Genomic DNA, 57415 nt, shown 5'->3' on the forward strand with positions numbered 1-57415 from the left:
CGCGTGCGAAAGCCAACATATCGCAAAAATCCTGGCTGGAAGGGGAATGCTGGCCATCGGCACGTCGGCGCCTATTGTCGATCAGGCGGCGGTTGCGATTTCACGCCTTATGTACGAGCGGCTACTGAGCGGATTAAACGTGACGGACGCCTTTAGAGCGATGGCCGCCTTAGTCAGTTGCCATCAGGGAGATGGGATTAAACTTCACCTTGCCGTGCCCGATGGTGGAAGTGCTGCAGTTCCCCTGTATTCAAGGCCGGCCATTATCGCCCGGCTCGATCCGGACACGGAAACGAAGAGCGGCGGTCCGATCGACTGCTACATCGGCGTGCTTGGAGCTCCTTCCGAAACCGTGCAGATCGTGTTCTTCACCGCAGACGAAACATTCGTAGCGGCAAGGCCAAAGCTCAGTTTAGAAGAGAAGCTCACAGAAGTCGTGCGAGATATGCCACGCCGCGGAGAGATTTGGACCAAGACCGCCTGGAGGCCCTCAGGCAATATACGGATCGCCGCCTGTGGTATTTCACCGGCAGGGAAAACTTTCACTGCAACCGGAATGTTGGTGGAAGCGCTCGATCAATACGCTCACAATCGGCCGAGCTCGGCAGCCTATAAAAAGGCCTTAGCAGAAGCACGCATCGCGCTCCTCGAGAACGAGAGTGACGGAAGCATCAGCGACTGGCCTGGATAGTTAAATCCCTCCCCAGGCTCCGCAATCGGCAATAACGATTCATCGATAGACAGCACGCGTTCGGGAAACTTTTAAAAACGGCAAGCAAACAACCGTTTTGGATTGCGTTCAGTTGAATTGGTGCTAGACTGCAACCTCGTCATCTCTCATTTATTTTGTAGGCATACCATGGAGCGTTTGGAATCCGTATCGCGCATTCCTACAGCTATTGATGCGATTGTCGAATGCTTAGACCGAGCGATGGAGGGGCGGGGAACAAAGGACCGGAAGGTCATGTCAGAACTCGGGAAGGTTGCTGACGAGGTCACCACGATCCGCGAGGCAATGATCCAATTTTCGTTTGTCCCGGTCGATATAACACCCTGGAAACACGCCCATCACTGTACAAACCAAATATGGCACACCGAGATGGCGGTTTTGTTCAAGACGTCGAGGCCGGCGGTCGTAAAGCTACTGCGCAATAATCCTGAGAAAATTGCGTTCGAATTGGATAAGGTCAATAATCTCAAATCGTCGCGAAGCCACATTCTCGCACAAGATCGGTTGGCTCTTGACCTGGACCTTCCGGTCAATTTGCAAGAACTTCTGAACCGTGACTCGGTGAGACGGAAGCACTCCTGGGATTCTTTCATTCTATTTTCCATTGAACATCTTCAACAATGTTTCGATGGCGGAGAAGAAGAGATGTTCTGTAAGACGCTCGATGACTACCGGGTGTTCGTCCAAGGTCTCAACCAGGCGTCCGACAACAGACTGCTATCCGGTCTCGGGAAGCTCGGCGACAAGCTCGATGAAATGCGCGGGCGATTGATGGTGAAGGCTCCGTAAGCCAATGAGCGGTTTTTTCAACGGCATCAAAGGTTGGGCATATGACGGACACCGTCTCCTCATTGAGGATATCAGGAGCCGGGATATCGATGAACATTCATTCGGGCAAATTCATCAATATTGCGCGTCGTTGCTTGCGACCGTCGGTATTGTCGCGCGCGCCAGCGAGGCGCAATTGGAGGAGGAGCTTTATGATCTTTATCAATATTGGCAAGGGCGAGCATCATTCGCCAGTGACTATAGCCTTGAATGGGATAGGGTAGGCGTGGCGCCCCTTCCCACAGAAATATTCATGGCTGGAAGTCTCGCAGACGTTCAGGCCGTCATGCACGATGATGTCGTATTTGCCAGTCTTTTTGCGCGCCAGCACCAGCTAGGGAACATTTTCAGCAGAAACCCGCAGCACGAGCTTGAGAAATTCATCGAGCCCTTGGAAAATCGGTTTCTAGAATTGATCGAACAGTCGAGTCACCTTCAATATCATACTTGGGGCAACCGCATCAGGTGGTCGATCTTATTACCCGGCCCATTCTCGCTAATCTATCCAACGAGAGCGTTCGTTGATGAAGTCAACCTCTCTGACCGCGCTTTGAAACTGCTCGGGCAATTAAGCGGTGTTTCGCTCCAATATCTTTATCCGGAGTATGGAAAGGCCGCATAGCAGCATGTCACCAACTCCGAACCTCGGCAATTATTTATCTTCTGTTCAACGGCACATCATTGACGATGAGAGCATCGTGACGGCCTTCGAGGACTTTCCTGACGCCGACGACCTCATACTGTCTTGCGATTTTACGGAAATAAGAGCGTATTGCTATGTTTTTGACGACCATGATGTCAGTTATACAGAGGTCGAAAACCAGGGGCGCCAGATTGCCTTGAATCTGGCCCTTCTTGACGAACTTTTTTTTTCGAAAAGACCGATCATATTACTTCCTACCTACCGAGTAGAGCTCGACAATCTGAGACGAAACCTGCGGCTCGAAAGCCTGTCTGATCTCGCTTCGATGTTGGAAGCGGTCCAAAGCGAGCCGCAGCTCCGAAAGGCGAAAGAGCTGGCGGAGCGGCTCTCAGCGCTCGGTCCCAATGCAAGTCAGCAAGCCGTTCTGGCCAGCCTTCATGACATCTATCAAAATGCTCCAGCCCTCAAAATGCTCCTCGTCAATGAGCTGCAGCCGAGAGAACGCCTTAAACAACTGACCACCCAGGCTCAATTTCGTTCCCCACCTTTGGGACCCAGCCGAGAGGCTCCGCCCTCTCAAAATAGCATTGATTGGTGGAACAAACGTTTGGAAGAACGAAGGCCGGACGCTCCGCGCTCGGCAAATATGATCGACGCGGTCGCGCTTGCAAGGCTTCAGGCCATCAATACTGCAGGCTTCTACAAGCGTCCTTGCGTTTTGGTCACGCGAAGTCGCACGATGCGAGAAATCCTTGCCGACAATCGAGAACAGGCTGAATGCAAGGGTGTGTATCTAATGCATCCACGACTTCTCGGCCTCTACGAAACGATCAAAAAAAGCAACAAAACGTTCAAGGAAGAGATTGAGGACCGTTACTGGCTTTTGAAGGAAACCGTGACTCGGCTGAAAGCTACGGGATCGGACTTTGATCGTGACATGCAGCCTCATCTTGCGCGACTTATTGACGACGTACATCGGCTCTGGGCCGAAACAGATGACCTGACGATCGCGGCTTCAGCTTTCAGCTCAGTGCCGACAGCGCAGACCTTTCGTTTGGCCGAAGAGACATCGATAAAGGAAATACGTCGTTTCATCGGAGACCAAACGCCAGTTCACGAACTGCTATTGAAGCGCGCGTCGGAAGTCGCACGCGATTTCGAAAGAAGTAATGCCGAGATTGCGGTGATCGGCGTCCTGGATCAGCTCGACCGAGAATATCTCGTAGCCCTGGAGGAACGAGCGCAGCGAAACAAGAGCAGGTTGGATCCGATCTACACTGCCAAATTGCCCCTGGAGGAAATGCCTTACTCCCTCCAGATATATGGAGATAGATCAGTCACTTGGCTCGGCAATAGCAAAGATGCGAAATCGATTTTGTCAAGCTTCATCAAAAGCAAGACAGCGGATTCGGACTACGAGCGGCAAGTCGCAACGGGATATTTATTGTCGTCGTTGATGGCTTGGGAAATCGGCCTCGCATTCTTCAATACTGCGATTGCTACCGACGCAGCCACTACCCCAAAACACGAGGCCTATTATTTTCGTGCATTGGCCAGGCGGCATTCAACAAAGGACATCAAATCAGAAACAATCGAAAAGTCGCTTAGGGATATTATTCGCGCCAATGCAATCAAACAAAAGACACGTGGTAGCCAATACTGGGATCCACGCTACCTCAACGAGGCCGGAATTCTGATTGCAATTGCGAAAGAGAAAGCGCCCGACCTAGTCATGGACAATCTTCCTGAGAAGCTCGCGCAAGAACCGCCATCGATCTGGCAGGACACTCTAGCATCGATACGCAACGATGAAGATCTTACAGTGCTCGTTCTCAACAACGTCCTCTACTACTTTACCAAGCAAGGCGATCTGGACAATGTGCAGAAATTCCTAACAACGCTTCAGGAAATATTTTCCGACATTCCTTCGAGCAAGATCCCACCCGCAACTCGCCACACAATGATCATGGCGCGCTTCGCACTCGCGGAGGGAGCGAGAGAGGAGATGGACAGCCTTCTCAACGAGCTGGAGGCTTTAAAAAGCTCGGAGAGAATTTCAGAGAACTTACGCGCTTCTATCGACGAGGACCTCATACACCTGGGGCGGACGTCGGGCGCGGCAGGAACCGTGTGTATCTGAGCCGATGGTAGGCTTGGTACGCCGCTACACAAGCATCCACCCGTGCTGCTTAGTCTCAATTCGTCGATAATGTACTCACGTTGGCATCTGTTCAATCAATCTGCGATGGTGGCCCCTGGTACCATCAGGGTAAGCGCGATTTTCGCTGCACGTTGACGCCAACGCGTTAATCGGTATCGGCCTGCGAGCCACGCGCGTCGGATTTGCAAGCGTTTTGTCCGAGCTGATGATGACTTCACAGAGGATCATGCCGAGTAGCTGGCAGCCGTCATATTTTGTCTTCTATTCGTTGGGTGTAGTTGCACGCCGAGTTTGTTCCTCAGCAGGCGTGACTGAACCTTCCGGCAATCTAGGCATGTCCCCATCCCCATTTAGATCACCACCGTCACCTGTGGGACCGCTCTTCGGCCGCCCCTGCGAGAACTCAACACTCAATATCGAGTCTGTCTGTTTCTGGCGCCAGGCTGCCATTTTCTTGTAAACCGCGTCGATCTCGCTGTCGGATTTAATTGGGCAGTGAATCGCATTTAAATCGGTATTCATCTGCGCGCCGAGCGCGGTTAGATTGAATACGAGCTGAGATTTAAGTGCTGTTTGATCACTTGATGCGTTCAAGGCGGCGTACGCTGTAATGGCGGTTGCCAGTGCTGGCAAAATTATAGCCACAATCTTAATAAACGAAGCTGAGTTGCTTGATCCGCTGCCAAACTGAGAAGAATTTAATGCGGAGACAATCGTAGTCAACATTCCAAGTACGATTAATACTGACGCGTACCAAACAGTTTTACTGCGTAGTCGGCTCAACTCCAGGAAATATTGCCCAGATGTAACGGCAATTTCTTGTGCGAATATTGCGACGCTTTGGAAGAGCCCTTGAGCTCTGCTGTACAACTCACCATTAGATTCCGTCTGTTCAGGTAAGCAGCTATTTAGTAAAAGTTGGACAGACGCTCCTATAGACATTGCCGGATTGTATTTATTATTCTCTTCTGGCTGCCGTCCCAAGTAGACATCTGCATTCTTGAATAGATTTTGTTTGAACTCTGCCACTTCCTCGGGCAGTACGCTAGATGGCACGACGAGGTGAACAAAATAAAGCGTCGACCACACAATTGCGACCACAGCGATCAATAGAATGGCTATTTTTAGCGGCCATGCTAACCAACCTGCGATGGTGGCAGCGAACAGTGCTACCGACTTGAATGCAGTTGCGGTGTCAATTTGCTCTGCCCGCACTTCTGGGTTGGCAACAGGTGCTGGTGCGGGCGCTACTTTGGCATCCTGGGTCACATGGCCCAGAGGAGTTCCGCCCTTGGGCGCAATATTACTCTCAGTGTCGTTTGCCTCCGAGCCTTGTCCGTCAGCCGGCGTCCCGGGTGTGGAAGGGATTTGACCGTCATCGGTTAAATCGTCGTCATTCGTTGGCATGGTTGTTGGCTCCCCGGTATTCAGCCCGCTAGGTTTGTTGAAAGACCTTTCGCTAACATGGCTTGAACTTTTGATGTCGCCTCCCCCTTGGTAACGACACCGTCGTCGTTCGTATCTAGCCCGGCGTTTTGGGTGTAGGCAGGCGTACCTTGCGAAAACAAAACCTGCGCCTCTGGTTTCCCCACCGCCTTAGGATACAGGATTGCCATGTAGACGTCGGACAGACTGTGCATTTTTCCTGAGAACGGAGACATATACTTTTCGACGTATTCCAATTGCTGAACAGCGCTCATCTGCGCAAGCAAATGGATGGTTGTTCCTAGGCTAATTGCAGTTTTTGGCATGAATTGGATAAGCCCCGTCGCATTCGAGTAGGGATTTGTTTTCGATGGTGAGAAGCTTTCCCCGGTTTCGAACGCCATTGCGGCCATGAGGTGGCTGGGATCGCATGAAAGCCTATCAGCAATTGCAACAATGCGAGCGCGAAATTCCGCTGAAACTTTCTTTCCCCAAGCAATGACAGTGGCAGTTGCGGATGGAATTTGTGGCGTCACCACATCTCCCACAGCATCTGTAGGGTCTGATGGTCCATCCTCAAGTTGAGTTACAGGGCGGTCTATACGGCATTCCATTATTGCAAATAATAGCTCACCGGAGACGATCCCCGGCTTGATATATCCGCTCGAATCAAGATCGAGAGGTCGCTTGGTGACAGAATTTCCGACATTCCCACCGACTACCCAAACCTGAGACTCATCCACTTGAACAACAATGTCACTGTGGCCATCATAGTCGCCCGATTTCTGATGATCATAGTCAACACCCGATTCCCGCGCATAGCAGACGATGTCACCGATCAGCGGGCGGTGTTCGTTAAGACGATGGCCCCAGAAGCCCGCTTCAACACCAGCAAGGCGGCGTCGAATTGCCTGGGAAATGAAGACCGAGTGACGACTGGAATATCTGAAGAGAGTCTCATTGTTCCGCACTGATCGCATTATCCAGGAGATAAATGCGGCAGACCACGGATGGTCAGTGTTCGTTCCATCTAAACCCGAAATATTGACCCCAAAACGCCAATATTCACCAATCCTTTTTGCCCATTCGCCTTCTGCTTCCTTATGTCCGACGCGGACAGCTGCGCCGCTGGCGTTATATTCCTGGCGCCCAAAGTATTCCCACTCCTGTTCGCACAGGGTCACTGCGGTGCTCGCATAATCCTGGGAGGCTTCCGTATTCGTCATCGTGATTGGCCCGTGCGCGATGTCGCTCTCGCCTGCTTCAGGTGTGGCCGGATCGACGGACGGAGCCGGCGCGGCGTCAGTCACAATTGCTGTAATCGTGCCGTTTGCCTCGGTAATGAGAATAACGGCTGCGCCCTCCGCCTCGTATATGACCTTGGTCTGCTGGGCCGTGCCAGGGGATAGATTTTGGATAACTCGAGTGACCATTGACAACCACCTCTAGTATCTGATGCCGAGTTCGGCTGCGAGCTTATCGGCAAGTTGGCCATACTGGGGGTTCGTGACGATATCCCCCAGCTTTACTGAAATGTTATCGCGAGAAAGAGCTGCTTTGATTTTGGCTGCAAGTGACTGGTTATAAATTCCGTTAGGCGCTAACGCATTACGCAACGCGACCTGGGACGGTCTCTCAGAGATTTGATATAAGATCGCTGCCTCTTTGTTTTCGACCGCTAGTTGTTCGGCTGCACTAACCGTCGATTGCGCTTTTATAATGCCCCCCGTCATTGTCCCGGCGCGGTAGTAGTCTTCTAGATCAGACAGTGCCATAGCGAGCGGGTATACGCTGTCGTCGTGAGACATCCTCCGGAATATCGTTGCGGCTACATTCGCGCGATTGGCGCGCATCTGAGTCTGTAGCAAGTCGACAGAATTCTTTAGAAGAACGTCATCATTGTAGGCCGCACGCGTTCCAGATAGGCCAGCCGCCACAGCCGAAATAGCTGTTTTAGTGGAGGTAGGCGTGACAAGAGTAGCAGCGGTGTTTAGTGCAATGTTCGCGGATGATCCTACGAAACCAACAGTTTGGCGTTCAGTGGTTAGCGCGTTTTCATATTCCGTATAGGCGACATCCATAGCGTACATGCGGGCGGCTATGTAGTTATTTCGGTATTTTATCCTCTCCCCGGTCGTGGAAGCACTGTAGAATTTGAAATCCGGAGGGCCGACCTGCTGCTTAATCAGCGATGTCTCCTCCGCTGCCGTAAACAGGCGTTGGGGGCCACTCTGTAACGACGGAGTACAGGCTGCTACCATCGCGCAACACGCAAATACTACAATACAAACAATAAAGGTCCGTGCCGCGAGACGCTCAAAGAGCATCTCGCAGTCAACTATAAATACCTGCATTGATACTTACTCCCCAACTAACAGTATTGAATCTCCAGATTTCACCTTTTGTCAATCGGTTTATAGGATGGGTAAACCTTGTCGCGGTTGTGCTTCGAGCATGCCCTGCTAGGCCTAGCAGCCGCCACAACCGCAATTGCCACAGACTGCGGCGCTTACGATTGCCCTTGGTAGGCTCGATGCTGACATCCTGTCATTCGTGGCCATATAAGAGGCAGCGTTGCATTGACCCCAAGAGTATAGCCATTCAGCGGTGTGGCGCGCCGTTAGCTAATGGTTGAACTTCGATATCAACCTAAGAGGTCGCCTTGCTCACGAAGTTCGAAGGCGATACTGAGAGAGACTTTCTGATAGAAGAAGCCGTCGAGCGCGGTTGTCTTACCAGGTACTGGGTCGGTTTCGCGCTCTTGGCCATATCGGACATCTATCGCGAATATCATTAAGTTGAGCGCCTTGGTGAGCCGCTAATGTCGTTCATGTGCGATAAAATGATGAAATCCCGATCATTGTATTTGGTTTGACGAAGGGGGGCGGTGCGCATCCTTTCAACTGCTGAATTGTTGAAAGGCACCCCATGGTCAATAGACTGACACCGGGTCGACCGTCCTCCAGAGGGAGACGCTATATCGGAGCTCTCACTTGGCGTGGGGCAGATCGTTCCACCTTAGCCTCAGGAGAGGTTTCGCCGCCTTGGGAAGCTTCTTTCGATCAACCATGCGGGATGAGACTTCGAAGTCGGCGTTGATCTTCAAGACGAGAAGCTTGCTGAAATTACCTGATACCTTCACGAAAACCTCGTCCTTTGATTTGAACGACGTGATGGTTTTGATCTCAACATGGTCGTTGCCAAGCCGACCGTCAGCGCCCTGTTTACACATTGAGATGACGACCAGTCTTAAGGTGGTAGCTTTCTGTCAGCGATAGGAGCTCCTCAAAATGCGGAACCAAAGATGTGCCTGCGTTCGGATATTTGGCGCGCCACTCCTGATATCGCAGCTGTTCGTCCACATCCGACCAGGAAACCCATTCGCCATCGTCATAGAAGGCCCGATCCCAGATATCAGTATCCATTTCAAACCTCTTGGAAACCGATCTTCGTAAGGCAGCCATTGCGATCTTTCGACCGCCCCATGCAGAAAGGTCGTTCCAAAGTTCTTGGTCGAGGCCGACGTGACAAGCGATCGCAATGTTCTGCTGGTAGGAAACGGGTGTGACGGTAGCCCGGCCACCGGGGCCAGCAACCATTAGGCCTCGCTTCGCTTTGGGCCGTCGGAAAACTGGGATGATCGGCAAAGGGCTGCGAGGGCCGCCGCTTGAAGGCCGTGTTGTTTGCCAAACGCTGCCGCCAGCACGGCGTTGCGCATCCACTGATAGAGCATTGGTCTTAAATGGGCAGGGCGTATGGTCGCGCAACAGCCGGATCGAGCGCGAAGACCTCTGGAGTGTAGTCCCCGTAGCGAATGCCTTTGCCTGTGAGAGCGCAGCGGGCGTGCAAGCCGTTAGCCGGGTTGATCTGGTCGGCATTGCTTCCGTCGCATTGGCGCTCGCCCGAGCGCGACAAGGCCGAATTTGCACTCTATGACAAGCGCAGCCTTCGAGCCGACGGCAAGTACATCAACCTGCGTGGGCCTGGGTTCTCCCAGAAGCCGATCGGTATCCGTCCACTCGAGTGTTATCTCCCATGGACACCCGGCGCCACACCTACTCTCGCGGCGAGGGCGTCGAAGATGCGGTCGCGATTTGTGCTCATCTTGACTGTGCCGAACACGTCAATTGCGATGGCTTGCGACGAATGCGCCTTATGGGCCTGAATTCGGTTGGTTCGATCACGATGCCAGCGGAATCCTCTCAGTCCTCGATGTCTCCGTGGATGGCCGGCATCAGATTTTGGCGAACTGCCGGAAATCGGAGATCATCTCGGTTGTACCTCCGCACCATCAATATCGGCGATGGTTTCACCTGATGGAAGCGGCTCAGCGGTGCAGGCGTGAGTGACGGGAGCGCGTTAGCTGACAATCGGTTTGTCCACCAGCTTTTCGACCAATCGCCTGAGTTCCGATGGGGTCGTATGGCCAGCCACCACCTCGTGGTAGCCGACGCCGGCGCGTCGCAGCGCCTCCTTTTTGACCGCATCGCGCGCGGCCGCGGCGCCTTGGTAGTGCGAGCCGCCCTGGTATTCGATGACGTGCCGCGGCCGGCAATTGCTGTCCACGAGCAGTAAGTCGACGCGCTTTGAGTTGATGCAACTGTAGGCGTCCGCATCGGTGCTTCGGAGGATCTCGCCCAACGACACCTGCGCCATGACCTGCCATGATGAATTGCAACCGATCACGATGCTGTCGAGCTCCCGAAACACGCGGGCCTCGCTCTTGTTCAGCAATGGCTGAGTAGTGAATTGCGAGCGCATCACGATACGCAGCTGATCTGCGGCGTCGACTGGTCTCAATGGCGCTGCAGCTGACATCGGACGCCAGGGTCCCAGCGCGATATGCTCATCACTGCGCCTTTCCTCCTGGCGTGATCTGCTTTTCTGCTGCCGCGACTGTTTTCTCGTTGTGGCTAGGAGCTGTTCGAGGGCCATGCCGGTGACGAGGCCGACAAACAGCGCGGCGAACAGCAGTTCTGGCTTATCGAAGTCTGCAACTGTTATGCCGCCTGACGCGCCTACTGCGGCAGCTCCGATGATCAGCCAAGGCGCCGCGAACAGCACCGACCTTTGGCGATAATGCATGCCCCTCTCCGGATTTCCCGCCAAGATAGTACAACGCGTGTCCGATGCGCGAAAAGTTATCCAAAAGACTGAGGTCGCTACTCGAACTCCTTCAATGATCGATTTCTTGAGTCCGAGGAGCAGTTGTAGCGGTCGTTCGACATCCGCTTCGGCCGGGAAGTCTTTAGTCGCTGGCACGCCGAGCGCTTCGAGCGACTGGCTTGTTGCCATAGCGTTCACGTTTTAGGCCAGGAAGATCGCATAATGTATCGACTGGAAGTGGCTGCGTACGGACGAACGGAAAAATCCCCGATTCCGAACATATAGCTACCGGTCCTTCTTTCCCGCAGGACTGTTCAACTGCTCAAGCATTGGATCGGTCCATTCGGCGCTATGAATGACAAGCGCCCTGATGGTTTCCGGCCAATAGTTTGGGTGCTCGGCCGTGAGCCTTGCGACCATGCGCGCGGCTTGTGCGGTCGCAGCGCTCGTCGCCTGAAACGCCGTGAGGGCGTTTGCGCCGGTTGTCGGCGATGTGGTTAGAAGTGACAGTGAATCTAGGCTGAGAACCTCTCGGCGGGCCGGGCTGAGTGCGCGATTACCGGCCTCTAGGACCACTTCCGGCTTGATCGGCGCGCGGGCGTGAGCCCAATTGACGCTCGTGCGGCTGAAAGGGCTGAGTTCTCCGGGGCCGGCAAGGCACGACCAATCTTCGTAGCCCACGTCGGAGATCTGATTGAGATCGGTGTATCCGCCGACGGTGATGGCGTTCCAAGCCTGACTCGGGTCTTCGGCGGGGTAATCGTCCTGCCGGGAAATCCGAGCGTATTCGATCTCGGCTGGGACGTTGCCGGCAGAAATGACGAATAACCGTTTCGGAGCGTCGTCGTCGTCGCCATTCATCGTGCCGGCCGCGGCTTGGTCGATCGCAGCGCTCCAGGTCGATGGCCGGGCACCGGAAACATTGTCGTTCGTCACCGCCATACAGAATACCCGGCTTCTCTCGGGTGCAGCGATTTCTGCCAGCGATACCGCGGTCTGGCTGATCACGCCGTAGGAGTGCGGATCGTTCGGGTCCATATCCTGCGGCGGCAGGAGCTTCACCGATTCCAGTCGATGGTTCAGCCGTCGCTCGGACCGATCGGATAGTGCGGCCGTCAAATCCCCGTGCAGGGCCAGGCCTGCCATAGCCGTGCCATGGCTATGATGATCGTCGACGCCCCAGTCACGGTCGATTGCGTGTTGGTCGGCTGCAGCAAGTGCCGGCTCGATCAGCGAGTGGCCGCGATTGACTCCCGTATCCATGACGCAGACGGCAGGAACCTCGTTTCCAGGCCAGACGATACGTCCAGCGAGATCGTCGACCCATTCGTTCTGGCTTTCCTGGGCGTCTTCAAGGAAGAACACCGGATTGTCGCTCGCGCGTCGGAGCTCGCTGACGACGCCGGTCGCGAAGGTCATCAACTCGATCGCGGCGCGGCGCGCGAGCACGGGGATGACGACCGCTTCCGGGAAATAAAGCCGGCGGTCGGCGGAGGCGGCACGCAGAGAGAGCCTGTGGCAGACGTCTTCGACGGCCACTTCATTATCGCGATGCGCCCAGATCGCCCACCACATCAGATGCTGAGGATTGTCGGGCAGGGCACTAGGGTCGTCGGTCCAGAAGACTTCAAGGCGTGCGCGCCTGATCTCCTCGATTTTCTCCACGCGGCTGGCGTTCGGCGGATTTCCCTTCGGGGAGAGGGGACCTGACAGATAGTCATCGAGGATCTGCTGGATGGCTTCTTGCGCATTGTCCGGAACGTAGAGCGCCACCGTGCGCACGTTATCGCGGTCCTTCGTCGCCCCCGGGCGTATGCCCTGCTTCTTCCATTCCAGGACGTCGGCACTGGTACCGGGTCGCAACTCAACTTCGATGTATCCGCCTGCGGCAGGTTCCAGTCTAGGATCTGCACCCCTGAGTTCGGTAATTGCGGCAAGCGCGACATCCAGTTCGTTGCGGAGTTTGCGCCCGTGCTCCGCACGGATGCGCGGCACGCTCGAACCACCGCTACCCGTGCCGGTATAGGGGCTTGCGGTATGGAGCGCCGAAACATCAATGTGCGGAAGCGTGAATCGGCCTGCCATCGGTCAGTGTACACGCTTCTCATCGAGGAAAGCGTCGCGCATCTCCCGACGCTGGTTAAGACGCTGCACGACGTCCTCGGTTGCAATCGTCTTGCGTTCATCAAGGATCGCGGTCTTGACTACATCATCGGCCGCGCGGACGATTTCGGATTGGCTGAGACCGTCGGCTGCCTTGACGATTTTCGTCCAGCCGAGCCTGGCCGATGACATCGGCTTGAGGTTGTTGACGATGATTTGCTTGATCTGGTCGGCCGTCGGCGTCTCAAACTCAAGGACCAGATCGTATCGACGCAACAGCGCTCGATCGAGAAGCGAGGGGTGATTGGTCGAACAAACAATGAGGCTGTCCGTCGAATTGCCCTCTTCCATGAATTGCAGGAATGAGTTGAGGACTCGGCGCATCTCGGCGACATCGTTCGTCGACGTTCGATGCGCACCAACCGCGTCGAATTCGTCAAAGAGGTAGACGCCGCGGCGCTTTGCGGTTTCGTCGAAAACTAGCCTGAGCTTTGCTGCGGTCTCACCCATATAGCGGGTGATGAGCCCTTCCAGCCGGATCACGTAATATGGCAGGTTGAGCTCGTCGGCCAGCGCTTCCGAGGACATCGTCTTGCCCGAACCAGGCGGCCCGACGAACAAAACCCGGCGATTAGGCGTGCGGCCATGTTCCCGCAGCCAGTCACGCTTCCTCTGCTGCCGGATCATATCTTCGAGATTGTCGAGCAATCCCGGCGCCAGAACCATGTCCTTCAGCTTGAAGCGTGGCTCGCGAAGCTCGAGAAGTCCTTCGAGGTCGCCTCGAGGCGCCCCGAGCGGAATGGCAACACTTGCTCCTCGGGATTTGCGGGCCCGGGCCTTGTCAACCTCGGCTCGCATTTCATCAGCCGTGGTCTTGTGTCCCTGACGAGCCTCGGATGCGGCAATCTGGAGAGCAATCGAGAAAAACAGGTCGTCGTCGCCCTCAGCGCGACTTCGCAACATGGCAAGGATTTGCTTGGCGTTCGACACGGTCATTCTCTCTTCGTTAAGCCATCCTAATACAAAACCGGGCGGCAATATAAGGCGGTGGCGGAGGTCATCCACACTGGGATCGTGCGATGAAAGCTACAATATTTCCTTACTCGGCACGGCGCGGGTTGGTGACGTAGCGCAGGTAATCCCATCAAAATCGAACCGTCCAACAAGGTTCCCGACGACCAGACTCAGAACATATTAGGAACGTTGACCATGTTGCAAGCGAAGCTTTTTATCATTTGTAATCAAGGCCTTCATTTAGACGGATGCACGGGTCGAAGGTTCGAATCCCTCAACTGCAAAAAGCCTATAGCGCGAACACGTCGGCTCCTCCGATATGTGTTCAATGCAAATCGGACAACCTTTGCCGACCATCTTGCAACATGTTCAGCGCTTCTGTGGGTGCCGGGTTCCGACACCCACGGGAGGAGAGCTACTCGTGTGTTTTGCCTTCGAAGTCCAAAACGCCACCGAGCGGAAGGTACTCCTGGCCGTCGAACTGATATAGCTGGAGCGCCTCGACCGGGTAGATGTCGGATCCTTCCTTGGTCGTCATTGTGATGCCCTCTTGGAGCAATGGGTTCTTCCATCCGTTCATGTTGTGAACGACTTTCATCAGCCCTTCGCGGGTGGGGTCCTTGAGCTTTTCGAGGGACTGGATGAGCACGTCGCCGATTGCATATCCGGTCTGGCCAATCGTATTGGCGAAGACGAAGTTCACCTTGGCTGCTTTTATGGCGTCGAGATAGTGATCGACGCCTTCGTCGCCGGACTTCTGATCGCTGGTGATCGGCTTTAGGAAGTCGGAGGTGATGATACCCTTGGCATTTTCCAGGCCGACTGACTGGAGAACCGGATACGCCGACGACAAGTTGGTGACCAGTGTCAAAGGCTTCCAACCGCTTTCGGATTGGAAGCGGATGGCTTCGCCGCCCTGGCGGGGTGCGGCGATAATCACCAGGGTATCGGCGCCGGAAGCTTTCAGAGTGTTTAGCTGGGTCTCGACAGTGGGGTCCTGCGATGTCACCGGCTGGCGTTCGATCACCTTGATGTTCGTTCCGTCGATTGCGCTATCGAAGGCCTTCATGAAGGTTTGGCCCGTCTCCGTGTTCAGATACAGGAAGGCCACCTTTGCGTCGGGCTTGTTGATCTGAAGGTATGCAGCAAATGAGTCTGCTTCGGTTGAAAACGACGGTACGAAGCCAACCTCCCATTCGGGTGCGTTCAGCGAGATGACACCGGAATACATGAAAACGTTCGGCACTTTCTTCTGCGTGATGTAACGGCCGATCGCCAGGTTGTTTGGCGTTGCCGCAGTGCCGACGACGGCGAATACCTGATCTTTCTCCACCATCTTGCGGACATTCGCCAAGGTTCGCTGGGGATCGAGGCCATCGTCTTCGATGATGAGTTCGATCTTGCGGGTCTTGCCATCACCCATTTTGACGCCGCCTTCGGCGTTGGCCTGCTCGATGCGTGCGCGAATACCTTCGGCGACACCGCCGACGACCGCGACCGGCCCAGTCAGCGGTCCCGTGACACCAATTTTAATGGCGTCGTCGGTGACACCCGGCGACGGCTCCGCAGCATTGGCATTGCTTACCGCGAGCAGCGCCGCCATGGCCAGCGGCATCGCGCATCCTTTCAGTACAGAGATAAATCTCATATCAGTTCCTCCCTTGTTTCAATTTGGCGTCGGCTACTCGCCATCCTCCGAAAAGTCATCGAGAGCCATTTTTCGATGAAGCCAGTGACCCCATTGCGCGCGACCATCATGATCAGGATCAGCGCGAGGCCGTAGATCAGATTGCCGAGGCTGAGGTTGATGTCAGATGCCCAGGTCGGGACGAAGACCATGAACAGACCGCCGATAAACGCTCCGACGATACTGGTGGCGCCGCCGACAATGCTGCCGATCACGATGTTGATGGACAGGATTGCCAGGAACGACTCCGGGCTGATGAAACCGCTGATGATACCGAACACGCCACCGCCGAGTCCCGCGAGCGCCGAACTTGCAGCAAATGCCCAAAGGCGGGTGCGTGTCAGGTTGATGCCGAGCGCCTGGGCAATCTGTGGATTATCCCGCTGTGCCCTGAGGGAACGCCCGTTGTCGCCGAAGAGCATCAGCGAGACGAGCAGGGCGCCGACGCCAGCACATGTCAGTGATATGATATAGAGCCACAGTTCGGGGCTATCCGATAAGAAACTCGGAGCTTCGGGGGCGTCGATCGGCAGCCCTGACACGCCACCGGTCAGGCTTCCCATCTTGAGCAGCAGTTGCGGGAATGCGGCTGCGATGCCGAATGTAACGATGGCCAGTTGCAAGCCCTGAAGCCTGAGTGCCGGAAGGCCAATGACCAGCCCAATGGCGGCTGCCGCTGAGGCCGAGGCAGGCAGCGTCACGAGCGGCGAGACGCCGTAGGTAGCGTTGAGGATCGCGGTAACGTAAGCGCCGACGCCGAACAGCGTTCCCTGTGCAAGGCAAATCTGCCCGGCAAATCCCATCAGCAGGTTCAAACCAAGGATGGCGATGGCGTAGGCAATGGCAATCGCCACCTGCTGCAGCGCGTATCCCGGCGCAAAGACTGGGATCAGGATCGCAACGATCGCGAAGAGACCGAACTTGAGAGCGGCCGCGCGGAATCCATCATTCATAGTTTTGTCACCTTATACGAACCGAACAGGCCAACAGGCTTCACAAGCAGGATGACCAGTGTGAGGGCGATCGGCACCGCGATTCGCATGTCGGCGCCGATGAACGAGAGGTAGCTGGCACCCAAGCTCTCGGCGACGCCGACGGCGAGGCCGCCGACGATTGCGCCAAGCGGACTGTCCCAGCCGCCGAGCGTCGCCGCAGCGAGCCCGTAAAAGAGGATTGGCGTCATCATCGTCGGGCTGAGGAACAGGCGAGGGGCAATGAGGATGGCGGCAAGCGCCCCGATGACCGCGGCAAAGCCCCATCCCAACATCAACATGCGTTCGACGTTGACGCCGACCAGCACGCTTCGAGCATGATCGAAAGCTGCCGCGCGCATCGACAGGCCAAGCCTGGTGAACCGGAAGATGAAGCCCATTGCCAAAGCGATAGCAAGAAGGATCGTTAGCGTGCCGATGGCGGAAGAGAGCACCCGAACCTCGCCGATATTGAAGCCACCGTCAGGGAAAAGGCTCGGGAATGAGAGCTGTTCGGCGCCCCAAATCCACATACACGCGGCTTGGAAGAGAACGAGGATGCCAAGGGTGATGACGACGATTGCCTCCACCGGAGCGCTCATCATCGGCCGGATAATCAGGCGGAAAGTCACAATCCCAATAGCAAACGCCACGATGAGGCTCGCGAGGACGGCGAGCCAAAGCGGCGCGCCCCAGTGCAGCAACTGCCAGGCGACGTAGGCGGAAAAGGTTGCCATCTCGCCCTGGCCGAAGTTGACGACGTTGGTTGCCCTGAAGATGAGGACGAGCGCCAGGGCCAGCGCCGCGTAAATTGCGCCCGTGGTCAGGCCGCTGACGACGAGCTGGAAGAAGAGGCTCATCAGACAACTCCCAGGTAAGATTTCTTGATGTCTTCGTTGCCGATCAGTTCCTTTGCCGCACCGCTCGCGACGATTTGGCCGGCCTCGATGACGAAGGCCCGGTCGGCATATTGAAGGGTGATGTCGACATTCTGCTCGACCACGAGCAACGTCATGCCGTGATCCTTGTTGAGCGTCTTGAAAATCGCCAGGATTTCCTGAGTGATCGAAGGGGCGAGCCCGAGCGATGGCTCGTCGCACATCAGAAGCTTCGGCCGGGACATGAGCGCGCGGGCAACAGCCAGCATCTGCTGTTCCCCGCCGCTAAGATTTCCCGCAAGCTGGTTGCGCCGTTCGCGCAGACGCGGGAATGTTTCGTACCAGCGTTCCTTGTCCTCCCTCACTTGAGATCGGCTGGACACGATCGTCGCTCCGAGCGACAAGTTTTCATCGACCGTAAACTCGGAGAAAGTCCCTCGCCCTTGGGGTATGTGAGCGATGCCGAGCGCGAGGCGCTTCTGCGCCACGATCTTGTCGAGCGCTTTTCCAGCAAAGGCAACCGAGCCCTTGAATGGGAGCAGTCCCGACACGGCGCGCAGCAGCGTTGTCTTCCCGGCTCCGTTGGAGCCGAGCAGAGCGACAAACTCGCCTTCGCCCACTGAGAACGAACAGTCGAACAGCGCCTGCGTCTTGCCGTAGAATACGGAGAGATTCTTGAGATCCAGCGTCATGCGGCCTTCCCGAGGTAGGCGGCAATCACCGCGTCGTTGGACTTGATTTCGGAAGGGGTGCCCTCGGCCAAGTTGCGGCCCAGGTGCAACACAACGATCCGGTCACAAAGGCTCATGACCAACCCCATGTGATGCTCGATGAGAAGAATGGAGAGGTTCCGTTTGCGTCTGATACCGTCGACGAGCGATCCGAATTCGTGGACTTCGCCGTGCGTCAGCCCGCCGGCGGGTTCGTCAAGCAGAAGAATTTTAGGCTCGGCAGCAAGCGCGCGAGCAATCTCCATACGCTTCTGCAGGGGATAGGGAAGCGATCCGGCGGTGCGCGGTGCGAGCTCGGCCATGCCGACCTCTTCAAGCACCGCCATTGCCTTTTCGTGCGCGGACCGTTCCACAGCCCTTGCCCGGGATGGAGTGAAGATCGCTTGAGCGAATTTGCCGCCAAACCGATGATGTGCCCCGAGCATGACATTTTCCAGAACGGTCATCGAGGCATAGATGCCAAGGTTCTGGAAGGTCCTCGCGATGCCCATTCCGATTATCTCGCGCGAACCGACGCCTTCGAGCGGCTGACCGCCAAGGATGATCGATCCGCTTGTGTAATTAACAAGCCGGGTCGCCGCGTTGAGAAAGGTCGATTTGCCTGCTCCGTTCGGCCCGATCAAGCCACAGATTTCACCTGGCTTCACGGACACCGAGACATTAGTCAAGGCCTTGACGCCGCCAAATTGCACGGAGACATCCCGCGCCTCAAGCACAAGGCGCACCTCGGCGATGCTGCTGTTGCTCACTGATTTCCTCCCTTCCGAAGCGGTCTCTCCACGGCCTGTCCATTTCTCTTGTTGACAGCCAATCCCGCTTTGGATACCTATCAGTATCTGAAGACGTTTCGGTATGTCAAGTATCAATCGCGTGGCGATTGCTCCAAAGGAACGTCCCGAGAATGCATGCCGTCGGGTTGGAGAACATGGCGGCGGGATTGGCGAAAACCTTGCGAAGCAGGGTGAGGGAGGAAATCAATGACGGGAATCCACACCGAACTGACGGGCGAAAATCTCTACAGGGATCCCTATCCCGTCTACGCGAGGTTACGCGCGGAGGAGCCTGTGGCCTTCTTCGAAGGGACGAAAGAATATTTCATTACGCGGTTCGACGACTGCCGGACGATCGGCGGCAACGACAAGGTGTTCGGACCGTCGGGCTCGGTGGACCGTCCGGAAGCCCGCGTCATGGGCATGCCGAACGTCCTGACCATGTCTGGCGAGGATCATCAGTGCCTCCGCCAGGGTATCGACGAAAATCTCACGCAAGAACGCGTGCGCTCGTTCGTCGAAGGTCTGACACGCCCGGTCGTGCAGCGTTACATCGACTCCATCAAGAAGAATGGAGAAGCGAACCTCACGACGGAACTCTTCGAGCCGATCTCGGTGCGGTGCATTGGCGACGTCATCGGCCTGACGGAGACGCCAAACGAAACCCTCGTCGAGTGGTTTCACGCGATGGCGCTGGGCCTGCAGAACGTCAGCAACGATCCGGCCATATGGAAGCGACTGGACGACGCGCTCGCCAACATCGACAAGCAGATGGGTGATCTTTACCAGGCGTGCCTGGCAAAGCCCAACCACTCGCTGCTCAGCCATGTCATGTATGGCGGCATGCCCAAGGGCGAGGTTCGAAGCTGGGAGGAGATTTCTCCGACCATGCGCGTCATCATCCTCGGCGGCCTTCAGGAACCAGGCCATGCGGCGGCGAATGCCTGCACGGGTCTTCTTTCAAATCCCGATCAGGCGAAGCTCATGGCGGAGCAGCCGCAGGAAAATGCGATGCGCGCCTTCGACGAGGGTCTGCGCTGGATCGCCCCGATCGGCGTAACGCCGCGCATCGCCAAAGAAGATTTCGAGATCGCCGGCACGGTTATCCCCCAGGGGTCATCCGTCGCTATCGTCATGGGGTCGGCCAACCGTGACGAGACGCGTTTCGAAGACGCGGACAAGTTCGACATGTTCCGCAAGAAGAAGCAGCACCTGTCGTTCGGTTTCCGTCCGCACTTCTGTTCGGGACATTTCCTCTCCCGTGCGATGGGCGAGATTGCGCTTACCGAGGTGTTCCGCCAGTTGCCCGATCTTCGTCTCGACCCGTCGAGGGAGATCCAGGGCAAGGGTTGGCGGTTCCGTGGCATCTCAGACCTTCCCGCGAAGTGGAATGCGTGATGGCGCTGATCATCGACTGCCACGGCCACTTCACGACCGAACCGCCGGAGCACCACGCCTTCAGGACGGCGCAAGTCGCCTATGCAGAAGGCAAGGCCTCCGAGCCGCCCATATATCCGGGCATTTCCGACAAGCAGCTGCACGACATCATTGAGGCGAACCAGCTTAGGATCCAGCGGGAGCGCGGTTCGCACGTGACGCTTCTCAGCCCCCGCGCTTCCGGCATGGGACACCACGTGCCTGGATTGTCGGTCGCCAAGGATTGGTCGCGCCTGTCGAACGACAATGTCGGCCGGATCGTCGAGATGTTTCCCGACAATTTCGCCGCCGTTTGTCAGCTTCCGCAGACGGTCGACGGCGATCTCTCCGCTGTGATCGAAGAACTCGAGCGCTGCGTCGAAAACGGTTTCGTCGGATGTAATCTCAATCCCGATCCGTCGGGCGGATACTGGAGCGCTCCGCCGATTTACGATCCATGGTGGGACCCGATGTGGGAGGCCATGGCCGCCCTGCAGGTTCCGGCGATGATCCACGTCTCCAGTTCCTGCGAGCGCTGCCTCCATATGACCGGAGCGCACTACATCAACGCCGACACCGCGGTATTCATGCAACTCGTCCAGGGCGACCTGTTCGAGCGCCACCCCGAACTCAAGCTGATCATACCGCACGGCGGCGGCGCGGCGCCCTACCATTGGGGTCGCTATCGCGGCCTGTCGATCATGCTCGAAAAGCCCACCCTCGACGCGCACCTCATGAACAACGTGTTCTTCGACACCTGCGTCTATCACCAGGCGGGCATCGATACGCTCTTCCGCGTCGTCGACACCAAGAACATCCTGTTCGGTTCCGAGCTGCTGGGCGCTGTGAAGGCCATCGATCCGGAGACCGGACATCCGTTCGACGACACAAAGAGATACATCGACCATCTCGCCCTCGACGACGAACAGAGACACGCAGTCTTCGAAGGAAACGCGCGCCGGGTCTACCCACTCTTGGACAAGAGATTGCGCGAACGCGGCCTTTAAAGCCTCGCAACTACATAGGGAGAAATACATGGCTTCCAGCCGACATCTGAGCCTCGCTGGCGGGGCGCAAGGGTTCAACTGGCTTCCGGTTTTTGTGGCCGAGGAGCACGGAATTTTTGCCAAGCACGGACTGGTGATCGAATATAAGAAAATGGGCACCGTCGACAAGGCGACCACAGCCGTTGTCGAAGGCGAGGCCGATCTCGCGATAACGCCACCTGAAGGTGCCATCTCGAACTTCGTCAAAGGCGGCGAACTCAGGGTCATCGCCTCGAATTCCAATCGTCTGCCGATGTCGCTCGTCGCTCAACCTTCGATCAAGGCGATCAAGGACCTCAAAGGCAAAAAGGTCGGCACCTCGTCACTGACAGAGGGCACGGCGATCTACACTCAAATGCTGCTGTCCAAGGAAGGCCTGCGGTATCCCGGCGACTACGAGTTCGAACTTGCCGGCATCCACACCAAGCGCTGGGAAGCCCTGCAGGCGGGGGAAATTGACTGCGCCCCGCAGCCCGCGCCATGGAATTTCCTGGCCGAACGCGAAGGCTACAACCTGATCGGCGAGATCAATGAGGTTATCCCCGAAATCGTTTTCGCCGCCATTGTCGGCCGCAAAAGCTGGTTGGACGCTAACCGCGTCGTCGTCATCCGCTTCCTCGAGGCACTGCTCGACGCCTATTCCATCACTAACGCCCCGAGCCGCGAAGATGTCGCGCTTCCGATTTTCCAGCGGATCACTACGAAAGACGACAGCGAACTCGCCTCGCACGGGCTTCGCTACATGCGCGACATGGGAATGTGGCCAGGGGATCTAACCATCCCGCAGCAGGCCATGGACACCACAGTCGACCTCATGATTCGCGCGAATCTGCTGGAGGAATCTGCGCGCTCTAGCGCCGGAGGCGTTTTCGACCGCAGCTTCCTCGCTGGCGCGTTCGGCTGAGCAAAATATTAAGGCGTGTTCGACAGACAGGCCAGGAGATTTCTGATGAAGGTAATGACTAAGACTCCGCGGACGGACCGAGAGGTTTGCGAGGCGTTGGGCAAGCTCGGCGTCGCCACCGTCCATGAAGCCCAGGGCCGCAAGGGATTGCTGGCCCCCCATCTGCGCCCGGTGATCGAGGGCGCGCGCATCGGCGGCACGGCACTGACATGCGAGGTGCCACCGGGTGACAACTGGATGATCCACGTCGCCCTTGAGGTTGCCAGACTCGGCGACATCCTGGTGGTCACGCCGACCTCGCCCTGCACCGACGGATATTTCGGCGACCTTCTCGCGACCTCGTGCAAGGCTCGCGGAATTCTGGGGCTCGTGATCGATGCCGGTGTGCGCGATGTCGCCGACCTCAGGTCCATGAGCTTTCCCGTCTGGTCGAAAGCGATATCGGCGCAAGGCACCGTGAAGGAAACGCTTGCAAACGTCCAGGTTCCGGTGGTTTGCGCCGGAGCCTACATCGAGCCGGGCGATGTCATCGTCGCCGACGACGACGGCGTCTGTGTAGTCAAGCGCGACGAGGCCGCGACGGTCCTCGAAAAAGCGCTCAAACGCCAGAAAATGGAAGACGAAAAGCGCAGCCTATACGAGTCGGGCCAACTGAGTCTCGACATTAACAACATGCGTCCGCAGCTCGAGGCGAAAGGTCTGATCTATGAATAGGGCAACAGAACCACGCATACCCCGGCGCGTTGTCACAGGAATTAGTAACGGCAAGTCGGTGATTGTCAGCGACGGCTCGGCACCCAATGCCCACATCTACGACGCAGTGCCGGGACATCTGACGTCGGTCCTTTATGCTACCGCGGCGAAACCCATTCTTCCGCAGAATCATTCGGAACAGGCGCCGCCGCAAATCATCATCCCCCCTGAACTAGGCGGGACGAAGCTGATGATCGTCGTCTTCCCGCCGGACTCGGTATTCGCGACCGTCGATCCGGCGGCCGCGTTCGAGGAACAGGCGGTGCATATCCCGGGCCTGATCCAGGCATTCGAGCCCGACGCCCCCGGTATGCACACCACCGACACAGTGGATTACGACATTGTCCTCGACGGTGAGGTTTGGCTCGAACTCGATGACGGCGCCGAAACACTGCTGAAGCAGGGTGACGTCGTCGTTCAATGCGGCACGCGCCACGCCTGGCGCAACAAAAGCGACAAGCCCGCGACCATGTGCTTCGTCCTTATCGGCGCCGAAAGACTGTCGTGACAATGACCGGGGAAAACCACAATCGCTTCTTCGACTGCATCATCGTCGGCGGTGGACACGGCGGCTCGCAGACAGCGGCAGCGCTCAGGCAGTCCGGGTTCACGGGACGTATTGCGCTGATCGGCGCTGAGCCGGAAGTCCCCTACGATCGGCCTTCGCTTTCGAAGGAATATCTCGCGGGCAAGAAATCCTTCGAACGGATGCATCTCAGGCCGGAGGATTTCTGGGCTTCCCGACAGGTGGAGCTGATGCTGGGTAGGCGTGTGACCACCGTCGACGCGGCAGCTCATGTCGTCATTACGGACCTGGGCGAACGCTTCTCCTACGGCAAGCTCGTCTGGGCGGCTGGTGGCGAACCGAGGAAGCTTTCCTGCCCCGGCAGCGAGCTGGCCGGAATCTGCTATATCCGCAGCAAGGCGGATTGCGATGCACTCGTCGAAGTCCTTCCTGGCGCCGAAAGGATCGTGATCGTCGGAGGCGGCTATGTCGGTCTCGAAGCGGCAGCGGTGTTCCGCGATATCGGCAAAGATGTCACTTTGGTCGAGGCGCTCGACCGCGTACTCGCGCGCGTCGCCGGGGAGGCGGTATCGAGATTCTACGAAGCTGAACATCGCGCACATGGCGTCGACATACGCCTCAACTGCGGTGTCGGCTCGCTGGAGGGTTCCAACGGCCGCGTCAAGAACGTCGTGCTCGCGAACGGTGAAAAGATCCCAGCCGATGTCGTCGTGGTCGGTATAGGCATTGTGCCTTCGTCCGGCCCGCTGATCCAGGCGGGCGCGGAAGGCTCAAACGGTGTGGATATCGATGAGTTTTGCCAGACGTCCCTGCCGGACATTTACTGCATCGGAGACTGCGCAAGGCTGAGACATGGTCGTGGCATTCGCATTGAATCCGTGCAGAACGCTACGGATCAGGCGACGACCGCTGCGAAGGCGATCTGCGGCGAACTCAAGCCCTACAGTGCGACGCCCTGGTTCTGGTCCAACCAATACGATTTGAGGATGCAGACGGTTGGTCTCAACTACGGCTTTGACAGCGTGGTGACACGGGGTAATCCCGCCAGCCGAAGCTTCAGCGTCATCTACCTGAAGGAAGGGGCGATTCTGGCCCTCGATTGCGTCAATGCATCTCGCGACTACGTGCAAGGACGAAAGCTTGTCGATAGCTCGGCGAGGATCGACCGCGACGCCCTGGCAGACACATCGAAACAACTCAAGGAACTTAGCCCCGAAGTGCTGTGAGGCATTCGAGGGCCGGAATAAAAGTGGAGGAAAAAATGTCTATGATTTCAGTGCGCACGCGGGATGGAGAGCTGCATAGTTTCGAGGGAAGAGTGGGCGCTTCGCTGATGGAGAATATCCGAAGCGCGGGCTTTGATGAGCTGCTTGCAATGTGTGGCGGGTGCCTTTCCTGTGCCACCTGCCACCTCTACGTCGAGGAATTGCCAGAGACCGCAAGCCTGGCAGCGCCCTCGATCGACGAGAGTGAGTTGCTGGAGGGCTCCGACTATCGCCAAGAGAACTCGCGGCTATCCTGTCAGATCCCCTTTGACGAGACTCTCAGTGGAATCGTCGTTCGCATTGCCCCCGAAGAATAACAATCGAGCCGCTCGCATCACGGGCGGATCTCGAGGATCATGTGCTGAGCGGCGATTCAAAATCACGGTTCAGTCACACGCGAAGCGGAAATTCCAAACGATAGTCCAGCCAGTCAGATAGTTCATCGCTGAATTTCGGGCAAAGAAAGCCCTTCCACGCCCATGGCATCATCGCCATGGGCGTTTTGTCATTCCGCTCATTCGTTTGAGAACTCAGATCACCTTCTTACTTGCAGGCTATCTCGCGGTCTGGCGCAAACCGTTCGAGCGGCCTATCGCATGTGGACGGGGCCGTCTCGGCAACCTATCGCGCGTTGATATAGTCGGGCGATCTTCGAATAAACTATCCAGAGCGCGCAACGGCAGCCTGCCGGTGAAGGTCTTATGGCTGCCGAGGAATGCGTTTCTTTGCGAACATTTCATCAGTTGGAGACGGCGGTCATCATTAAGCTCTCAGGCCAGCCTCGGAAGCAGGCCGTTGACCGATTCTTTGGCGTCGCCATAGTACATGCGGGTGTTTTCCTTGTAGAAGAGCGGGTTCTCGATCCCGGAATAGCCGGTTCCCTGCCCACGCTTGGAGACGAAAACCTGCTTGGCCTTCCAGACCTCGAGCACGGGCATACCTGCGATCGGTGAGTTCGGATCTTCCTGTGCGGCCGGATTGACGATGTCGTTGGAGCCGATGACGATGACGACATCAGTCTCGTGGAAGTCGTCGTTGATCTCGTCCATCTCCAACACGATGTCGTACGGCACCTTGGCTTCGGCGAGCAGGACGTTCATGTGGCCAGGCAAGCGGCCTGCAACCGGATGGATCGCAAAGCGCACGTTCTTGCCGGCTGCGCGCAGCTTGCGGGTGAGTTCCGAAACCGCACTTTGAGCCTGCGCGACCGCCATACCGTAGCCTGGAACGATGATGACCGAGTCGGCGTCGTTGAGCGCCGCGGCAACGCCTTCGGCATCGATGGCGACCTGTTCGCCCACGACTTCCATCGCCGGGCCCGAAGCATTGCCGAAGCCGCCGAGAATGACCGACAGGAACTGGCGGTTCATTGCCTTGCACATGATGTAGGACAGAATCGCGCCCGACGAGCCGACGAGCGCTCCGGTTACGATCAAAAGGTCGTTGCCGAGCAGGAAGCCAGTCGCTGCCGCCGCCCAGCCGGAATAGGAATTGAGCATCGAAACGACGACCGGCATATCGGCGCCGCCGATTGCCATGACGAGGTGAGCGCCGAGAACAAAGGCGATCAGCGTCATCAGGTAGAGCGACCATGAACCCGTGCCATTCATGTACATGATCATCAGCGCAAGCGACACGAGCACCATCAGGATGTTGAACAGGTGCCGGCCGGACAGGATGAGTGCCTTGCCGCCGATGTGGCCGGAAAGCTTGCCATAGGCGATGATCGAGCCGGTGAAGGTCACCGCACCGATGAACACGCCGAGGAAGATTTCTGCTTCATGGATGATCTTTTCCGCGTTGGTGGCGAACTCATGCGCCGTCATGTCGGAGTTGAGGCCGATCAGCACGGCAGCAAGGCCCACGAAGGAGTGGAGCGCTGCCACGAGCTGCGGCATGCCGGTCATTTCGACGCGTTGCGCCAGCAAGGTGCCGACGACTGCGCCAGCGACGAGCATGGTGATCAGGACGACGGAAAGCCCGACGCCCGGCCCGAGGATAGTCGCGAGTATGGCGATTGCCATGCCTGATATGCCGTACCATACGGCGCGCTTGGCGCTTTCCTGACCGGAAAGGCCGCCGAGCGAAAGGATGAAGAGAACGGATGCGGCGATGTAGGCCGCGGTCTGGATACCGATAGACATGATTCTGATCCCCGGGCCGGCGTCACGACTTTTGGAACATGTTCAGCATGCGCCGGGTGACCATGAAGCCGCCGACGATGTTGATGGTGGCGATCGCCACCGAAATGGCGGCAAGGGCTGTCACCAGCCAGCCGCCTGCTGTGATCTGCAGCAGCGCACCGATGATGATGATCCCGGAAATCGCGTTGGTGACGGCCATCAGCGGCGTATGCAACGAATGGCTGACGCCCCAGATGACCTGGAAGCCGACGAAACAGGCAAGCGCAAAGACGATGAAGTGGCCCATGAAAGCCGGCGGCGCATAGGCACCGATCAGCGCCATGAGGAGGCCGCCGACGACGAGCAGACCGACCTGCTGGCGGGTTGCCGACTTGAAGGCGGAAGCTTCGGCGGCACGCCGTTCTTCCGGCGTCAGTTCCTTGGCCTTTTCTTGTCGCTTCTGCGCGGCAATCGCCTGGATCTTCGGCGGTGGCGGCGGATAGGTGATCTCGCCGTCGAAGGCTACGGTGGCTCCGCGGATAACGTCGTCTTCCATGTTATGGAAGAGAACGCCATCCTTCTTCGGGGTCAGGTCCGTCATCATGTGGCGGATGTTCGTCGAATAGAGGGTCGAGGCCTGCGCGGCCATGCGGCTCGGGAAATCGGTGTAGCCGATGACGGTGACGCCGTTCTCAGAAACGATCTTCTGATCCGCAACGGTCAGGTCGCAATTCCCGCCGCGTTCGGCGGCAAGGTCGACCACCACGGAACCCGGCTTCATCGCCGCGACCATGTCGGCAAGCCAGAGCTTCGGCGCGTCGCGGCCCGGGATCAGCGCGGTGGTGACGACAATGTCGATATCAGGCGCGATCTCGCGGAACTTCTTCAGTTGCGCTTCGCGGAATTCCGGGCTCGACGGGGATGCATAGCCACCCGTTGTCGCGCCGTCCTGCTGCTGTTCCTTGAAGTCGAGGAAGACGAATTCCGCGCCCATCGATTCGATCTGCTCGGCCACTTCCGGGCGAACGTCGAATGCGTAAGTGATGGCGCCGAGCGAAACGCTGGTGCCGACGGCGGCAAGACCGGCGACGCCAGCGCCGATAACCAGAACCTTGGCCGGCGGGATCTTGCCGGCCGCGGTAACCTGGCCGGTAAAGAAGCGGCCGAAATTATTGCCGGCCTCGATCACGGCGCGATAGCCTGCGATGTTGGCCATGGAGGACAGCGCGTCCATCTTCTGGGCGCGCGAAATGCGCGGCACCGTGTCCATGGCAATCACATTTGCGCCTGTCGCCTTCGCTTGCTCAAGAAGCTCTTTGTTCTGTGCGGGATAGAAGAAGGAGATCAGCGTTTTGCTGCTCGAAAGCCTCGCGATGTCGCTCGGCTCCGGCGGGCGTACCTTGGCGATGACGTCTACGCTTGCAAAAAGCGCTTCAACGCTGTCGACGATCCTGACGCCGGCTGCGCGATAGGAGTCGTCGGAGAAGCCGGCAAGTTTGCCGGCGCCGGTTTCGATAGCACATTGATATCCGAGTTTCTGAAGCTGGGCGGCGCTGTCCGGCGTCATCGCAACGCGTGCTTCCCCCTCAAGCCGTTCTCGTGGCGAACCTATAAACATGTTTTTCCCCATTTCCAGCATATGATTTGTCAGTACACGACAACGCCGCGGATGCTTTCACCCTTATGCATCAGCTCGAAGCCCTTGTTGATGTCGTCGAGCGGCATGGTGTGGGTGATCATCGGATCGATCTGGATCTTGCCCTGCATGTACCAGTCGACGATCTTCGGAACGTCGGTGCGGCCGCGCGCGCCGCCGAAAGCGGTGCCCATCCAGTTGCGGCCGGTGACGAGCTGGAACGGACGCGTGGAGATTTCCTGGCCGGCGCCGGCAACGCCGATGATGACCGATTTGCCCCAGCCGCGATGGCTGGCTTCCAGCGCCTGGCGCATCACCCTGGTGTTGCCTGTGCAGTCGAAGGTGTAGTCGGCGCCGCCGATCAGGTCGCCGTTGCGCTTGGTCATGTTGACCAGATAGGGCACGATGTCGTCGCCGACCTCCTTCGGATTGACGAAATGCGTCATGCCGAACTTCTCGCCCCAGGCCTTGCGATCCGGGTTGATATCGACGCCGATGATCATGTCGGCGCCGGCAAGMCGCAGSCCCTGCAGCACRTTCARRCCGATGCCGCCGAGGCCGAAGACGATCGCGGTCGCGCCGATCTCSACCTTGGCGGTGTTGATGACSGCGCCGATGCCGGTGGTGACGCCGCAGCCGATGTAGCAGACCTTGTCGAAGGGGGCGTCGGGRTTGATCTTGGCGAGCGCGATCTCGGGCAGCACCGTRTAATTGGCGAAGGTCGAGCAGCCCATRTAGTGATGGATCTTGTCCTTGCCGATCGAGAAGCGCGAGGTGCCGTCCGGCATCACGCCCTGSCCCTGGGTTGATCGAATCGAGGTGCAGAGATTGGTCTTGCGCGACGTGCAGGAATARCACTCGCGGCATTCSGGSGTATAAAGCGGAATGACGTGGTCGCCCTTCTTCAGCGAGGTGACGCCCGGGCCGACATCGACGACGATGCCGGCACCCTCATGGCCGAGGATGGCCGGAAACAGGCCTTCCGGATCGGCGCCCGACAGGGTGAAATCGTCGGTGTGGCAGATGCCGGTCGCCTTGATCTCCACCAGCACTTCGCCGGCCTTCGGGCCGTCGAGCTGCACGGTCATCACTTCAAGCGGTTTGCCGGCCTGAACGGCAACGGCGGCGCGAACGTCCATTAGGATTTCCTTTCGATGATTGCAGATTTGCCGCAGTGCGGCTGTGATCGCGACTGTCAGGTCGCGGAAGATAAGGAGTGCGTCGACTGAAGGCTCGCGTTCCGTAAAAGTGCGGGCTTGGCACGCGCCGGCGTGCGGTAAACGAGCGAAATTGCAGGCGAAAGCATTGATAGGCCCTCCGGATGCGTGCTTACGGTTTTATCTCCGCCCTCCAGCCGCATGGATCTTGGTTAGCATACCGATTAGAATTTGCATACCATAAAGTATCCGAACCGGCTGGAAAATTTCACCCGGCCGTCCGTCCTCTGGTCGGGGGGCGTACGGAAGCTGCGAGCGCCCGATGAAGCGACTACGTGTTCTGGTCTAAGCGTGTTCTGATGCGCTCATATTGAAAAGGTACCGTCGCGCTGGGGCGGCGGTACCTTTCTCGCAAAGCGACCTTGCGGTCGGGGTTGTGTTCGATCAGCCTTGGTGCTCGCGGCCTTCCACCTGGATCACGAGATCGACCTCGTCACCGATCATCCCAAGCGCTGCCTTCATGCCGAAATCGCTCCGCTTGACCTTGGTTGTCGCGCTGAAGCCGACAACATGGCTCTTGTCCCACGGGTTCTGACCTTCCTTATTGAACTTGACGTCCAGCACCGTGGACTTCGCGACGCCCGCAATCGTCAGGTCGCCAATAATTTGTCCCGCAGTGTCGGAGGTCTTCTTGAACTCCTTTCCAACGAAGGTGATCTCAGGGAATTCCGTCGCATTGAACCAATCAGCGCCCTGGATGTCGCCGTCGCGTTGCTTGTTGTTCGTCGAGATCGAACCGACCTTGACCTTGACATCAAGGCTGCTTCCCTCGGGCTTCGCGGCGTCGAAGTCGAAGGCGCCTGAGAATTCCTGCGCGACGCCGATTACTTTCGAGAAGCCCAGATGGTCGATGTAAAACGCGATTCCCGAATGGACCGGGTCGATGTCGAATTTGGCGGCCCAAGCGGGCGACACCGCCCCGGCGAGCGACGTCATCGAAAGCAACAAGGCTGCAAGTCTATATTTCATTTTCATTCTCCTCCTCATGTTAAACTGGGAAACTCGATCCATAGTCCAGGAATGCGACGGCGACCGCCAAAGCGGCCGGAAGCACAGCCAGGGCGACGTGGACGAAAAGGCGCGGAAACTGCCGAGATACGCCAAGCATCCGGCAGATACCCTCCGAGAATACTGGCAGCACGACACAGAAGCCGAGGATCGCAATGGCGAGGAGATCGGCTTTGCGCGTGATCAACACCACGGTGTAAGCGACAGAAATCAGTCCACCCAAAGCGCCGGTCGACGAGGCGCCGCCAAAGCGGAAAACAGGGTTGATGATGTGCACCAGGAAAATTCCCAGGCAACCCGCGGCAAGCATCAGACAGAGCTGAAACGAGGAGGACGATGCACCCAGAAGGGCGATCGGCGCGAAGCCGAGCGCGAACACGGCAACGACACCACCCCGCCTTACGTCATCCTCCGCGCGGACCGACGTTTCGCGCAAGATGAACCACATGATAGCCACGCCGGCCATCGCAGCGGCCACCACCTCCCACGTCGCCACCCCCAAGCGGGGCAGGCCAATATAGAATGCGGCCGCCACCGGCTGAAAAAGGGAAACAACGCGAACCGCGCGTTGGGCGGCGATCTCGACCGCGAACCCCACTGCAGTTCCGATAACAATTGCGTAGAACACCTTGTTGACCGCCCCGACAGGCGGAAAAGCCGGTACTTTATTGTAGACGAGCCAATAGGCTGCCAGCAGTGCAACAGGCATTAGGAGGTCGGTAGGAAGCATCAGACGGCGCCAGCGCATCAGGCCCGACGCGAAAATGCCGACGAGCACCATGACTAGCAGGGACGCGGCCAGCGCCTCCTGCGGAGAGTTGCCAAATCCAAGCATGCGACGTTTTTCCAAATTGCGAAATGTATCCTGCAGTGCCCGGCCCGCTAGCGCGTGACATCGGCACCCAAGCAGCCGGTGCCTTAGCTTCCGGGTTGCTTGCTCCAACAGATCACTGTCATCCTACTTTGCTCATAGTCCCCCCTCAGTAACCGCATGCTCCTCAACAGCGGTTGCCACTTTCAGTTTGGATACCAAATAGTTTTCACATACTATGTGGTTTCCGGATGAAAGCTAGTCTTTGAGTTTTCAGATGTCAAGCGCGCTATGGGCGCAGAGCGAGCGCTTTCCGTGCTCCGTGGCGGTTTCGCTGATCGATAGATTGCTGGGGTGTTGAGAGCGCGCGACGACTAGCGGCAAAACCGCGCATCTGTCATGCCTTATGGCAGATGGTTTCTGTCAAGCCCTAACCGGGACGCCAGACTTGGTTGCTCGCGACGACCGATACATATCGCGTAAAACGACCCGGACCATGTCCCCAGGAGCTCCCTCCTTGAGGAAGCTCGAAATACCGCCATAGGTAAGTTCGAGAACGATACCGCCGATATAGAACGGGCTCGCAGGCGGCTGCATAACGAGGTCCAACTTGTCGATAAGGATCTTGCCGACGCCCTCCCACTGATTCCGGAAGAGCCCTATGTGACGATCGCCCAGTGTGTGATCATGCTGTGCCATGCGCAGCAGCTCGATCGCCAGCATTCCCCACCGCCGGTCATCTCCACGGTTGTTTGCCCAGGTCGCGAGCGCGTCGATGAGCTCCATTGGGTCATCGCATTTGCCGAGAAGTTCCGTCAGTTGAACCACGTCGCCGCCGGCATTGCCGGCAAGGAGCTGGAGGAAGATGTCTTCCTTATTGGCAAAGTTCGAGTAGAACGCCCCCTTCGAATAGCCCGCTTCCTCGGCGATTCGATCAATCGAAGCCCCAGCATAGCCGTATCGCGCCATGACCTCGTAGGCGGACGCCAAAAGCTTCTCTTTCGTTCGAGCCTGACTTTGCTCACGTGTCAGCCGTGCCATTCGCAATTCCCGTGCGTATCCAGACACCGAGGCGTACCCCAAAATGCAGCGGTCATACAAGAGCTGTTAGCAGACAAATGAGCGCCCAAAAGATTGGATATTCCGGGCCCATCTTCTGCCAGCGCCAATTCAGACCGTTAATCTTCACAACCGCGTACCCGGCCCCAAGCAATACCAAAGCACCGCACACGGCTGCAACCCTGGGGTACAAAGAAAAAATCATTCCGACAGCCGCGCACGTCTCGGCAACCATGGTAAGCACCACGAACAGCTTCCCGGGCTTGAAGCCCGCTGCTTCGAACGTTTCGCCGGCCTTGGCATAGTGCAGGCCCTTGCCGATTAGGTGTGGAATGAACCAGGCGCCGCAGAGAATGCGGAGCCAGTCGACCAGAACGAAATCCATTTCTCCTCCTTGACGCCGGTCTTTTGCCGGGTCCGCGAGGATAGTTGCATTCCTCGCTTGCTTTTTAAGATACTAAACGGTATTCACAATCCAACTGGTATGTCAATACGAGGCAATCTTTGAGTTGGGAGGAATACCGATGGATATGATGCGTGCCGCGCGGCTCCACGCCGTGGGTCAGCCGATGAGCATCGACGAGGTCGAGCGTCCGAAGGCCACCGGGAGCGACGTGATCGTCCGCGTGAGAGCCTGCGGAATGGTTCCGAACCTCGCGAATGTTCTGGCGAACTGGGAGACTTGGTATCCGCAAATGCCGCTGCCGCCACGGCCTGCGATTCACGGTCTCGATCCGAGCGGTGTGGTTCACGAGGTCGGTCCCCAAGTTGTCAGTATCAAGCCGGGCGACCGGGTCTACGTGAACCCGGGCCGATTTTGCGGCGCCTGCCATCATTGCTCTTCGGGCAGGCCGCAAGCCTGCGAATATTGGACCCTGGGAGGATACTTCGGATACAATCCCAAAAGCATGGAGATGTTCGCCCGCTATCCTTATGGCGGATTCGGCGAATTCATGCTCGCCCCACAGGCGCAGGTCATCAAAATCCCCGACAACATGACGTTCGTCCAAGGTTCCCGCATGGGCTATCTCGGTACGTCCTACGCCGCCCTCAAGAAATGCGGCCCGTTGATGGGCAAGACCCTGATCATCAACGGCGCCACCGGAACGCTGGGCCTGGGCGCGACGCTGTTCGCGTTGGCGATGGGTGTTGCAAAGATTTATGCCGTGGCCAGGGGCGAGGTGCTGCTCGAACGGCTGAAAGCGATCGCGCCCGATCGCATCGTCACCTTCTCGAACGTGAAGGGATCCTCAGGAGCCTTCGTCAGGGGGCAGACGAACGGCAGCGGTGCGGACTTGATGCTCGATACGCTCGGCGCCAAGGCGCCACTCGACTCCATGCTGGACGCCATGGGCGGCGTCAAACGGGGCGGCCGTATCGTCAACATCGGCGGCACGTCGGGGGCTTTACCCGTCGACGTCAAATGGTGGATGGACGAGCAGATGGAATTGATCGGCTCCGTATGGTTCACGGCTGCGGAAGGCATGGAGATCGCGGCGATGGTCGAAGCAGGGATCATCGACATGTCGGTCATGTCGCCGATGGTTTGGTCGCTGGAGAAGATCAATGACGCCATTTCCGGTGTTGGTAAGGACGAAGGCGGCTTCACTTACTACGCTGTCGAACTGTAGCGGAGTTCCACTTGGCCTATACCTACCGGATCACCGTCGAGCGGCTTGAGGGGGATGTCCCCTCGGCCGCCGACAAGGCCCTCGTTTTCGAAGCAACCAATCATGACGACCTTTTCAAGGTTCTGTCGATGATGCGCGAGAAACAGATGCTGCCCTGGGACGAGACGGCCGAATTCACGATCGGACTGAAACTGTTCACGGAAGTCCTTTTGAGGCACCGCTCCGATACGCCTTTCAAGAAACTGTTTCCCCATATCGGCAGCTTCATGAAGTCACTGAAACGCTGAATTTCATCCGCATGGGCGGATCCGGGCTTTGCTGCGTTCGTGTCCTCAATCATCGAGGCCGGCTATGACCCCTCGAAGATGGAGGCAATCCGCGAGCGCCTGACCGAGCTTGACCTCGCACCTTACGACTGCCTCTCACCGGGACTGATGGACTACATCGCCACATGGACGGCAAAGAAGAGCGGCGTTTTGGCGGCTTAGACCTTGAGGAGCCGGGCGGTAGTCCGGCTCCTGCAGTGGCTCGCTTTATGAGTGAATGCATGCGAGTCGGCCTCTTAACAGATGGACGCTGGTTAGGGGTGGAGATCGACATGTTGATCAGCTGACGGCTAAATCTTCGCCCCTCTTGCTTTTTTCTCGCTCTGTTTGTGGTCTGTCGTTCGATTCCCTTCAACTGCTGTGGCACTGTTCTTGCTGCAGGTCGTCTGGGCTGGCGACAGAGTGCTATGCCCGATCAGCCTTTGCCGAATTTCCGGACAGAAAAATCGAGAAAACTACGGAGCCTGGGCGTCATCTGACGATCGGGCGGATAGAGCATATGCAATTGCCGATCTGGCGAACGGAAATTAGAAAGTAGCGGGATCAGCCGGCCGCCTTTGATATCTTCCCGCACCAACTCCTCGGGCTGGAGAATTAACCCCATTCCGGCCACTGCCGCCGCTCGTAGCGCCTCTCCGCTATCGGTCGAAAAGCGCCCTTTGATCGCAATCGGCGTTGTTCCTTGGGGTCCGTCGAACGACCATTCTTTTCGCATGGACGTGTGAGAAAACAACAGACATTCGTGATCCCGCAACTCTTCTGGCGTGCTTGGCGTTCCTGCAGTTCGCAGATAGTCGGGTGCCGCGCACAACACGAGGCGAAGAGGTCGAAGGCGCCTGGATTGAAGGGCGCTGTCTGCGAGGTCGCCCGTTCGAAACGCGACATCGAAGCCCTCCTCTACCAAGTCTACCGTCCTGTTGGTGAGGCTGAGATCAAGGCTCACTTCCGGATGGTCTTTCGCATATTCAGGCAGCTCCGGCGCCAATGCGTGGCTCCCAAAGGTAATCGGCGCGCTGATGCGCAGACGCCCCCGGGGTGTCGACCGCGTCTGTGCGAGGAGAGTCTCGGCCTCCGCAAGTTCTTCCAGTATGTTCTTCGCCCGGTCATAGAAGGCGCGACCGCTGTCCGTAAGGCTCTGCCTCCGAGTTGTTCGATTCAGGAGTTTGACGCCAAGGCTGGCTTCCAGCATACGCAATTGTTTCCCCGCCAGTTGCGGCGACAGGTTCAACTCGTTTGCAGCAAGCGAAATCGAGCCCTGCTCGACGGATTTCACGAACACGGTCATGCAAGCAAAGCGGTCCATTTGAAACGTTTGGTTCCTAGTGTTGCAACATTGTCGTTATTTATCCCTCTGAATTTCGAATGTAAATCTTCGGCGTCCTGAAGCCTGAGACGCTGCTCAAGGCCGAAACTCGTTCATATCGAACGGCCTCGGGCGGAGTCGGAACACGGCTTACGGAAGAAAGGCAGTCGTCGTCGTGCAAGACCTCAATGGTGAGCGAGAGCTGCTGGGTAACAATTGTCTACGCAAGTCCTGAAGAACCACGGTTCCGTCGCTTGTGTTTCCAACCGGAGAATAAGATGATGTCTTTTGTAAAGAACGCGGCCCTTGCTGCCGCACTCGCCAGCGCCGCCGCGGCCGCGGGCGCGACGACAACCAACGCGGCCGGCAAAGAAACTCCGACCGTTGTTCTGGTCCATGGCGCATTCGCCGACGGCTCGGCATGGAGCAGAGTAATCCCGCTTCTTCAGGCACAGGGGCTGAAGGTAATTTCGGTTCAGAACCCGTTGACATCGCTTGCCGCTGACATCGCCTCGACGAAACGGGTCCTTGATGCGCAGACCGGTCCAGTGGTTCTTGTAGGTCACTCCTACGGCGGCGTGGTGATTAGCGAAGCTGGTAACAACGAGCATGTTCGCGCCCTCGTTTACGTCGCTGCTTATGCTCCTGGCGAAGGTCAGTCGATCGCTGATTTGAACAAGGACTACCCAACCCCGCCCGGCTTTTCAGAACTCGCTGCCGACAAGGACGGCTTCCTGACTCTGACTCCGAATGGTGTTGCAAAGTTTCTTGCACAGGACGTTGCGCCAGAACAGGCCGGCGTGATGGCGGCAACGCAAAAACCGACCCGCGGAAAGAACTTCGAGGAGAAAATCGGAATCCCGGCCTGGAAAACCAAGCCATCCTGGTACATCGTTGCCGAGCATGATTTCATGCTTCAGCCCGATCTGCAAAAGGTGATGGCCAAAAATATTTCGGCTCACGTCGTGATGCTTTCCACGAGCCATTCGCCCCAGGTTTCTCAGCCGGCCGAGGTTGCCAAGGTGATCCTCGAAGCCGCTGCTCAGATAAACTGATAGCGAGACGAAGACGCAGGCAATCGAAGGACACCCTGCGTCTTCTCAAGGATCCTATCACGGGAGGCACCTTCATAGGCAGCATCTGATCACAAACATCGATCAGCGAAAAGCGCCGAACCCATTTCTCCGATATCCCGACGTTTTTGGCGATGTCGGGGCGAGGATACCTGAAGGCATAGTATAGCGTGCCGTAGCCGACAATCTGCGTAGCGCCGAGGCCGATTAGCCCCAGATTGGAAGACGTCTCTCCATGTCCTCATGCGACCCGCTTGCCGTGGCCATCGAGCACGCGCTCGCCATCTTCCTTGACGAACTCCGAGGTGAATCTGTCTGCCGGGATGATGTCGAGTACTGCCTCAGACGGCCGCGCCAGCCGCGTGGTGACGGCCTGCTCCGCCTTTTCCTCACGGGCTTCCTTCTCAATATCTCCAATCCCAAGATGCCGATTTTCTATCTGGCGCTTCTGTCGGGCGTGCTGGGCATTCGGCCGCTCACGGTCTCCGATACCGTGGAACTGCTGGTGATCATTGCGCTGATAGAAGTGATCGTGGTCGGAGGGCATGTGTTCCTCGGCCATAAGGCAAAAACGGCTTTGGCCGATCCGAACAAGATCAGCATCCTCAATCGCGGAGCTGGAGCTCTGATGGTCGGGGCAGGGGTTCTTGTCGCCAGCCGTTAACGCCGTTGGGACGCCGGGCAGGCGTTACCCACGCTCTTCCAATATTGTCACGGGCCGGTCCCATTGGATGAGCACGACGCAGCCGGTGTCGCTCCAGACCGAGTGCTCGGTACCGGGTGCGTTGACGATGTAGCTGCCGCGGCCGTAATCGCCGGCTTCATCCGATTGCACTCCGTCAAGCACGAGAATGGTTTCCAGCCCCTCATGCCGATGGCGGGGAACGCCGGCGCCGGCTTCGTATTTCAGCAGCGCCACGCCGGGCTGGTCGCCCTCGAAGGGCCGGATCCAGTGGATCGTCACCTGATCGCGGAAGGGGCCGAATTGCAGATCCCTCCAGCCGCCTGATGTGAGCAATTCGCGAGTGGTTTCAGGCATGGGCGATGCTTTCCAATATGTCGTCGACATGGGCTGTCCAGCCGACGATCGCGCCTTGGGCGCGGATCATGGCGATTGCGGCGGCCTTGAACTCCGGAAAATAGCTTTCCGTCGCCTCCACGGCGAGCAGGCATTCGTAGCCGCGGTCGTTCGCCTCACGCATTGTCGTCTGCACGCAGACCTCCGTCGTCACGCCGGCAAAAACGAGCTGCTTGATGCCCTTCTGCTGCAGCACCTCGCCGAGCTCGGTTGCGTAAAAGGCGCCTTTGCCGGGCTTTTCAATCACGACTTCACCTTTGACCGGAGCAAGCTCCGGCAAGATCGCGGTGCCGGGCTCGCCCGAAATCAGGATCCGCCCCATCGGGCCTTCGTCGCCGATCCGGAGCGTGGGATTGCCGCGGTCACGTTTTGCCGGCGGCAGATCCGAAAGATCGGACTTGTGGCATTCCATCGTGTGGATGACCGGCAGCCCGGCATAACGGAAGCCCTGGATCAGGCGTTTTACATCGGGCACGATCCTGGTGATGCGGCTGACATCATTGCCGAGGCTGGCGCCAAAACCGCCGGGCTCGGCGAAATCACGCTGCATGTCGATGACGATAAGCGCGAGCTGGTCAAGCTTCACCGGAAAGGCGAAGGGTTCTGCCTTGATCTCGGTCATCAGTGATGCCCCGCCATATGGGCGCCGATCACGCCGATGTCGGCAGATCGTGCCGGTGTCTCGTAGACAAGCCTGCCTTCGGAGATGACCATGATGCGGTCGGACATTTCGAGCAGCTCGTCGAGGTCCTCGGAAAGCAACAAGACCGCGGTGCCGGAATTGCGCGCCTTCATGATACGGGCGCGGATTTCGGCGACGGCCGAGAAATCGAGACCGAAGCAGGGGTTGGAAACGATCAGCAGGTCCACCGCGCCGGTGAGCTCGCGGGCGAGCACGGCGCGCTGCACATTGCCGCCCGAAAGTGCCGCGATCGGCGATGAGGAGGAAGCGGTCTTCACCTTGAAGTCGGAAATCAGCGCCGTGGCGCGCTTCTTCATCTTGCCCTTGTTCAGCCAGATCGCGTTCTTGCCGCCCGTTTTCAGGTCGAAAGTGCGGAAGGCGAGGTTTTCGCTGACACTCATCCTCGGAGCGCAGGCATTCTGCAGCGGCTCCTCGGGGATGAAGCGGACATTGTTCTTGCGCGTCTCGCGACGTGTTGCGCTATAAAACTCGCCTTTGACGCCGACACGGCCGGTATTGGTCGGTCGCTGGCCGGCAAGGATTTCCGTCAGTTCCTTCTGGCCATTGCCCGATATTCCGGCGATGCCGACGATCTCGCCAGCGCGCACCATGAGATTATCGATCTCGATGGTTTTGAGGCCGGAACGATCCGGCGCTTTGACCTGCGCCACTTCGAGGACCGGCTTTGCGGTTTCCGGGACGGGGACGCGGGTGTCAAGTTCGGCGAGTTTGACGTCCCCAATCATCATCGCCGCCATCTCGGCTGTGGAAACTTCGCCGACTTTTCCAGTGCCGACGAGCTTGCCGCGCCGCAGGATCGAGACGGCATCGGCAAATTTCGTCACCTCATGGAACTTGTGGGAAATCATCAGCACGGTCAGTTCGCCGCGCTCCGTCATCCCGCGCACGAGGCCGAGCATTTCATCGGCTTCTGCGGGCGTCAGCACCGAGGTCGGCTCGTCGAGGACCAGGAAGGAGCGGCCGAGATAGAGCTGCTTGACGATTTCGAGCTTCTGCTTCTCGCCGGCGGCAAGCTCGCTCACCGGCCGGTCGAGCGGGATCTTGAAGGGCATCCGCTCCATGAAGGCCGCAAGATCCTTCCGCTCCTTCGCCCAGTTGATGATGGCGGGGACTTCCGCCCGGCTGATGACGAGGTTTTCGGCACCCGTCAGCGAAGGAACCAGCGTAAAATGTTGATAGACCATGCCCAGGCCGTAGGCCGCAGCGTCCCTGGGCGAGGCGATCGCCACTTCGCGACCGTCGACGGAGAGCGAGCCCGACGTCGCGTGATAGAAACCCATGATGCATTTGACGAGCGTCGACTTGCCGGCGCCGTTTTCGCCGAGCAGGGCATGGAAGCTGCCGGCTGGCACCTTGATCGAGACATGGTCAAGCGCGATGAAGCTGCCGAAGCGCATCGTCATATCCATCGTATCGATGCCGACGGCCTTGCCGGCCTGCGGAAGTGGCGTGTCGCGGATCGTGCTCATGGCAGTTGGCTCACGAGCGTTGCGGAATTGGAGACGGAGCCGAAGACGCCGCCCTGCATCTTCACCATCTTAATGGCGGCGAGATGATTGCCGTAATCGGTCGCGCCGCAGCAGTCCTCCAGCAGCAGGCATTCGAAGCCGCGGTCGTTGGCCTCGCGCATGGTGGTGGAAACGCAGACATCGGTGGTGATGCCGGTCAGAATGATGTTCTCGATGCGCTTCTGATTGAGGATCAGTTCCAGATCGGTGGCGCAGAAAGAACCCTTGCCGGGCTTGTCGATGATCGTCTCGCCTTCGATCGGGTAGAGTTCCGGAATGATGTCCCAGCCGGGCTCGCCGCGTGTGAGGATGCGCCCGCACGGGCCTGGATCGCCGATGCCTGCGCCGATGCGCTGTGAACGCCAGCGTTTATTGGCCGGCAAGTCGGCGAGATCGGGTCGATGACCCTCGCGGGTATGGATGATGTGGTAGCCCTTGGCGCGCATGGCGGCCAGCACGCGTTTGATCGGCTCGATCGGCGCCTGAACCAGCGACAGGTCGTAACCCATATGATCGACATAGCCGCCCTTGCCACAGAAATCGGTCTGCATGTCGATGATGATGAGGGCCGTATTGTCCGGACGCAGGGCGCCGTTATAAGGCCAGGGATAGGGATCGGCGTCGATATAATGTCCTTTGGTCTCGACCATGGCGTCCATCGTCTTCTTCTCCTATTCACCTGCAAGTTTGAATGTTTTGCTTGCCGCGGCTGGATATCAGCGGCTCCGTCTTCATTTCGTCAGCGACAACGCGCCCGGCGCACCGGCAAGCGAACGTGTCGGCGAGGAGGTCGCGATCATGATGACGAGGGTGAGCACGTAGGGCGCGGCATAGAAGAGATAGTAGCCCTGGGTCACGCCGATCGATTGCAGCGCCGGCCCGAGCGCACCGGCGCCGCCGAAGAGCAGGGCGGCGAGGAAGCAGCCGATCGGGTTCCAGCGGGCGAAGATGACGAGCGCCACGGCCATCAGGCCCTGGCCTGAGGAAATACCCTCGTTCCAGGAGCCGGGATAATAGAGCGAGAGATATGCGCCGCCGATCGCCGCCAGCGACCCGCCGGCGGCGGTGGCCAGCAGACGCACGCGATCCGGGTTGATGCCCATCGCGCGGGCGGCATCCGTGCTGTCGCCGACGACGCGCAGGATGAGACCCACCCGCGTATTCCTGAAGCCCCACCAGAGGGCGAAGGCAAGCAAGGCGCCCAGGATGAAGAGCACATTGATGTTCAGGGCGGCCTGGATCTGCGGCAGGCTCGACCAGAGGCCGAGCGGGATGGACGGCAGATGCGGCGCCACTGGCTGGATGAAGGATTTGCCGAGGAAGAAGGCGAGGCCCAGGCCGAACTGCATCATGGCGATGCCGATCGCAATGTCGTTCACCTTCGGCCATTTGCAGATCCAGCCGTGAACCAGACCGAAGGCGGCGCCGGTCGCCATCGCGGCGAGCACGCCGAGCCAGGGCGAGTTGGTCATGACGGCGACGGCGTAGGCCGTCATCGCGCCGAAGACGAGCGTGCCTTCCAGGCCGAGATTGATGCGGCCGGAGCGCTCGGTGATCGTCTCGCCGAGGCTGACGAAGATGAACGGGGTGGAAACGCGAATGGCGCCCGCCAGGATCGCGAGTGGCACGCCCCAGATGCCGATGCCCGTCTCTTCCATCAGAGGCTCCTTTTCCAGAGGTCGGGATTGAAGATCTTGAAGCGCCCGTAGGAGGTCTCGCAGAAGAGGATGACGATGAAGAGCGTGCCCTGCAGCACCAGCACGGTGGCATCGGGCAGGCCCATGCGGCGCTGGATGAGGCCGCCCGAGGCATCGATGCCGCCGAGCAGGATCGCAACGGGGATGATCGCCAGCGGATTGTGCCGGGCGAGGAAGGCGACGAGGATGCCGGTATAGCCGTAACCGGCGGCGAGCGAGGCATTGGCGCTGCCCTGGACGGCGGCGACCTCGATCATGCCGGCAAGACCTGCGAAACTACCGGCGATCGCTGTGAAACCGGCGATCAGCCTGCCGACCGGCAAGCCCTGGATCTGGGCGGCGTGCACGTTGCCGCCAGCGATGCGCGCGGCAAAACCGTAGCTCGTCACCTCGATCAGAACCCAGGATAGGATGCAGGCGAGGATGCCGATCACGAGGCCCCAATGCACATCCATGCCGGGAATGTTGCCGAGCATGTAGTCTGCCGGCAACGGCTTGGTCGATGGCTTGTTCAGACTGGCGGCATCGCGCAGCGGCCCTTCCACGAACTGGTTCATCAGCGCGATGGCGATATAGGAAAGCAGCAAGGAGGAGATGGTCTCGTTGACGCCGCGGTAATGGCGCAGGAAGCCGGCAAAGCCGATCCAGATGCCGCCGACGACCATGGCGGCGATCGCCATCAGAATGAGAGTGGGAAACACAGGAGCCGCTCCCACAAGCGGCATGGCCATGGCGGCGGCGGCAACGCCGCCCAGCACGACCGCTCCTTCCCCGCCAATAATGACGAGGCCGAGGCGGGCAGGCAGGGCGACGCAGAGTGCCGTCAGGAGAAGGGGTGCGGCACGGCTTAAGCTGTTCTGCACCGAAAACCAGCTACCGAAGCCGCCGGTGTACATAAGCTGGAAGAGCGTTACCGGCGATTTGCCGATCGCCAGGATGAAGAGAGAAAAGAGCCCGATCCCGATCAGGATGGCGGCAAGGCCGATGACCACCGGTTCGGCCCTGCGTGCCGTCCATTCGAGCAGCGGACGCAGCGAGGCCGGGTTGTCGGAGGCGACTGATATTGCGGGATCATTGGCCTGAACGGTCATGGCGCTTCTCCCTCTCGCGGTTTACGCCGTGGACCCGACGACGCCCTCGACTAGGTAGTTCATGCTTTCGAGCTCGATCGCATCTTCCGCATAGGCCTTGTCGGCCGTGACGACAGCGTTGCCCTTGTTGTCCTTCAGCGGCCCCTTGAAGACCGAGAAGCCGCCCTTCATCATGTCGGCATGCGTCGCTTCGAATGCCTTGCGGCCCGCCTCGGAAACGCCGGGGCCGAGCGCGCTCATCTTCACGAAACCGTCCTTCAGGCCGCCGCGCACGAAGTTGCCGAGCTTCTCGCCGGCCTGCGCCTTCTTGACGAAGTCGCCATAGACATTGCCCCAGGCCCATTCGGCGCCTGTGAGATATTTCTCGGGCGCAAGCGGGCTCTGATTGGCGTGGTAGCCGCAGACGAAGGCACCGCGGCCGGCGGCCGTTTCGACGACCACCTTCGGGCTGTCGACATGGCAGGTGATGACGTCGGCGCCCTGGTCGACCAGCGCGTTGGTGGCTTCCGACTCCTTGACGGCGAGCGACCACTCGCCGGTGAAAATCACCTGGCAGGTAATGGTCGGGTCGATTGCGCGTGCGCCAAGGAGGAATGCGTTGATATTCTGCAGCACCTGCGGGATCGGCTTGGCGGCGACGAAGCCGATCTTCTTGCTCTTCGTCGCATGGCCGGCGGCGATGCCGTTCAGATATTGCCCCTGGAAAATATAACCGAAATAGGAGCCGGTATTGGCCGGGTGCTTGCCCTCCTGCCACATCCCGCCGCAGTGACGAAACTGGATATCGGGATATTTGGCGGCCATGGCCAGCATATGCGGATCGAAATAGCCGAAGGAAGTCGGGAACAACAGGGTGGCGCCATCGAGATTGATCATTGATTCCATCGTCTTCTGCACGTCGACCGTTTCGGGCACGTTCTCTTCTTCGACGACGGTGATGCCAGGCATCGCCTTGATGGCAGCGGCCCCCTCGGCATGCGCCTGGTTGTAGCCATAGTCATCCTTGGGGCCGACATAGATGAAGCCGACGGTGAGAGCCGTCTGTGCGAACGCACGCGAGGAGAGGAGGCCGGGTGCCGCGCCGACGAGAGTGGCGGCGGCGGAAGCCTGAAGGAAATGGCGTCTGTTCATGGAAAGGAGTCTGGTCATCGGAATGCTCCCCTGACGGCGATTATGCCGTTTTCAATTGGTTACAGAAAAGTGTATGCAATGGTCGTGCCAGATTTTATTGTATTGATTTTATAAATGAAATTCTCTTCTCTTTGGCGGACACCTAAGAAGTGCATGCAATTTCATCTTGAAATTAGATGAAAAAATATGCACAGCCTATAAAATTGCCCGATATCCATGTCGTTGGGCTCGAAGCGCCGACCAAGCGGTAGTGCAAAATACATTTTTGCTAGCGACATCAATAATATATACTGGCGTTTGACTTTGCCGGCCTGAGCGGGCATGTGTATGCAACCCAACAATGTAGAATCATTCCTTGAAGCAAGTCAGGCGCAGAGAAATCATCAGGGCAGGAACGACCGTCGAGCAGATGGTGCGGGCGATCGCCGACATGATCGTCACCGGGCAGATGCTGCCGGGCGAGAAGCTCGATGAAGTTTCGCTGGCTGGTCGTTTTGAAGTGTCGCGCACACCGGTGCGCGAAGCGCTTCGTGAACTCGGTGCGATGGGGCTTGTCGACCGGGAGCCGAACCGCAGCGCCGTCGTCACCACCGTGACCGAAACCTATCTGCATTCCATGTTCGAGGCGATGGCGGAACTCGAAGCCATCTGCGCCAGGCTCTCGGCCGAACGCATGACGGTGGATGAGCGGCGCACGTTGGAGCTGGAGCACAAGGCGTCGATGAAGCTGGTGCATACCGGCGCGGAAGAGGACTATGCGGCTCACAACACCGAGTTCCACACCCGCCTTTATCGCGGCGCGCATAACGATCATATCTTCGAGATGGTGACGCAGACGCGGGCACGGCTCGCCCCATTTCGACGGGCGCAGTTTCGGCTGCCCGGCCGCTTGGCAAAATCCTACGAGGAACATGGCCGGATCGTGATCGCGATCATGCGAGCGGACGGCACTGCTGCCTCACAGGCAGCCTATTCCCATGTGGAGATGGTCAGCGATGCGAGCGCGGTGTTTGCCGCAACCGGCGAGCCGAGCGCGCGAAGCACCTGAGAGCGCGCACGCTCATCCGCGCCCCGTTCCCGCTCTCCTGATCCAACAAATGGAATGACGCGTCGTCTTCCGCTTAGAGCGGTTTAGGTTTTCTTGAAAGCGCCGAGCCGCTCCAACTTTTTGTTTTTACGAGGAAATGCCGATGAAGAAGATTTTCAATCCGCCCTCGGTCCGCCGTCCGTTCGGAAACTATAATCACGGGTTGCTTGTGCCGCCGGGCGCTTCGCTGCTCGTCACCTCAGGTCAGCTCGGCATCGGTCTCGACGACGAGGTGCCGGAAGACATCGGCAAACAGGCCGAGCTATGCTTCGAAGCGATCAAGGCCATTCTTGCCGATGCGGAGATGAGTTTTGCGGACGTCATCCGCATTTCCGGGTTCGTGACGAAACGGGAGGATTTCCCAGCCTATATGGCGGTGCGCGATCGTTACACGCTCGACCCGAAGCCTGTCTCGACATTGATCATCGTCGGCGGCTTCACCCGGCCGGATTTCCTCGTCGAAGTCGAGGTCACGGCCGCCAAAGTCTTATGACGCCCGGTGGCGCGATACGCTTCAGAACCGTTCCATCGACGTCTTCACCTTCGCCAGAAATCTTGCTCGCCTTTCGGGCGTGCAGTTGTTCATGTCGTAATGAGCAAGGAAGGTGACAGGCCGCAGCGGGTTGATCTGTGCTCTCAGCACGCGCCTGACGATTTTCTTCGGCGGATTGCCGGCGACGAAGGCGCGCAATGGCGTTGCTCCATACGTCAGCACGGCGGCGAGCTTGCTGATATGGCGCAACCGCGATTCCACCTTGCCGTCGACGAGTTCGAAGGAGACGCCCGGAAGCCAGACGCGGTCGAAATAGCCTTTGAGGATCGCCGGGAAACCGAAATTCCAGATCGGCGTCACCAGCACCAGCCCTTCGGCTTGCTTCAGTCGCTCAACATAGGATTTCACCAGCTCGGTATTGCCGGGATAGTCGTGGTAGGTGAGCCGGTCATGCCGGGAAAGGACGGGATCGAAATTCTCGGCATAAAGATCGCATCCATCCACCTCGTGGCCGCCCTTGCGCAGGCTTTCCAGCGTCTGTTGGTAGAGCGCCTTGCCGTAGCTTTCCTCCACCGGATGCGAATGCAGCACGAGAACCCTCATGAAGCCTCCATGACGCTCGCAAGGCCGGGGAAGAGATAGTTCTTGCCGGCATCAAAATCGAAGTCCGGGTTCTCCCAGGCGATCATCTTGCCGGGGTTCAGAAGCCCCTTGGGGTCGGTTTCGTGCTTGAAGGCGAGTTGCACCTTGTCGGTGCGCTTCATGCCGCCTTCCTCCAGCGTGTAACGGTGCGGATTGAAGATCGGGCAGCCGTGATCCTGGTGGATCTTGATAATCTCCTCGAGCCGCTCCTCTGTGGTGTAGCGCACCAGCGGCAGGCCGGAGCACTGGATCTGCCCGTCGAACCGGATGAATTCGAGATGACCGGGAACCTCGTCGCCGAAGATCTCCACCATCCTGGCGACCTTGGCCACGTGATCCGGGCCCGGGTACTGGACCTGCAGATAGGTGAAGCCGGGATCGACCTTCAGCGCCCGTAGCGTCGTATGGTTCCAGGCAAGCTCATAGGCATGCGGGATACCCTTCATGCTCTCGACCTTATCGGAGCGGAAGATGACCTCGCCTTTGTGGGCCGAGGTGAAGGCGAGGAAGGCATCCATCGCATGCGGCGCGATCATCAGCACCACCACCGACTGCCCCTTGCGGATATAGGGCTTGTGGCGGGTGAAATAGTCGTGCGGGATCGGAGCGGCGATCGGGGCGATTTCCTTGACGAGGATGCCGTTGCATTTGGCAAGCGCATCCGAAAAGCGCACACACGCCATGAAGTCGTCGTAGCCGACGAGAACGTCGACCCAGTCATAAGCGGGCGCCAGCGGCATTTCGATCTCGGTGATGACGCCGTTGGTGCCGTATGCATGGCTGACCTTCTGCAGATCCCAACCGGTGAGATCGAGCACGCGCGGCTCTGCCTCCATGGTGACGACGCGCAGGCGCAGAATATTGCCGAGATCGCGCAACCCGCCCCACGTGATCGAGCCGACGCCGCCGGAGCCGCCGGCGATGAAACCGCCGACGGTCGCCATCTGCGCCGTCGAGGGGTGGAACCGCAGCTCCTGGCCGGAATGGGCTTTGGTCTGCCTGTCGAGCTGGGCAATGATGATGCCGGGCTCGCAGATGACCCGGCCGGGATGGATTTCCTTGATCTTGTCCATGGCTGCCAGATTCAGCACGATGCCGCCGGAGAGCGGCATCGCCTGGCCGTAATTGCCGGTGCCGCCGCCGCGGGGCGTGACCGGCGCGCCGTGGGCGAAGGCGACCTTCAGCGTCCGGATGACCTCATCTTCGTTTTTCGGCGTGACGACGAGATCGGCCGTCACGTTGTCGAGCTGCGCTTTCAGGATCGGCGAATACCAGTAGAAATCGCGGCTCTTCTGGCGCACCAGCGCCGGATTGTCTTCGATGGCGATGCCTTCGAGTTCGTTTTTGATCGTCTGATAATCCGGCATGTCAGGCTCCCACGACGCTGTCGAGTTCACGATAGTCCGGCAGGCTGCGGTCGATCACCTTGCCACGGCGAAGGACGACGCGATCGGACTGCGGACGGGAAAGAAATTCGCTCCAGCGCCTGGCGCTGAAGAGCACGAGGTCGGCCGCGCCGCCGACGGCGATGCGCCCCATATCGGGCCGGCCGAGAATGTCGGCGGGCGAGGTGGTGATGACGCGGGCGGCCGTATCCAGCGGATGGTCGAGATGCAGGATGCGGACCGCCTCACGGAACACTTCCACCGGGTCGAGATCGCCATAGGCGTAGAAGGGATCGCGGGTATTGTCGGAGGCGACGGCGGTTGCAACGCCCGCCGCCGCCAGTTCGTGGAAAAGTGTGACGCCGCGCCAGCGCGGTGTGCGACCGGGATAGCGGTCCTGCAGATAGGTGTTGCACATCGGCAGCGAGACGATGGCGAGACGGGCCTCTGCGACAAGATCGACCGTGCGTTTTGCCGTCTCCTCGTCCTGGCGGGCGAGCGAGCAGCAATGGCCTGATGTGACCTTGCCGCCGAAGCGGTTGCGCAGCACGGCTTGCGCGATCGCCTTCAGGGTCTCTGCCGCCGGATCGTCGGTTTCGTCGACATGAAGATCGACATCGAGGCCGTTATCGGCCGCGGCTCTGAACAGCGTGTCGAGCTGGCTGTCGAGATCGGCGCTCATCCGGGTGACGCCGCCGATCAGCCCGCCCTTTTCGCGGATCAGGGTGACGAGATCGGCAAAATAGGCCGTGTCCGCCATGTTCTCCAACGGAAAGAGCGCCACCGCCTGCAAAGCAATCCTGTCCTTCCAGACATCGCGCACCTCGGCAAAGACCTCGAAGGAGATGCGGTGCTGCGGCGCAAGAGAATCCAGATGGGTCCGGATCAGGCTGGTGCCGTGCGCGTAGGCGCAGCGCAGGGAAAACTCCATGCGCTTCTTCACGTCGGCAGCCGACCAGTTCGCCTCTCTGTCTGTGCGCACGGCCTCCAGCGCTCCCGGGAAAGTGCCGTCCGGATTGGCATTGCGCGGCCAGATGTGGCCCTTGTCGAGATGCGTATGCATGTCGGCGAAGCAGGGCCAGACCATGCCCTCCTTCAGATCGGACTTCGCCAGTTCGACGGGCGCTTCGCCCGGCGGCAGCAGGGCTGAAATCATACCGTCGGCGATGAGGATATCGGCCCTGACGAGCCCCTCGACAACCGGCGCTTCATAATCGGTAACGGCGGCGGCAGGCAGCGTCGCATTGCTCAGCACGAAGCGGCCGGCATTGGGCGGCGAAATGAAGGAATAGCTCATCAGTTTTCCCGTTTCAGGCTGCTCTCGTGCCAGCGGTGCAGGGCAAGCCACGAAATGAACGAGGTGACGGCGAAGATCGCGACGCCGAGCAGGGAGAGCATCAACAGCGCCGCAAAAAGGCGCGGAATGTTGAGCCGGTACTGGGCTTCGAGCAGCCGAAAGGCGAGCCCGGAGCCGGCGCCCGCCGAACCCGCGGCAAATTCCGCGACGACGGCGGCAATCAGGGCAAGGCCGCCGCCGATCCTGAGTCCGGTCATGAAATAGGGCTGCGCGGCCGGCAGCTTGAGAAAGAACAGCGTCTGCCAGCGGGAGGCACCGTAGAGTTCGAACAGGTTGATGAGGTTGTGGTCGACGCTTTTCAGCCCCTGGACCATATTCGATAGGATCGGAAAGAAGGCGACGAGGAAAGCGCAGATCAGCAGCGCCACCTGGGTCGACGGCGCATAGATCAGGATCAGCGGCGAGATCGCCACGACCGGCGTTACCTGCAGGATGACCGCGAGCGGATAGAAGGCGAGTTCGATCCAGCGCGACTGCGCGAGGAAGATCGCAAAACCGACGCCGCCTGCAAGCGCCAGCATTAGCGACAGGAAGGTGATCTTGGTGGTGACCCAGAGGGCGGGGGCGAGCGTGCCCCAGTCGGTCACCAGGGCATTGGCGACGGCGGCCGGCCCGGGCAGGATGTAGGGCGGTACGCCTGACAGTTTGACATAGATGTACCAGACCAGGATCAGCAGGGCGATGACGAGGATAGGGATGGAAATGCGCAGCGCCAGATCACGGCGCCCGGCGTTTGCCGTGCCTTTGAGAAGCAGCGGTGGTGCATCGGTTTCGTCGCTCATCCCTGATCTCCTGCCGCGTTGATGGCGCCGATCAGCGAATGCGACACCGTTTCGCAGGCTTTGCGATATTCTTCCGAGGTGCGGTAGTGGGCATCGCGTTCGCGGCTGGTGGCCATCGGAACGTCGGCATGCACGCGGCCGGGCCTTGCCTTCATCACGACGATACGGCTCGAGAGATAGGCGGACTCAAAGACCGAATGGGTGACGAAGATGACGGTAATGCCGGTCCTCTGCCAAAGCCGCAGCACGTCGTCGTTGAGCTTCTGCCGGCTGATTTCGTCGAGCGCCGCGAAGGGCTCATCCATCAGCAGCAGCTTCGGTTTCGTCACCAGCGCGCGGGCAATCGAGACGCGCATCTTCATGCCGCCGGACAGTTCGCGCGGATAGGCCTTGGCGAAATCCTGGAGACCGACGGTGGTCAGCACCTCCATGATCTGCTCATGCGCCGCAGCCTTCGAGACGCGCCTCAGCCTCAGCGGCAGATGGACATTGTCGAACACGTTCTTCCACGGCATCAGCGTCGGCTCCTGGAAGACGAAGCCGATATCGCCGTCCGGCAGGCCGCTGGCATTGATGCGCGAGCTCGGCCAATCGATTGCACCCGAGGTAACGTCGCCGAGGCCGGCGATGATGCGCAGCGCCGTCGACTTGCCGCAGCCGGACGGGCCGAGCAGGCTGACGAATTCGCCGCTTTCGACGGTGAGCGACATGTCTGAAAGCGCCACCGTTCCGCTGGAAAAGACTTTCGAGACCGAGCGCATGACGACCAACGGCCGCGTGCGCGTCTCCTTCGGGGATAGGGCCTGGGCTTCTGCTAAAGGCATTGCCTGTCTCATTCACTGGGGAGAGGATGCGATCCGCCGCATCTGCGGCGGATGCTCGTCGGCGTTCGGCCAGCCTATTTCTTCAGCGCCACGCCGGTGTTCTTGCAGACGAATTTCGTCGTGAACGCCTTGGTGTAATCCGTCTCCGGCTTGAACACCTTGATATCGACCATTTCGGTGAAGAACGCCTTGTAATGCGCATCGGTGATGCATCCGATGCCCTTGTCGAGGCTGTCGCCGGATTCGATGATCCCGTATTCCTTCATCTTGGCGATGGAATAGGCGATCTGGCCATCCGTCATTTCGGGATTGTCCTTCTTGATCAGCGCGTTCGCCTTGCTGTTGTCGCCGTAGAGATAATTGTACCAGCCCTCGATCGAGGCATCGACGAAGCGCTGGACGACATCGGGCTTGCTGTCGATCATCGTCTGGGTGGTGGTGATCATCGTCGAATAGGGGGAATAGCCGTTATCGGCGAGCAGGAAGACTTTCGGCTCGAAGCCGGCCTGCTTCTGGATCTCGTAGGGCTCGGACGTGAGATAGCCCTGCTGCGCGGAATCCTTGTCGGCGAGGAATGGCGCCGGGCTGAAATTGTAGGGCTTGTACTGCTCGTCCCTGAAGCCCTTGAAGTTCGCCTTCATCCATTCGAAATAGGTGAGATAGCCGTCCTTGCCGAGAAACAGGGTCTTGAGCTTGGCGAGATCTTCGAATTTGTCGATGCCGGCATCGGGATGCGCGATCAGCACCTGCGGATCCTTCTGGAAGATCGCCGCGACGTCGACCAGCGGAATGCCCTGTTCGACCGCCGAGATTTCGCCCTGCGGACCGCCCATGTAGAAATCGATCTTGCCGGAGATGAGCAGGGCGCTGTTGGCGGCATTCGGGCCGCCCTGGACGATGGTGACGTCGAGGCCGTGTTTGGCATAGGTGCCGTCGGCGACCGCCTGGTAGAAGCCGCCATGCTCGGCCTGCGCCAGCCAGTTCGTGCCATAGCTTACCTTGTCTGCCGCCTGCGCCGAGACGGCAGCGCCAAGCGCGCCGCCAAGGCCGACGAGTGCGGAAAAGACCGTATTCTTCTGTGCAATGCGCATGATCAACGTTCCCCTTCTGAGTTCGCAACGCCCGTGGCGACGTCGGATTTTCTTCATAGGAGCGATTGCTTTGCTCTTTGAAAAGCATCAAATTTCGTGCGCAATGATGCCTTTTCGGCATCTCACCGAAAGCCTGTGCCTAATTTGTGCGGTCTGCTTTATTTTTATGCAAAGAGGTTGCGATGCTGCATTCCAGAAAGCTTCTCTACATCAACGAGATCGCCCGAGCCGGCTCGATCCGCAAGGCGGCAGCGCGGCTGAATGTGGCGTCTTCGGCAATCAACCGGCAAATCCTGGCGCTAGAGGAGGAAATCGGCGCGCCCCTCTTCGAACGCCTGCCGCGCGGCCTGCGCCTGACGGCGGCAGGCGAACTCTGCATCGAGCATATTCGCGAGGTCTTGAAGAATTACGAGCGGTTGGAGAGCCGCATTCGCAGCCTCAGGACGCAGCAAGCTGGCAAGATCCGCCTGGTGACGACGGTGGGCCTGGCCGCCGGCCCGCTGCCCGAGATCATCGCCCGGTTCCAGTCGGAGCATCCGCGCGTCTTCATGCAGTTGCGCAATGATGCGGGAACGATGACGGTCAACCCGGTGCTGTCGGGCGAGGTGGATATCGGCCTGGGCTTCAACATTCCGGCGACGCCCGGCATCCGCACGCTCGGCAATTTCGACATCCCGATCGGCGTTGTGCTGCCCCCCGGCCATCCGCTGATCGCTTCGGGTCCGATCAACCTTGCCGATATCGTCCAGGAGCGCCTGGTCTTGGCGCAACAAGGCACCAGCCTGCGTGACGTGATCAATCTGGCGATGGCCCGCCTCGACGTGCACATAGAGCCCGTGCTGGAAACGAATGCGTCGGAGATGCTGAAGAAGCTGGTCAAATCAGGGGCCGGGGTGACGATGCTGAACCCGCTCGACGTCATCACCGAATGCCGACAGGGCGAACTCGTCTTCCGGCCGATCGCCGAACCGCATGCGCGTCACCAGACGATGAAACTTTTCGCCCGCGCCCGCACCCCGCTCGATTCCGCCACCAGCCTGTTCGTCGAATATCTCCTGGCCGAGCTCGCCGGCCTGGTGCAGGAACTGCAGGCCAAGGGGCATATCGCGATGGAAAGGTCCGTCGCGATCTGAGGCCATCTGCGGACGGGCCTATTGCGAATAAAGATTGGAAAGCGGATAGCGCTTCAGGTCGCAGAGCAATTCGATGAAGCCCTTGATCTGATGGCGGCAGATCGCTTCGCCCTTTTCGGCTGTCCCGAGCGAAGCGTCGCCGACGACGCCGTTGGGATTGAGGTCGTGCGCGATCCAGGCGAGCGAATGCGGTGGCAATGGCTGTATGTATTTCGATTGGCCGCGCATCCATTCCGCCTTGGAGGTGAAATTCTCCGCCTTCTCCATCCGCACCAGATCAGGCCGGAAATGCAGCATGAGCGACGTTTCCACTTCGCCGCCATGGATGCCGTATTTCAGCTCGTGGTCGCTGATCATCCCCTCGGGATGGCCGAAGCGGCCCCATTGCGTGGCGACGACGGCCATCGCGTGGCGCACGCGCAGCTCTCGCGCCACGATGCTCATGATATCGACATTGCCGCCATGTGAATTGACGATCACCATCTTGCGGATGCCGGCTTCGGCAACCTTGGTGCCGATCGCGGTCCAGACCGGAATGAGCAGCTCCGCGGAGAGCGAGAGCGTCCCCGGCCCATAGATATGTTCATTCGCCTTGCCGATCTCCTGCGTCGGCAGGACCAGGAAATCGAGGTCGTCCGGCTTCTGCTTTTTCAGCTCGGCCAGCATGCCGCTGGCGATCGCCACGTCGGTGGCGATCGGTAGATGCGGGCCGTGCTGTTCCGTCGAGGCGATCGGCAGGATGGCGATGGTTGTTTCGGGTGAAAGTCCGGCGAAGTCGGAGCTATTCAGTTCGTTCCAGTAGAATGGCATTGCCATCGCCGCGCCTCTCGTTGCTTTTCAAGCAGGAGTAGGGAAAATCATTGCGCGCGAAAAGCATCAATTTGCGCCCATCCCGATGCCTTTTAGATGCCGGTGAAGCAGCTGGCGCTCCCTGAAGAGTGGAGCTCATGGCAAGCGTGGCACATCTGTCGATTTATCACGATCGCTTGCCCGCCCATATCGCGCCGGTCCTGGCAATGAGGCCCCTGAGAACGAACTGCGCTGCCTTTGATAGAAGTTTTTGCATCCCATCTCCTTTCAGGACGCCGGACTGGTTGCGCTGACATAGTTGCGCCAGCCGCCGAATTCGGTGATCTCTCGTCCACCGGCGACGGCATGACCCTCGCAGAGAAATCCGGTCAGGCAACTTCCATCGTCGAGGGTGATCTTGCCCACACCCAGCGGAGCCGGAATGTTCTGCACGAAACGGGCGAATGCCGACGGTGGCAGGGCCCAGACTTCGATCTCGACGCCATTGCCCGCAAAGCTGGGATCACGAACCAGCCCCGGCTTGGGTGGGATTGTGCCATGGAGCGCAAACAGCCGGTAGCTGCCATCCGTGCGTCCTGTCTTCAACCTGTAACCACTCGCCCGCGTCAGCTCATGGTTCAACGGCATATCCGTCAGATGCGCGCCGACGACCACGATCGGAACGAAGTCATCGGCCGGAGCCGCCACCCGGCTTGCCTCCGGCAAGGCGGCCTTGCGATCCTGCCCCATGCCGGCCTTCGCCGCCCGGTGCATGGCGTCGGCGAAGGAGGCAAGCGCGTCATCGGTGAAGGCGGGGCCGATCAGGGTCACGCCGGCCGGGAGATGACCGTTGGCGTCGAAGCCGGCTGGAACGGCGATCGCCGCACAATCGAGCAGATTGGCGAAGTTGGTGTACCGGCCGAATTGGCCGTTCTTCATGATCGGATCCGCCATCATTTCTTCGACCGTATAGGTGGTCGGCGAGGTCGGCAGCATCAGGATGTCGGCTTTTTCCCATTCCTTTTCGGTCTTTTGGCGCAGCGCTTCGAGCTTGTAGCGGCCTTCGAAAGCGGCGACCGCGTCATAGGCTCTCGCGCCCTCGATGATGGTGCGAACCGTCGGGTCGAAGTCGGCGGCATTCGTGGCAATAAAATCCTTCACAGCCGCCAGCCGTTCGGCGACCCAGGGCCCGTTGTAGAGCAGCTCTGCCGCCTGCCGGAACGGTGCGTAGTCGAAAGGCACGACCGTTGCGCCGAGGGCGCGCGCCCTTTCGATTGCGGCATCATAGAGAGCCTCGACATGGCTGTTGCCGAAGAATTCCCGTTCTGCTCCGTCGAGCACACCGATCCGCAAGCCAGCGGTGGGCAGGCTGGACGGAACGGCCCTGCGCGAGAACGGATCGGCGGCATCGTAGCCCTCCATCACCTTGCGGATCGCAACGCCGTCGCCAACCGTTGCAGCAAAGACGGTGACGACATCGACGCTGCGGCAGGCAGGCACGACACCGACATTCGGCACCAGTCCCGGTGTCGGCTTGATGCCGACGAGATTGTTGAAGGCCGCCGGCACGCGTCCGGAACCGGCCGTGTCGGTGCCGAGCGCGAAGCTTGCCAGGCCGGAGGCGACGGCAACCGCCGAGCCGGAGCTCGAGCCGCCCGACACATAGTTCTTGTCGAAGACGGAACGCGGGGCACCGTGAGGCGAGCGCGTGCCGTTGAGGCCGGTGGCAAACTGATCGAGGTTGGTCTTGCCGATCACGATTGCGCCTGCAGCCCGCAGTCTTGCAACGACGGTTGCGTCGCGCTCGGGATCATAGGCGAAAGCGGGGCACGCGGCCGTGGTCGGCAGACCCTCCACATCGATATTGTCCTTGACCGCGAACGGAATGCCCCAGAGCGGCAGGCTGTTCGGCTCAGGTGCCCGTTCCATGAGGGCGCGTGCTTCGGCCCGCAACGCTTCATCCGGCGTCGGCGTGATAAAGATTGCGGGATCCTCCGAGGCTGCGCGACGGACAATGATGGTCTCGACAACGTCGAGCGGGCTTTGGCCGGCTTCATAGGCTGCGCGAAGGCTGGTCAGATCGAGAATGGTCGGCAGCATGGTTCAGCATTCCTCCAGTACAACAATGATATCGCCCGCTTTGACATTGCGGCCGGGGCCGGCACGCAGGTCGCGGACGCGGCCCGGCGCATGTGCGGTGACGTTGATTTCCATCTTCATGGATTCGATAATGGCAAGCGTGTCGCCGGCCGCAACCGGTGCGCCCGGCTCCACCAGCAGTTTCCAGATATTGCCGGGCACGGCGCTGGCAACACCGAAGCAGCCTTCCGGGATATCTCCATCGGGGCTTTCGCCGGTGCCCTCGTCGGTGACGAAGCTGTCGAGCCCGGCCTCCTTCCAACGCTGGCGTTCGGCCTCGAAGGCGGCCTGCTGGCGGGCCTTGAAGGTCGCGATGGAGGCGGCATTTGCCTGCAATTCCCGCTCATAGGCGGCGTAGGAGAACTCCGTCTCCTCGATCCGGACAGGATAGCCGCCATGCGGGAAGGCGCTGCGGGCTTCCGCCAATTCCTGATGGCTGACCGGGAAGAAGCGGATCTGATCGAAGAAATCGAGCAGCCACGGTTTGTCCTTGGCGAAGACCGGCGTCTGCCGCCAGCTGTTCCATACCTGAATAGTGCGGCCGAAGAGCTGGTAGCCGCCGGGGCCTTCCATGCCATAGATGCACATATAGGCACCGCCGATGCCGACGGCATTTTCAGGCGTCCATGTTCGGGCCGGATTGTACTTCGTCGTCACCAGTCGTTGGCGCGGATCGACGGGGGTCGCCACCGGTGCGCCGAGATAGACGTCGCCGAGGCCGAGCACGAGGTAGCTCGCATCGAAGACGACGTCACGCACGGCCTGTTCGTCTGCCAGCCCGTTGATGCGGCGGATGAACTCGATGTTGTCAGGGCACCAGGGCGCATTCGGACGCACGAGTTCCTGATATTTGCGCATCGCAAGTGCCGCATCCGGATCGTTCCAGGAAAGCGGCAGATGGACGATGCGGCTCGGCACCTTGACGTCCTGGGCCGCAGGCAGGCTCGCCTCGATTTCGGCCAGCAGGCCGAGCAGGCGGTTGCGGGTCAGCGTCGTGCCGTCATAGTGGATCTGCAGCGAGCGGATGCCGGGCGTGAGATCGATGATGCCGGGCAGACGTGCCTGCGAGACGGCCTGCATGAGCAGGTGCACCCTCAGCCGCAGGGCGATATCGAGCGTCATCGGCCCGTATTCGACCAACAGATTGTCATCGCCCTGGCGGCGGTAGACGACAGAGACAGGCCCGTCGTCGCTTTTACCGACGATAGGCGAGCCGGCGTGCTGTTTCGCCCGATGCACCACCGGACCGGCGATGGGATCTTCGGGCCGCGCAACGGGATGAAAGCGAATGCGGTCGCCGGGCTTGAACTGGCCCATTTTCCACTGCTCTTCGCGGGCGAT

The 57415-nt window shown here is 59.0% G+C and carries 54 protein-coding genes and 1 pseudogene (2 of these 55 cut by a window edge); 19 read left to right on the top strand and 36 right to left on the bottom strand.

Annotated features, from left to right (window positions below; translation table 11 throughout):
* The 4 genes from QD408_RS14170 to QD408_RS14185 all read left to right on the top strand — a co-directional run.
* On the top strand, positions 1 to 691 hold the 3' portion of the coding sequence (locus QD408_RS14170; protein ID WP_414139733.1) for a CHAT domain-containing protein. The gene continues 335 nt to the left of window position 1, outside the view; the window shows 691 of its 1026 coding nt (coding positions 336-1026); its start codon lies off the left edge, out of view; it ends in the stop codon at positions 689 to 691.
* A 168-nt stretch (positions 692 to 859) separates the two neighbouring features.
* Complete coding sequence (locus tag QD408_RS14175) at positions 860 to 1519, top strand: hypothetical protein (protein ID WP_414139734.1); 660 nt, start codon at positions 860 to 862, stop codon at positions 1517 to 1519.
* Between the two features lie 4 nt (positions 1520 to 1523).
* Positions 1524 to 2180 (top strand): hypothetical protein, encoded by a 657-nt coding sequence (locus tag QD408_RS14180; protein ID WP_414139735.1) that lies wholly within the window; start codon positions 1524 to 1526, stop codon positions 2178 to 2180.
* A 76-nt stretch (positions 2181 to 2256) separates the two neighbouring features.
* The gene (locus tag QD408_RS14185) at positions 2257 to 4341 is read left to right on the top strand and encodes a hypothetical protein (protein ID WP_414139736.1); all 2085 of its coding nucleotides are present in this window, start codon (positions 2257 to 2259) and stop codon (positions 4339 to 4341) included.
* Between the two features lie 282 nt (positions 4342 to 4623).
* On the opposite strand, the gene QD408_RS14190 is transcribed toward QD408_RS14185, so the two are convergent.
* From QD408_RS14190 to QD408_RS14245, 12 genes are all read right to left on the bottom strand, one after another.
* The gene (locus tag QD408_RS14190; protein ID WP_414139737.1) at positions 4624 to 5769 is read right to left on the bottom strand and encodes a hypothetical protein; all 1146 of its coding nucleotides are present in this window, start codon (positions 5767 to 5769) and stop codon (positions 4624 to 4626) included.
* A 20-nt stretch (positions 5770 to 5789) separates the two neighbouring features.
* Positions 5790 to 7220 (bottom strand): DUF2272 domain-containing protein, encoded by a 1431-nt coding sequence (locus tag QD408_RS14195; RefSeq protein ID WP_414139738.1) that lies wholly within the window; start codon positions 7218 to 7220, stop codon positions 5790 to 5792.
* A gap of 12 nt (positions 7221 to 7232) precedes the next feature.
* The gene (locus QD408_RS14200) at positions 7233 to 8141 is read right to left on the bottom strand and encodes a hypothetical protein (RefSeq protein ID WP_414139739.1); all 909 of its coding nucleotides are present in this window, start codon (positions 8139 to 8141) and stop codon (positions 7233 to 7235) included.
* An 870-nt stretch (positions 8142 to 9011) separates the two neighbouring features.
* Positions 9012 to 9386 carry a hypothetical protein gene (locus QD408_RS14205; RefSeq protein WP_414139740.1) on the bottom strand — a complete coding sequence of 125 codons (375 nt, stop codon included), beginning with the start codon at positions 9384 to 9386 and terminating at the stop codon, positions 9012 to 9014.
* 760 nt (positions 9387 to 10146) lie between these two features.
* Entirely contained in the window at positions 10147 to 10872 is a 726-nt protein-coding gene (locus QD408_RS14210; protein ID WP_414139796.1) for a DUF2726 domain-containing protein, read from the bottom strand.
* Between the two features lie 306 nt (positions 10873 to 11178).
* Entirely contained in the window at positions 11179 to 12978 is a 1800-nt protein-coding gene (locus tag QD408_RS14215; protein WP_414139741.1) for a S8 family peptidase, read from the bottom strand.
* A gap of 3 nt (positions 12979 to 12981) precedes the next feature.
* Positions 12982 to 13992 (bottom strand): AAA family ATPase, encoded by a 1011-nt coding sequence (locus QD408_RS14220; RefSeq protein WP_414139742.1) that lies wholly within the window; start codon positions 13990 to 13992, stop codon positions 12982 to 12984.
* Positions 13993 to 14425: 433 nt separating this feature from the next.
* Positions 14426 to 15658, bottom strand: coding sequence for an ABC transporter substrate-binding protein (locus QD408_RS14225; RefSeq protein ID WP_414139743.1), 1233 nt, complete (start codon positions 15656 to 15658; stop codon positions 14426 to 14428).
* Positions 15655 to 16650: a branched-chain amino acid ABC transporter permease gene (locus tag QD408_RS14230; RefSeq protein ID WP_414139744.1), complete on the bottom strand. Its 996-nt coding sequence runs from the start codon at positions 16648 to 16650 to the stop codon at positions 15655 to 15657. Before QD408_RS14230 ends, QD408_RS14225 begins: the two co-directional genes overlap by 4 nt.
* Complete coding sequence (locus QD408_RS14235) at positions 16647 to 17528, bottom strand: branched-chain amino acid ABC transporter permease (RefSeq protein WP_414139745.1); 882 nt, start codon at positions 17526 to 17528, stop codon at positions 16647 to 16649. The genes QD408_RS14230 and QD408_RS14235 overlap by 4 nt, the downstream gene beginning before the upstream one ends.
* The gene (locus QD408_RS14240; protein ID WP_414139746.1) at positions 17528 to 18238 is read right to left on the bottom strand and encodes an ABC transporter ATP-binding protein; all 711 of its coding nucleotides are present in this window, start codon (positions 18236 to 18238) and stop codon (positions 17528 to 17530) included. Before QD408_RS14240 ends, QD408_RS14235 begins: the two co-directional genes overlap by 1 nt.
* Positions 18235 to 19026, bottom strand: coding sequence for an ABC transporter ATP-binding protein (locus tag QD408_RS14245; RefSeq protein WP_414139747.1), 792 nt, complete (start codon positions 19024 to 19026; stop codon positions 18235 to 18237). The genes QD408_RS14240 and QD408_RS14245 overlap by 4 nt, the downstream gene beginning before the upstream one ends.
* Before the next feature lie 228 nt (positions 19027 to 19254).
* On the opposite strand from QD408_RS14245, the gene QD408_RS14250 reads away from it, so the two are divergent.
* The 7 genes from QD408_RS14250 to QD408_RS14280 are packed head-to-tail and all read left to right on the top strand — an operon-like array spanning position 19255 to position 25274.
* Positions 19255 to 20445, top strand: a complete 1191-nt coding sequence (locus tag QD408_RS14250) for a cytochrome P450 (protein WP_414139748.1) — start codon at positions 19255 to 19257, stop codon at positions 20443 to 20445.
* Positions 20445 to 21470 carry an amidohydrolase family protein gene (locus QD408_RS14255; RefSeq protein WP_414139749.1) on the top strand — a complete coding sequence of 342 codons (1026 nt, stop codon included), beginning with the start codon at positions 20445 to 20447 and terminating at the stop codon, positions 21468 to 21470. The genes QD408_RS14250 and QD408_RS14255 overlap by 1 nt, the downstream gene beginning before the upstream one ends.
* Positions 21471 to 21498: 28 nt before the next feature.
* Entirely contained in the window at positions 21499 to 22413 is a 915-nt protein-coding gene (locus tag QD408_RS14260; RefSeq protein ID WP_414139750.1) for an ABC transporter substrate-binding protein, read from the top strand.
* Positions 22414 to 22458: 45 nt separating this feature from the next.
* Complete coding sequence (locus tag QD408_RS14265; protein WP_414139751.1) at positions 22459 to 23127, top strand: 4-carboxy-4-hydroxy-2-oxoadipate aldolase/oxaloacetate decarboxylase; 669 nt, start codon at positions 22459 to 22461, stop codon at positions 23125 to 23127.
* A 58-nt stretch (positions 23128 to 23185) separates the two neighbouring features.
* Positions 23186 to 23674, top strand: a complete 489-nt coding sequence (locus QD408_RS14270) for a cupin domain-containing protein (protein WP_414139752.1) — start codon at positions 23186 to 23188, stop codon at positions 23672 to 23674.
* A gap of 2 nt (positions 23675 to 23676) precedes the next feature.
* Positions 23677 to 24918 carry an NAD(P)/FAD-dependent oxidoreductase gene (locus tag QD408_RS14275; RefSeq protein WP_414139753.1) on the top strand — a complete coding sequence of 414 codons (1242 nt, stop codon included), beginning with the start codon at positions 23677 to 23679 and terminating at the stop codon, positions 24916 to 24918.
* 35 nt (positions 24919 to 24953) lie between these two features.
* Positions 24954 to 25274, top strand: coding sequence for a 2Fe-2S iron-sulfur cluster-binding protein (locus QD408_RS14280; protein ID WP_414139754.1), 321 nt, complete (start codon positions 24954 to 24956; stop codon positions 25272 to 25274).
* A gap of 453 nt (positions 25275 to 25727) precedes the next feature.
* On the opposite strand, the gene pntB is transcribed toward QD408_RS14280, so the two are convergent.
* The 7 genes from pntB to QD408_RS14315 all read right to left on the bottom strand — a co-directional run bounded on the left by pntB (position 25728) and on the right by QD408_RS14315 (position 33196).
* Positions 25728 to 27101, bottom strand: coding sequence for a Re/Si-specific NAD(P)(+) transhydrogenase subunit beta (gene pntB / locus QD408_RS14285; protein ID WP_414139755.1), 1374 nt, complete (start codon positions 27099 to 27101; stop codon positions 25728 to 25730).
* A 22-nt stretch (positions 27102 to 27123) separates the two neighbouring features.
* Positions 27124 to 28698 (bottom strand): Re/Si-specific NAD(P)(+) transhydrogenase subunit alpha, encoded by a 1575-nt coding sequence (locus tag QD408_RS14290; RefSeq protein ID WP_414139756.1) that lies wholly within the window; start codon positions 28696 to 28698, stop codon positions 27124 to 27126.
* Positions 28699 to 28727: 29 nt separating this feature from the next.
* Entirely contained in the window at positions 28728 to 29855 is a 1128-nt protein-coding gene (locus tag QD408_RS14295; protein ID WP_414139757.1) for an S-(hydroxymethyl)glutathione dehydrogenase/class III alcohol dehydrogenase, read from the bottom strand.
* Between the two features lie 462 nt (positions 29856 to 30317).
* Complete coding sequence (locus QD408_RS14300; protein WP_414139758.1) at positions 30318 to 30869, bottom strand: YceI family protein; 552 nt, start codon at positions 30867 to 30869, stop codon at positions 30318 to 30320.
* A gap of 52 nt (positions 30870 to 30921) precedes the next feature.
* On the bottom strand, positions 30922 to 31791 hold the full coding sequence (locus QD408_RS14305) for a hypothetical protein (protein ID WP_414139759.1): 870 nt from the start codon (positions 31789 to 31791) through the stop codon (positions 30922 to 30924).
* Between the two features lie 384 nt (positions 31792 to 32175).
* Positions 32176 to 32793 carry a TetR/AcrR family transcriptional regulator gene (locus tag QD408_RS14310; protein ID WP_414139760.1) on the bottom strand — a complete coding sequence of 206 codons (618 nt, stop codon included), beginning with the start codon at positions 32791 to 32793 and terminating at the stop codon, positions 32176 to 32178.
* A 52-nt stretch (positions 32794 to 32845) separates the two neighbouring features.
* On the bottom strand, positions 32846 to 33196 hold the full coding sequence (locus QD408_RS14315) for a DoxX family protein (protein ID WP_414139761.1): 351 nt from the start codon (positions 33194 to 33196) through the stop codon (positions 32846 to 32848).
* A gap of 139 nt (positions 33197 to 33335) precedes the next feature.
* Between QD408_RS14315 and QD408_RS14320 the strand changes: the two genes are divergently transcribed.
* From QD408_RS14320 to QD408_RS14330, 3 genes and pseudogenes are all read left to right on the top strand, one after another.
* A complete protein-coding gene (locus QD408_RS14320; protein WP_414139762.1) occupies positions 33336 to 34442 on the top strand; it encodes an alcohol dehydrogenase catalytic domain-containing protein in 1107 nt (368 codons plus the stop codon).
* Between the two features lie 11 nt (positions 34443 to 34453).
* Positions 34454 to 34729, top strand: a complete 276-nt coding sequence (locus QD408_RS14325) for a DUF3861 domain-containing protein (RefSeq protein ID WP_414139763.1) — start codon at positions 34454 to 34456, stop codon at positions 34727 to 34729.
* A 6-nt stretch (positions 34730 to 34735) separates the two neighbouring features.
* Positions 34736 to 34930, top strand: a pseudogene (locus tag QD408_RS14330) (aldehyde-activating protein); the annotation flags it as partial.
* Between the two features lie 253 nt (positions 34931 to 35183).
* On the opposite strand, the gene QD408_RS14335 reads toward QD408_RS14330, so the two are convergent.
* Positions 35184 to 36071 carry a LysR substrate-binding domain-containing protein gene (locus tag QD408_RS14335; RefSeq protein WP_414139764.1) on the bottom strand — a complete coding sequence of 296 codons (888 nt, stop codon included), beginning with the start codon at positions 36069 to 36071 and terminating at the stop codon, positions 35184 to 35186.
* A gap of 278 nt (positions 36072 to 36349) precedes the next feature.
* On the opposite strand from QD408_RS14335, the gene QD408_RS14340 reads away from it, so the two are divergent.
* Together QD408_RS14340 and QD408_RS14345 are read left to right on the top strand one after the other, a co-directional pair.
* Positions 36350 to 37126 carry an alpha/beta fold hydrolase gene (locus tag QD408_RS14340; RefSeq protein WP_414139765.1) on the top strand — a complete coding sequence of 259 codons (777 nt, stop codon included), beginning with the start codon at positions 36350 to 36352 and terminating at the stop codon, positions 37124 to 37126.
* A gap of 277 nt (positions 37127 to 37403) precedes the next feature.
* Positions 37404 to 37808, top strand: coding sequence for a LysE family translocator (locus QD408_RS14345; protein WP_414139766.1), 405 nt, complete (start codon positions 37404 to 37406; stop codon positions 37806 to 37808).
* 24 nt (positions 37809 to 37832) lie between these two features.
* Here the strand turns inward: QD408_RS14345 and QD408_RS14350 are convergent, their stop codons facing one another.
* From QD408_RS14350 to QD408_RS14380, 7 genes are all read right to left on the bottom strand, one after another.
* Positions 37833 to 38183, bottom strand: coding sequence for a cupin domain-containing protein (locus QD408_RS14350; RefSeq protein WP_088682446.1), 351 nt, complete (start codon positions 38181 to 38183; stop codon positions 37833 to 37835).
* Entirely contained in the window at positions 38176 to 38844 is a 669-nt protein-coding gene (locus QD408_RS14355) for a cysteine hydrolase family protein (RefSeq protein ID WP_414139767.1), read from the bottom strand. The genes QD408_RS14350 and QD408_RS14355 overlap by 8 nt, the downstream gene beginning before the upstream one ends.
* Complete coding sequence (locus QD408_RS14360) at positions 38844 to 40394, bottom strand: ABC transporter ATP-binding protein (protein ID WP_414139768.1); 1551 nt, start codon at positions 40392 to 40394, stop codon at positions 38844 to 38846. Before QD408_RS14360 ends, QD408_RS14355 begins: the two co-directional genes overlap by 1 nt.
* Complete coding sequence (locus tag QD408_RS14365) at positions 40391 to 41092, bottom strand: cysteine hydrolase family protein (protein ID WP_088682443.1); 702 nt, start codon at positions 41090 to 41092, stop codon at positions 40391 to 40393. Before QD408_RS14365 ends, QD408_RS14360 begins: the two co-directional genes overlap by 4 nt.
* A gap of 72 nt (positions 41093 to 41164) precedes the next feature.
* A complete protein-coding gene (locus tag QD408_RS14370; protein ID WP_088682442.1) occupies positions 41165 to 42091 on the bottom strand; it encodes an ABC transporter permease in 927 nt (308 codons plus the stop codon).
* On the bottom strand, positions 42091 to 43221 hold the full coding sequence (locus QD408_RS14375) for an ABC transporter permease (RefSeq protein WP_414139769.1): 1131 nt from the start codon (positions 43219 to 43221) through the stop codon (positions 42091 to 42093). The genes QD408_RS14370 and QD408_RS14375 overlap by 1 nt, the downstream gene beginning before the upstream one ends.
* 21 nt (positions 43222 to 43242) lie before the next feature.
* Complete coding sequence (locus QD408_RS14380; protein WP_414139770.1) at positions 43243 to 44370, bottom strand: BMP family ABC transporter substrate-binding protein; 1128 nt, start codon at positions 44368 to 44370, stop codon at positions 43243 to 43245.
* 337 nt (positions 44371 to 44707) lie between these two features.
* On the opposite strand from QD408_RS14380, the gene QD408_RS14385 reads away from it, so the two are divergent.
* Both QD408_RS14385 and QD408_RS14390 read left to right on the top strand, forming a co-directional pair.
* Entirely contained in the window at positions 44708 to 45400 is a 693-nt protein-coding gene (locus QD408_RS14385; protein WP_414139771.1) for a GntR family transcriptional regulator, read from the top strand.
* A gap of 142 nt (positions 45401 to 45542) precedes the next feature.
* A complete protein-coding gene (locus QD408_RS14390) occupies positions 45543 to 45932 on the top strand; it encodes a RidA family protein (protein ID WP_088682438.1) in 390 nt (129 codons plus the stop codon).
* 21 nt (positions 45933 to 45953) lie between these two features.
* On the opposite strand, the gene QD408_RS14395 is transcribed toward QD408_RS14390, so the two are convergent.
* From QD408_RS14395 to QD408_RS14420, 6 genes are all read right to left on the bottom strand, one after another.
* Positions 45954 to 46535: an NAD(P)H-dependent oxidoreductase gene (locus tag QD408_RS14395; protein ID WP_414139772.1), complete on the bottom strand. Its 582-nt coding sequence runs from the start codon at positions 46533 to 46535 to the stop codon at positions 45954 to 45956.
* Positions 46532 to 47941 carry an FAD-binding oxidoreductase gene (locus tag QD408_RS14400; protein WP_414139773.1) on the bottom strand — a complete coding sequence of 470 codons (1410 nt, stop codon included), beginning with the start codon at positions 47939 to 47941 and terminating at the stop codon, positions 46532 to 46534. Before QD408_RS14400 ends, QD408_RS14395 begins: the two co-directional genes overlap by 4 nt.
* Position 47942: 1 nt before the next feature.
* Entirely contained in the window at positions 47943 to 49256 is a 1314-nt protein-coding gene (locus tag QD408_RS14405) for a cytosine deaminase (protein WP_414139774.1), read from the bottom strand.
* Complete coding sequence (locus QD408_RS14410) at positions 49256 to 50098, bottom strand: ABC transporter permease (protein ID WP_414139775.1); 843 nt, start codon at positions 50096 to 50098, stop codon at positions 49256 to 49258. Before QD408_RS14410 ends, QD408_RS14405 begins: the two co-directional genes overlap by 1 nt.
* Positions 50095 to 50922 carry an ABC transporter ATP-binding protein gene (locus QD408_RS14415; RefSeq protein WP_414139776.1) on the bottom strand — a complete coding sequence of 276 codons (828 nt, stop codon included), beginning with the start codon at positions 50920 to 50922 and terminating at the stop codon, positions 50095 to 50097. Before QD408_RS14415 ends, QD408_RS14410 begins: the two co-directional genes overlap by 4 nt.
* A gap of 74 nt (positions 50923 to 50996) precedes the next feature.
* Positions 50997 to 52013, bottom strand: a complete 1017-nt coding sequence (locus QD408_RS14420; protein ID WP_184470011.1) for an ABC transporter substrate-binding protein — start codon at positions 52011 to 52013, stop codon at positions 50997 to 50999.
* 182 nt (positions 52014 to 52195) lie between these two features.
* On the opposite strand from QD408_RS14420, the gene QD408_RS14425 reads away from it, so the two are divergent.
* Positions 52196 to 53146, top strand: a complete 951-nt coding sequence (locus QD408_RS14425; protein ID WP_025418548.1) for a LysR substrate-binding domain-containing protein — start codon at positions 52196 to 52198, stop codon at positions 53144 to 53146.
* Between the two features lie 18 nt (positions 53147 to 53164).
* Here the strand turns inward: QD408_RS14425 and QD408_RS14430 are convergent, their stop codons facing one another.
* The 3 genes from QD408_RS14430 to uca all read right to left on the bottom strand — a co-directional run.
* A complete protein-coding gene (locus QD408_RS14430) occupies positions 53165 to 53962 on the bottom strand; it encodes a creatininase family protein (protein ID WP_088682431.1) in 798 nt (265 codons plus the stop codon).
* 261 nt (positions 53963 to 54223) lie between these two features.
* On the bottom strand, positions 54224 to 56035 hold the full coding sequence (gene atzF / locus QD408_RS14435; protein ID WP_088682430.1) for an allophanate hydrolase: 1812 nt from the start codon (positions 56033 to 56035) through the stop codon (positions 54224 to 54226).
* A 3-nt stretch (positions 56036 to 56038) separates the two neighbouring features.
* Positions 56039 to 57415: the end of an urea carboxylase gene (gene uca / locus QD408_RS14440; protein WP_414139777.1), read on the bottom strand. Its footprint extends 2163 nt past the window's final position; the window shows 1377 of its 3540 coding nt (coding positions 2164-3540); its start codon lies off the right edge, out of view — the gene reads right to left on this strand; its stop codon occupies positions 56039 to 56041.

This window comes from Rhizobium sp. BR 249, from assembly GCF_047445895.1.
GTDB lineage: Bacteria > Pseudomonadota > Alphaproteobacteria > Rhizobiales > Rhizobiaceae > Rhizobium.

What these genes read in the sequence shown, in the direction of transcription:
- QD408_RS14175 (WP_414139734.1), top strand. Translation starts at nt 860, where the DNA reads ATGGAGCGTTTGGAATCCGTATCGCGCATTCCTACAGCTATTGATGCG.
- QD408_RS14180 (WP_414139735.1), top strand. Translation starts at nt 1,524, where the DNA reads ATGAGCGGTTTTTTCAACGGCATCAAAGGTTGGGCATATGACGGACAC.
- QD408_RS14190 (WP_414139737.1), bottom strand. Translation starts at nt 5,769, where the DNA reads ATGCCAACGAATGACGACGATTTAACCGATGACGGTCAAATCCCTTCC.
- QD408_RS14195 (WP_414139738.1), bottom strand. Translation starts at nt 7,220, where the DNA reads ATGGTCACTCGAGTTATCCAAAATCTATCCCCTGGCACGGCCCAGCAG.
- QD408_RS14200 (WP_414139739.1), bottom strand. Translation starts at nt 8,141, where the DNA reads ATGCAGGTATTTATAGTTGACTGCGAGATGCTCTTTGAGCGTCTCGCG.
- QD408_RS14205 (WP_414139740.1), bottom strand. Translation starts at nt 9,386, where the DNA reads ATGGTTGCTGGCCCCGGTGGCCGGGCTACCGTCACACCCGTTTCCTAC.
- QD408_RS14210 (WP_414139796.1), bottom strand. Translation starts at nt 10,872, where the DNA reads ATGCATTATCGCCAAAGGTCGGTGCTGTTCGCGGCGCCTTGGCTGATC.
- QD408_RS14215 (WP_414139741.1), bottom strand. Translation starts at nt 12,978, where the DNA reads ATGGCAGGCCGATTCACGCTTCCGCACATTGATGTTTCGGCGCTCCAT.
- QD408_RS14220 (WP_414139742.1), bottom strand. Translation starts at nt 13,992, where the DNA reads ATGACCGTGTCGAACGCCAAGCAAATCCTTGCCATGTTGCGAAGTCGC.
- QD408_RS14225 (WP_414139743.1), bottom strand. Translation starts at nt 15,658, where the DNA reads ATGAGATTTATCTCTGTACTGAAAGGATGCGCGATGCCGCTGGCCATG.
- QD408_RS14230 (WP_414139744.1), bottom strand. Translation starts at nt 16,650, where the DNA reads ATGAATGATGGATTCCGCGCGGCCGCTCTCAAGTTCGGTCTCTTCGCG.
- QD408_RS14235 (WP_414139745.1), bottom strand. Translation starts at nt 17,528, where the DNA reads ATGAGCCTCTTCTTCCAGCTCGTCGTCAGCGGCCTGACCACGGGCGCA.
- QD408_RS14240 (WP_414139746.1), bottom strand. Translation starts at nt 18,238, where the DNA reads ATGACGCTGGATCTCAAGAATCTCTCCGTATTCTACGGCAAGACGCAG.
- QD408_RS14250 (WP_414139748.1), top strand. Translation starts at nt 19,255, where the DNA reads ATGACGGGAATCCACACCGAACTGACGGGCGAAAATCTCTACAGGGAT.
- QD408_RS14255 (WP_414139749.1), top strand. Translation starts at nt 20,445, where the DNA reads ATGGCGCTGATCATCGACTGCCACGGCCACTTCACGACCGAACCGCCG.
- QD408_RS14260 (WP_414139750.1), top strand. Translation starts at nt 21,499, where the DNA reads ATGGCTTCCAGCCGACATCTGAGCCTCGCTGGCGGGGCGCAAGGGTTC.
- QD408_RS14265 (WP_414139751.1), top strand. Translation starts at nt 22,459, where the DNA reads ATGAAGGTAATGACTAAGACTCCGCGGACGGACCGAGAGGTTTGCGAG.
- QD408_RS14275 (WP_414139753.1), top strand. Translation starts at nt 23,677, where the DNA reads ATGACCGGGGAAAACCACAATCGCTTCTTCGACTGCATCATCGTCGGC.
- QD408_RS14280 (WP_414139754.1), top strand. Translation starts at nt 24,954, where the DNA reads ATGTCTATGATTTCAGTGCGCACGCGGGATGGAGAGCTGCATAGTTTC.
- pntB (WP_414139755.1), bottom strand. Translation starts at nt 27,101, where the DNA reads ATGTCTATCGGTATCCAGACCGCGGCCTACATCGCCGCATCCGTTCTC.
- QD408_RS14290 (WP_414139756.1), bottom strand. Translation starts at nt 28,698, where the DNA reads ATGTTTATAGGTTCGCCACGAGAACGGCTTGAGGGGGAAGCACGCGTT.
- QD408_RS14300 (WP_414139758.1), bottom strand. Translation starts at nt 30,869, where the DNA reads ATGACGTCGCTCGCCGGGGCGGTGTCGCCCGCTTGGGCCGCCAAATTC.
- QD408_RS14310 (WP_414139760.1), bottom strand. Translation starts at nt 32,793, where the DNA reads ATGGCACGGCTGACACGTGAGCAAAGTCAGGCTCGAACGAAAGAGAAG.
- QD408_RS14315 (WP_414139761.1), bottom strand. Translation starts at nt 33,196, where the DNA reads ATGGATTTCGTTCTGGTCGACTGGCTCCGCATTCTCTGCGGCGCCTGG.
- QD408_RS14320 (WP_414139762.1), top strand. Translation starts at nt 33,336, where the DNA reads ATGGATATGATGCGTGCCGCGCGGCTCCACGCCGTGGGTCAGCCGATG.
- QD408_RS14335 (WP_414139764.1), bottom strand. Translation starts at nt 36,071, where the DNA reads ATGGACCGCTTTGCTTGCATGACCGTGTTCGTGAAATCCGTCGAGCAG.
- QD408_RS14340 (WP_414139765.1), top strand. Translation starts at nt 36,350, where the DNA reads ATGATGTCTTTTGTAAAGAACGCGGCCCTTGCTGCCGCACTCGCCAGC.
- QD408_RS14350 (WP_088682446.1), bottom strand. Translation starts at nt 38,183, where the DNA reads ATGCCTGAAACCACTCGCGAATTGCTCACATCAGGCGGCTGGAGGGAT.
- QD408_RS14355 (WP_414139767.1), bottom strand. Translation starts at nt 38,844, where the DNA reads ATGACCGAGATCAAGGCAGAACCCTTCGCCTTTCCGGTGAAGCTTGAC.
- QD408_RS14360 (WP_414139768.1), bottom strand. Translation starts at nt 40,394, where the DNA reads ATGAGCACGATCCGCGACACGCCACTTCCGCAGGCCGGCAAGGCCGTC.
- QD408_RS14365 (WP_088682443.1), bottom strand. Translation starts at nt 41,092, where the DNA reads ATGGACGCCATGGTCGAGACCAAAGGACATTATATCGACGCCGATCCC.
- QD408_RS14370 (WP_088682442.1), bottom strand. Translation starts at nt 42,091, where the DNA reads ATGGAAGAGACGGGCATCGGCATCTGGGGCGTGCCACTCGCGATCCTG.
- QD408_RS14375 (WP_414139769.1), bottom strand. Translation starts at nt 43,221, where the DNA reads ATGACCGTTCAGGCCAATGATCCCGCAATATCAGTCGCCTCCGACAAC.
- QD408_RS14380 (WP_414139770.1), bottom strand. Translation starts at nt 44,370, where the DNA reads ATGACCAGACTCCTTTCCATGAACAGACGCCATTTCCTTCAGGCTTCC.
- QD408_RS14390 (WP_088682438.1), top strand. Translation starts at nt 45,543, where the DNA reads ATGAAGAAGATTTTCAATCCGCCCTCGGTCCGCCGTCCGTTCGGAAAC.
- QD408_RS14395 (WP_414139772.1), bottom strand. Translation starts at nt 46,535, where the DNA reads ATGAGGGTTCTCGTGCTGCATTCGCATCCGGTGGAGGAAAGCTACGGC.
- QD408_RS14400 (WP_414139773.1), bottom strand. Translation starts at nt 47,941, where the DNA reads ATGCCGGATTATCAGACGATCAAAAACGAACTCGAAGGCATCGCCATC.
- QD408_RS14405 (WP_414139774.1), bottom strand. Translation starts at nt 49,256, where the DNA reads ATGAGCTATTCCTTCATTTCGCCGCCCAATGCCGGCCGCTTCGTGCTG.
- QD408_RS14410 (WP_414139775.1), bottom strand. Translation starts at nt 50,098, where the DNA reads ATGAGCGACGAAACCGATGCACCACCGCTGCTTCTCAAAGGCACGGCA.
- QD408_RS14415 (WP_414139776.1), bottom strand. Translation starts at nt 50,922, where the DNA reads ATGCCTTTAGCAGAAGCCCAGGCCCTATCCCCGAAGGAGACGCGCACG.
- QD408_RS14420 (WP_184470011.1), bottom strand. Translation starts at nt 52,013, where the DNA reads ATGCGCATTGCACAGAAGAATACGGTCTTTTCCGCACTCGTCGGCCTT.
- QD408_RS14425 (WP_025418548.1), top strand. Translation starts at nt 52,196, where the DNA reads ATGCTGCATTCCAGAAAGCTTCTCTACATCAACGAGATCGCCCGAGCC.
- QD408_RS14430 (WP_088682431.1), bottom strand. Translation starts at nt 53,962, where the DNA reads ATGGCAATGCCATTCTACTGGAACGAACTGAATAGCTCCGACTTCGCC.
- atzF (WP_088682430.1), bottom strand. Translation starts at nt 56,035, where the DNA reads ATGCTGCCGACCATTCTCGATCTGACCAGCCTTCGCGCAGCCTATGAA.